48 protein-coding genes and 6 tRNA genes (2 of these 54 only partly in view) are annotated in these 57,671 nt (G+C 22.5%); 20 read left to right on the top strand and 34 right to left on the bottom strand.

The window, feature by feature from the left end; translation table 11 throughout:
- Window positions 1-2,390: the 3' portion of a preprotein translocase subunit SecA gene (locus CA211_RS00600; protein WP_094248549.1), read on the top strand. Its footprint begins 661 nt before the window's first position; 2,390 of the gene's 3,051 nt are visible here — the last part of the coding sequence; its start codon lies off the left edge, out of view; its stop codon occupies window positions 2,388-2,390.
- Window positions 2,391-2,402: 12 nt separating this feature from the next.
- On the top strand, window positions 2,403-3,680 hold the full coding sequence (mtaB, locus tag CA211_RS00595) for a tRNA (N(6)-L-threonylcarbamoyladenosine(37)-C(2))-methylthiotransferase MtaB (protein ID WP_094248548.1): 1,278 nt from the start codon (window positions 2,403-2,405) through the stop codon (window positions 3,678-3,680).
- On the opposite strand, the gene htpG is transcribed toward mtaB, so the two are convergent.
- The 5 genes from htpG to lon form a co-directional block, all read right to left on the bottom strand.
- Window positions 3,681-5,489, bottom strand: coding sequence for a molecular chaperone HtpG (gene htpG / locus CA211_RS00590; RefSeq protein ID WP_094248547.1), 1,809 nt, complete (start codon window positions 5,487-5,489; stop codon window positions 3,681-3,683).
- Window positions 5,490-5,498: 9 nt separating this feature from the next.
- On the bottom strand, window positions 5,499-6,569 hold the full coding sequence (gene aroC / locus CA211_RS00585; protein ID WP_094248546.1) for a chorismate synthase: 1,071 nt from the start codon (window positions 6,567-6,569) through the stop codon (window positions 5,499-5,501).
- 23 nt (window positions 6,570-6,592) lie between these two features.
- Window positions 6,593-6,678: transfer RNA gene (locus tag CA211_RS00580), tRNA-Ser, on the bottom strand.
- Window positions 6,673-7,887 (bottom strand): diaminopimelate decarboxylase, encoded by a 1,215-nt coding sequence (gene lysA, locus CA211_RS00575; protein WP_094248545.1) that lies wholly within the window; start codon window positions 7,885-7,887, stop codon window positions 6,673-6,675. The genes CA211_RS00580 and lysA overlap by 6 nt, the downstream gene beginning before the upstream one ends.
- A 10-nt stretch (window positions 7,888-7,897) precedes the next feature.
- Window positions 7,898-10,429, bottom strand: coding sequence for an endopeptidase La (gene lon / locus CA211_RS00570; protein ID WP_237985476.1), 2,532 nt, complete (start codon window positions 10,427-10,429; stop codon window positions 7,898-7,900).
- A 77-nt stretch (window positions 10,430-10,506) separates the two neighbouring features.
- Here lon and proS point away from each other — a divergent pair, with 77 nt between their 5' ends.
- The gene (gene proS, locus CA211_RS00565; protein WP_094248544.1) at window positions 10,507-11,976 is read left to right on the top strand and encodes a proline--tRNA ligase; all 1,470 of its coding nucleotides are present in this window, start codon (window positions 10,507-10,509) and stop codon (window positions 11,974-11,976) included.
- On the opposite strand, the gene CA211_RS00560 is transcribed toward proS, so the two are convergent.
- The gene (locus CA211_RS00560) at window positions 11,963-13,111 is read right to left on the bottom strand and encodes a cysteine desulfurase family protein (RefSeq protein WP_094248543.1); all 1,149 of its coding nucleotides are present in this window, start codon (window positions 13,109-13,111) and stop codon (window positions 11,963-11,965) included. The genes proS and CA211_RS00560 overlap by 14 nt on opposite strands.
- 58 nt (window positions 13,112-13,169) lie before the next feature.
- Between CA211_RS00560 and CA211_RS00555 the strand changes: the two genes are divergently transcribed.
- Genes CA211_RS00555 through trpA form a run of 6 tightly spaced genes read left to right on the top strand, consistent with a single transcriptional unit; the run spans window position 13,170 to window position 19,474 of the window.
- Entirely contained in the window at window positions 13,170-14,585 is a 1,416-nt protein-coding gene (locus CA211_RS00555) for an anthranilate synthase component I family protein (protein WP_094248542.1), read from the top strand.
- Window position 14,586: 1 nt separating this feature from the next.
- Entirely contained in the window at window positions 14,587-15,159 is a 573-nt protein-coding gene (locus CA211_RS00550) for an anthranilate synthase component II (RefSeq protein ID WP_094248541.1), read from the top strand.
- The gene (gene trpD / locus CA211_RS00545; protein ID WP_094248646.1) at window positions 15,156-16,142 is read left to right on the top strand and encodes an anthranilate phosphoribosyltransferase; all 987 of its coding nucleotides are present in this window, start codon (window positions 15,156-15,158) and stop codon (window positions 16,140-16,142) included. The genes CA211_RS00550 and trpD overlap by 4 nt, the downstream gene beginning before the upstream one ends.
- Window positions 16,142-16,927, top strand: coding sequence for an indole-3-glycerol phosphate synthase TrpC (locus CA211_RS00540; protein WP_094248540.1), 786 nt, complete (start codon window positions 16,142-16,144; stop codon window positions 16,925-16,927). The genes trpD and CA211_RS00540 overlap by 1 nt, the downstream gene beginning before the upstream one ends.
- Complete coding sequence (locus CA211_RS00535; RefSeq protein WP_094248539.1) at window positions 16,920-18,719, top strand: bifunctional phosphoribosylanthranilate isomerase/tryptophan synthase subunit beta; 1,800 nt, start codon at window positions 16,920-16,922, stop codon at window positions 18,717-18,719. The genes CA211_RS00540 and CA211_RS00535 overlap by 8 nt, the downstream gene beginning before the upstream one ends.
- A complete protein-coding gene (trpA, locus tag CA211_RS00530; RefSeq protein WP_094248538.1) occupies window positions 18,719-19,474 on the top strand; it encodes a tryptophan synthase subunit alpha in 756 nt (251 codons plus the stop codon). Before CA211_RS00535 ends, trpA begins: the two co-directional genes overlap by 1 nt.
- 153 nt (window positions 19,475-19,627) lie before the next feature.
- On the opposite strand, the gene tilS is transcribed toward trpA, so the two are convergent.
- Window positions 19,628-20,671: a tRNA lysidine(34) synthetase TilS gene (tilS, locus tag CA211_RS00525; protein ID WP_237985490.1), complete on the bottom strand. Its 1,044-nt coding sequence runs from the start codon at window positions 20,669-20,671 to the stop codon at window positions 19,628-19,630.
- A gap of 7 nt (window positions 20,672-20,678) precedes the next feature.
- On the bottom strand, window positions 20,679-21,164 hold the full coding sequence (locus CA211_RS00520) for a shikimate kinase (RefSeq protein WP_237985489.1): 486 nt from the start codon (window positions 21,162-21,164) through the stop codon (window positions 20,679-20,681).
- 80 nt (window positions 21,165-21,244) lie between these two features.
- Between CA211_RS00520 and CA211_RS00515 the strand changes: the two genes are divergently transcribed.
- Window positions 21,245-21,318: transfer RNA gene (locus tag CA211_RS00515), tRNA-Lys, on the top strand.
- Between the two features lie 16 nt (window positions 21,319-21,334).
- On the opposite strand, the gene CA211_RS00510 is transcribed toward CA211_RS00515, so the two are convergent.
- The 12 genes from CA211_RS00510 to mnmE all read right to left on the bottom strand — a co-directional run bounded on the left by CA211_RS00510 (window position 21,335) and on the right by mnmE (window position 38,083).
- Window positions 21,335-21,408, bottom strand: a tRNA-Asp gene (locus CA211_RS00510).
- A 4-nt stretch (window positions 21,409-21,412) separates the two neighbouring features.
- Window positions 21,413-22,480: a M20 family metallo-hydrolase gene (locus CA211_RS00505; protein ID WP_094248536.1), complete on the bottom strand. Its 1,068-nt coding sequence runs from the start codon at window positions 22,478-22,480 to the stop codon at window positions 21,413-21,415.
- Window positions 22,471-23,247 carry an acetylglutamate kinase gene (argB, locus tag CA211_RS00500; protein ID WP_094248535.1) on the bottom strand — a complete coding sequence of 259 codons (777 nt, stop codon included), beginning with the start codon at window positions 23,245-23,247 and terminating at the stop codon, window positions 22,471-22,473. Before argB ends, CA211_RS00505 begins: the two co-directional genes overlap by 10 nt.
- On the bottom strand, window positions 23,244-24,200 hold the full coding sequence (locus tag CA211_RS00495; protein ID WP_094248534.1) for a Rossmann-fold NAD(P)-binding domain-containing protein: 957 nt from the start codon (window positions 24,198-24,200) through the stop codon (window positions 23,244-23,246). Before CA211_RS00495 ends, argB begins: the two co-directional genes overlap by 4 nt.
- Window positions 24,197-27,388 carry a carbamoyl-phosphate synthase (glutamine-hydrolyzing) large subunit gene (gene carB / locus CA211_RS00490; protein WP_094248533.1) on the bottom strand — a complete coding sequence of 1,064 codons (3,192 nt, stop codon included), beginning with the start codon at window positions 27,386-27,388 and terminating at the stop codon, window positions 24,197-24,199. The genes CA211_RS00495 and carB overlap by 4 nt, the downstream gene beginning before the upstream one ends.
- The gene (gene carA, locus CA211_RS00485; protein ID WP_094248532.1) at window positions 27,385-28,461 is read right to left on the bottom strand and encodes a glutamine-hydrolyzing carbamoyl-phosphate synthase small subunit; all 1,077 of its coding nucleotides are present in this window, start codon (window positions 28,459-28,461) and stop codon (window positions 27,385-27,387) included. Before carA ends, carB begins: the two co-directional genes overlap by 4 nt.
- A complete protein-coding gene (locus CA211_RS00480) occupies window positions 28,451-29,596 on the bottom strand; it encodes an aspartate aminotransferase family protein (protein ID WP_094248531.1) in 1,146 nt (381 codons plus the stop codon). The genes carA and CA211_RS00480 overlap by 11 nt, the downstream gene beginning before the upstream one ends.
- Window positions 29,596-30,573, bottom strand: coding sequence for an N-acetyl-gamma-glutamyl-phosphate reductase (argC, locus tag CA211_RS00475; RefSeq protein ID WP_094248530.1), 978 nt, complete (start codon window positions 30,571-30,573; stop codon window positions 29,596-29,598). The genes CA211_RS00480 and argC overlap by 1 nt, the downstream gene beginning before the upstream one ends.
- Entirely contained in the window at window positions 30,570-32,309 is a 1,740-nt protein-coding gene (locus tag CA211_RS00470; RefSeq protein WP_094248529.1) for an argininosuccinate synthase, read from the bottom strand. Before CA211_RS00470 ends, argC begins: the two co-directional genes overlap by 4 nt.
- A 23-nt stretch (window positions 32,310-32,332) precedes the next feature.
- On the bottom strand, window positions 32,333-36,442 hold the full coding sequence (dnaE, locus tag CA211_RS00465) for a DNA polymerase III subunit alpha (RefSeq protein WP_094248528.1): 4,110 nt from the start codon (window positions 36,440-36,442) through the stop codon (window positions 32,333-32,335).
- 60 nt (window positions 36,443-36,502) lie between these two features.
- A tRNA-Val gene (locus CA211_RS00460) sits at window positions 36,503-36,577 on the bottom strand.
- 141 nt (window positions 36,578-36,718) lie between these two features.
- Window positions 36,719-38,083, bottom strand: coding sequence for a tRNA uridine-5-carboxymethylaminomethyl(34) synthesis GTPase MnmE (gene mnmE, locus CA211_RS00455; protein WP_094248527.1), 1,365 nt, complete (start codon window positions 38,081-38,083; stop codon window positions 36,719-36,721).
- 114 nt (window positions 38,084-38,197) lie between these two features.
- On the opposite strand from mnmE, the gene CA211_RS00450 reads away from it, so the two are divergent.
- Complete coding sequence (locus tag CA211_RS00450) at window positions 38,198-38,494, top strand: ribosome-binding factor A (RefSeq protein WP_094248526.1); 297 nt, start codon at window positions 38,198-38,200, stop codon at window positions 38,492-38,494.
- Here CA211_RS00450 and CA211_RS00445 read toward each other — a convergent pair.
- Both CA211_RS00445 and lpdA read right to left on the bottom strand, forming a co-directional pair.
- Entirely contained in the window at window positions 38,481-39,497 is a 1,017-nt protein-coding gene (locus CA211_RS00445) for a zinc-binding metallopeptidase family protein (RefSeq protein WP_094248525.1), read from the bottom strand. The two genes, CA211_RS00450 and CA211_RS00445, sit on opposite strands and share 14 nt — an antisense overlap.
- Before the next feature lie 37 nt (window positions 39,498-39,534).
- A complete protein-coding gene (gene lpdA, locus CA211_RS00440; RefSeq protein ID WP_094248524.1) occupies window positions 39,535-40,932 on the bottom strand; it encodes a dihydrolipoyl dehydrogenase in 1,398 nt (465 codons plus the stop codon).
- 125 nt (window positions 40,933-41,057) lie between these two features.
- On the opposite strand from lpdA, the gene CA211_RS00435 reads away from it, so the two are divergent.
- The 4 genes from CA211_RS00435 to CA211_RS00420 are packed head-to-tail and all read left to right on the top strand — an operon-like array spanning window position 41,058 to window position 45,125.
- The gene (locus CA211_RS00435) at window positions 41,058-41,522 is read left to right on the top strand and encodes a nucleotide exchange factor GrpE (RefSeq protein ID WP_094248523.1); all 465 of its coding nucleotides are present in this window, start codon (window positions 41,058-41,060) and stop codon (window positions 41,520-41,522) included.
- A 12-nt stretch (window positions 41,523-41,534) separates the two neighbouring features.
- Window positions 41,535-42,650, top strand: coding sequence for a DnaJ C-terminal domain-containing protein (locus tag CA211_RS00430; RefSeq protein WP_094248522.1), 1,116 nt, complete (start codon window positions 41,535-41,537; stop codon window positions 42,648-42,650).
- A complete protein-coding gene (gene mnmA, locus CA211_RS00425; RefSeq protein ID WP_094248521.1) occupies window positions 42,647-43,789 on the top strand; it encodes a tRNA 2-thiouridine(34) synthase MnmA in 1,143 nt (380 codons plus the stop codon). The genes CA211_RS00430 and mnmA overlap by 4 nt, the downstream gene beginning before the upstream one ends.
- A 7-nt stretch (window positions 43,790-43,796) precedes the next feature.
- On the top strand, window positions 43,797-45,125 hold the full coding sequence (locus CA211_RS00420; protein ID WP_094248520.1) for an HD domain-containing protein: 1,329 nt from the start codon (window positions 43,797-43,799) through the stop codon (window positions 45,123-45,125).
- Window positions 45,126-45,236: 111 nt separating this feature from the next.
- Here the strand turns inward: CA211_RS00420 and CA211_RS00415 are convergent, their stop codons facing one another.
- Complete coding sequence (locus tag CA211_RS00415) at window positions 45,237-46,067, bottom strand: 2,3,4,5-tetrahydropyridine-2,6-dicarboxylate N-succinyltransferase (RefSeq protein WP_094248519.1); 831 nt, start codon at window positions 46,065-46,067, stop codon at window positions 45,237-45,239.
- A gap of 39 nt (window positions 46,068-46,106) precedes the next feature.
- Here CA211_RS00415 and ruvX point away from each other — a divergent pair, with 39 nt between their 5' ends.
- Window positions 46,107-46,502: a Holliday junction resolvase RuvX gene (gene ruvX / locus CA211_RS00410; protein WP_094248518.1), complete on the top strand. Its 396-nt coding sequence runs from the start codon at window positions 46,107-46,109 to the stop codon at window positions 46,500-46,502.
- 5 nt (window positions 46,503-46,507) lie between these two features.
- Window positions 46,508-47,086: a peptide deformylase gene (gene def, locus CA211_RS00405; protein WP_094248517.1), complete on the top strand. Its 579-nt coding sequence runs from the start codon at window positions 46,508-46,510 to the stop codon at window positions 47,084-47,086.
- Here the strand turns inward: def and rplT are convergent.
- Genes rplT through dnaK form a run of 4 tightly spaced genes read right to left on the bottom strand, consistent with a single transcriptional unit; the run spans window position 47,083 to window position 50,059 of the window.
- Window positions 47,083-47,430, bottom strand: a complete 348-nt coding sequence (rplT, locus tag CA211_RS00400) for a 50S ribosomal protein L20 (protein WP_094248516.1) — start codon at window positions 47,428-47,430, stop codon at window positions 47,083-47,085. The genes def and rplT overlap by 4 nt on opposite strands.
- A 6-nt stretch (window positions 47,431-47,436) precedes the next feature.
- The gene (gene rpmI, locus CA211_RS00395) at window positions 47,437-47,634 is read right to left on the bottom strand and encodes a 50S ribosomal protein L35 (protein WP_007743809.1); all 198 of its coding nucleotides are present in this window, start codon (window positions 47,632-47,634) and stop codon (window positions 47,437-47,439) included.
- Between the two features lie 5 nt (window positions 47,635-47,639).
- A complete protein-coding gene (infC, locus tag CA211_RS00390; RefSeq protein WP_094248515.1) occupies window positions 47,640-48,188 on the bottom strand; it encodes a translation initiation factor IF-3 in 549 nt (182 codons plus the stop codon).
- Between the two features lie 32 nt (window positions 48,189-48,220).
- Window positions 48,221-50,059 carry a molecular chaperone DnaK gene (gene dnaK, locus CA211_RS00385; RefSeq protein ID WP_094248514.1) on the bottom strand — a complete coding sequence of 613 codons (1,839 nt, stop codon included), beginning with the start codon at window positions 50,057-50,059 and terminating at the stop codon, window positions 48,221-48,223.
- Window positions 50,060-50,131: 72 nt separating this feature from the next.
- On the opposite strand from dnaK, the gene rplM reads away from it, so the two are divergent.
- The 3 genes from rplM to rpsB are packed head-to-tail and all read left to right on the top strand — an operon-like array spanning window position 50,132 to window position 51,638.
- Entirely contained in the window at window positions 50,132-50,584 is a 453-nt protein-coding gene (rplM, locus tag CA211_RS00380) for a 50S ribosomal protein L13 (RefSeq protein WP_094248513.1), read from the top strand.
- Complete coding sequence (gene rpsI, locus CA211_RS00375) at window positions 50,571-50,969, top strand: 30S ribosomal protein S9 (RefSeq protein ID WP_192940298.1); 399 nt, start codon at window positions 50,571-50,573, stop codon at window positions 50,967-50,969. The genes rplM and rpsI overlap by 14 nt, the downstream gene beginning before the upstream one ends.
- 6 nt (window positions 50,970-50,975) lie before the next feature.
- Window positions 50,976-51,638, top strand: a complete 663-nt coding sequence (gene rpsB / locus CA211_RS00370) for a 30S ribosomal protein S2 (RefSeq protein ID WP_094248512.1) — start codon at window positions 50,976-50,978, stop codon at window positions 51,636-51,638.
- Window positions 51,639-51,642: 4 nt separating this feature from the next.
- Here rpsB and CA211_RS00365 read toward each other — a convergent pair.
- From CA211_RS00365 to sucC, 7 genes are all read right to left on the bottom strand, one after another.
- Window positions 51,643-51,729: transfer RNA gene (locus CA211_RS00365), tRNA-Leu, on the bottom strand.
- 8 nt (window positions 51,730-51,737) lie between these two features.
- Window positions 51,738-51,810 (bottom strand) — tRNA-Gly (locus CA211_RS00360).
- Between the two features lie 5 nt (window positions 51,811-51,815).
- Window positions 51,816-54,362 (bottom strand): DNA mismatch repair protein MutS, encoded by a 2,547-nt coding sequence (mutS, locus tag CA211_RS00355; RefSeq protein ID WP_094248511.1) that lies wholly within the window; start codon window positions 54,360-54,362, stop codon window positions 51,816-51,818.
- Window positions 54,363-55,385 carry an ATP-dependent Clp protease ATP-binding subunit ClpX gene (gene clpX / locus CA211_RS00350; RefSeq protein ID WP_237985488.1) on the bottom strand — a complete coding sequence of 341 codons (1,023 nt, stop codon included), beginning with the start codon at window positions 55,383-55,385 and terminating at the stop codon, window positions 54,363-54,365.
- Window positions 55,386-55,396: 11 nt separating this feature from the next.
- The gene (locus CA211_RS00345) at window positions 55,397-56,050 is read right to left on the bottom strand and encodes a ClpP family protease (RefSeq protein WP_094248509.1); all 654 of its coding nucleotides are present in this window, start codon (window positions 56,048-56,050) and stop codon (window positions 55,397-55,399) included.
- A gap of 121 nt (window positions 56,051-56,171) precedes the next feature.
- Window positions 56,172-57,215: a DNA polymerase III subunit gamma/tau gene (dnaX, locus tag CA211_RS00340; RefSeq protein WP_094248508.1), complete on the bottom strand. Its 1,044-nt coding sequence runs from the start codon at window positions 57,213-57,215 to the stop codon at window positions 56,172-56,174.
- On the bottom strand, window positions 57,205-57,671 hold the 3' portion of the coding sequence (sucC, locus tag CA211_RS00335) for an ADP-forming succinate--CoA ligase subunit beta (protein ID WP_094248644.1). It continues 718 nt past the right edge of the window; the window shows 467 of its 1,185 coding nt (coding positions 719-1,185); its start codon lies off the right edge, out of view; it ends in the stop codon at window positions 57,205-57,207. The genes dnaX and sucC overlap by 11 nt, the downstream gene beginning before the upstream one ends.

Here is a 57,671-nt window from a genome sequence, read left to right as displayed (position 1 = left end):
TTCATGTAGTAACCGTAAATGAATATTTAGCTAAACGTGATAGTGAATGGATGGCCCCTATTATGGAATTTCATGGTTTAACTGTAGATTGTATAGATTTATATAAAAAAAATTCATATTTACGTCGTAAAGCATATGAAGCAGATGTTACATATGGTACAAATAATGAATTTGTATTTGATTATTTACGTGATAATATGGTTTATTCATGTAAAAACTTAATACAAAGAGAATTGAATTATGCAATTCTAGATGAAATAGATTCTGTTTTAATAGATGAAGCCCAGACACCATTAATAATATCAGGGGTATCAGGGCAAGTTAATTCAAATTATTATTTGTTAAAAGACAAAGTAAAAAAACTGTTTAAGAAACAACTTTATTTTTTAAATAAAATTTTTAATTTATCTCGTGAGAAAATTATTTCAGGGAATGAAAAAGAAGGTGGATTAAACCTTCTTAAAGTTTATAGAGGTTTACCTAAATATAAACCTCTTATTAAGTTTTTAGGAGAAAAAAAAAATAGAAAAATATTAGAAGATACTGAATATTATTATATGCAAGATAATAATAAAAATCTAGTTGATTCAGATTTATTTTTTGTTATAAATGAAAAAAATAATACTGTAGAGTTTTCGGAAAAAGGAATGAATTTTCTTTCTGAAGAAATGAATGATCCTAATTTTTTTATACTTCCTGATATACAGGAAAAATTTATTGACTTAGAAAGTCTAAAAATTTCTAAAACACAAAAAGAAATTATAAAAAATGAATTAATAACTAATTATTATAATAAATATGAGAAAATACATACTGTCAATCAATTAATTAAAGCTTACACATTATTTTATAAAAATATACATTATCTAGTTATAGATAATAAAGTTAAAATAGTAGATGAACAAACAGGTAGAATTATAGAGGAAAAACGTTATTCAGATGGTTTACATCAAGCATTGGAGGCTAAAGAAAATGTAAATATAGAAAATTCAAGCCAACCACTAGCTACTATTACATTGCAAAATTATTTTAGAATGTATAAAAAACTATCAGGTATGACGGGAACTGCTGAAACAGAATATGAAGAATTTATTAAAATTTATAATCTTGACGTAGTAATTATTCCTACCAATAAACCAATTATAATAAAAAATTATGAAGATATTCTTTTTAGAACTAAAAAAGAAAAATATAATGCAATTATAAATGAAATAATTTTTTTATCAAAAAATGAAAAAAGACCTGTATTAGTTGGAACAACTTCTGTTGAAATCTCTGAACTTATAAGTAGGTCATTAAATATTAGAAATATTAAGAATAATGTTTTAAATGCAAAACATCATAAAAAAGAAGCTTATATAATTGAAGAAGCTGGAAAATCTGGTATAGTAACGATTGCAACTAATATGGCAGGGAGAGGAACAGATATAAAAATTTCTGATGAAGTAAAAAAAATAGGTGGATTAGCTATAATTGGGACTGAAAGACATGATTCAAGACGTATTGATAGACAATTAATAGGTCGTACTGGGCGTCAAGGAGATCCTGGGAGTTCTAAATTTTATTTATCATTGGAAGATGATTTAATGCGTATTTTTGGATTAGACCGTATATCAACAATACTTGATAAATTAGGTCATAAAAAAGGAGAGTATCTAACTGGGGTTAGTAACTCTATACAACTTGCTCAAAAAAAAATAGAAGAAAATAACTTTAGTATTAGAAAACGTTTGTTAGAATATGATTCTGTAATAAATGAACAAAGAAAATTTCTATCGGCTTTTCGCCGAAATGCATTAAATATAAATTTATCATCATATATAATATATAATATTGTTGATAAGATAGATAGTAAATGTAAATCAAATAATGAATATCAAATGGAGTTTGAGGAAGAATTATTCAATATTTTGAATATTAAAAATATTATTAGTTATAATACTTTTTTAAAAAAAAAAGATATAAAAAAAAAATTATATTATAAAATAAATAAATATTATAATATTAGAAAAAATAAAATTTTATCAAAACTTATTTATATAAAATCATATCAAAAATTTTGTTGTAAAAAAAAAAAAAGAAAATCATATTTTACATATGATATAAATGATAGAATCCTTTTCTTGAAAGAGGAAAATAATTTATACAAAATTATAAATAATCTTGAAAAAAAAATAATCCTATATTTTATAGATGAGAAATGGAAAACCCATATCCATAATATGGAAGATTTAATCAAATATTCACAATATTCAGTTTATGAACAAAAAGATCCAATTATTATTTATAAAATAAAAGCTTTTAAATTATTTAATAATTTTTTTTATAATTTAAATAAATTGTCTTTAACATTTTTTTTTCATTGTAAAATGAATAATTCATTAATTTAAATTTTTAAATAAATGTTAAATAAAGTTGCTTTTTATACATTAGGATGTAAACTAAATTTTGCAGAAACAGATACAATAATAAATAAATTTTTAAAAAAAGGATATGAATATGTAAAATTTATATCTTATGCTGATTTATACATAATAAATACATGTTCAGTAACAAAAAATGCTGAAAAAGAACTAAAAAAACTTGTACGTATTGCTATTAATAATAATGTTAACGCATTTATAGTAGCTATAGGTTGTTATTCACAAGTAAATCCAAAAGAAATCTCATTAATCTCTGGGATAGATTTAATCATTGGATCAAAAGAAAAATTTAATATAATTAATCATTTAAAAAAAATTTATAAAAATAAATATCTTTCTTTAAAAGATAAGAATCTTTATATTCCATCATATTCAAGATTAAATCATACACGTTCTTATTTAAAAATACAAGATGGTTGTGATTATAAATGTAGTTACTGTACTATACCTAAAGCTAGAGGTTTTTCAATATCTGATAATATCAAAAATATTATTTTTTATGCTAAAAATCTGATTAAACAAGGTATAAAAGAAATAGTATTAACTGGTGTTAATATAGGAGATTATGGAAAACATAATTTATTAGAATTAATTAAAACTATGGAGTCATCTCTTACTGAACAGGATGATTTTAGAATTAGAATTTCATCAATTGAACCTAATTTATTAAGTGATGATATAATTAATTTTATATATAAAAGTAAGATTTTTGTTAATCATTTTCATATACCGTTACAATCTGGTAGTGATGAAATATTAAATAAAATGAAAAGAAGGTATTCTAAAAATCTTTATTTAGAAAGAATAAAAAAAATATTAAATATTATGCCCTTTGCTTGTATAGGCTCAGATGTAATAGTAGGATTTCCAGGAGAAAAAGAAAAAAATTTTATAGAAACTTATTCATTATTATCTGAAATAAATATCTCTTATTTACATGTATTTTCTTATTCTGAAAGAATAAATACAAAAGCTTTTATTATGAATAATTCAATTCCTAAAAAAATACGTTATAAAAGAAATAAAATCTTTATAAGACTTTCAAAAGAAAAAAAAAAAATATTTTATATAAAACAAATAAACAAAAAAAGTAATGTTTTATTCGAAAATAAAAATAAATCAGGATATATATATGGATATACAGATAATTATATTAGAACTAAAACAATTTGGAAATCAGATTTAGTAAATAACATTAAAAATGTTACATTATTAAATGTAGATGATTGTGGAAATCTGATTTGTAAAATCATATGATTATTTTGAAAGCATTTCAAAACTGTTATAGATAAAATCTGTTAATTCTTTCCCTCTTAATAGATTTTGTGATAACATTATCAAATGTAATGAATTCTTTATAAGATTTTTTTTAATATTTAAATCTTTTTCATTTATTATTTTTTTTATCAATTTATGATTTTTATTAACAATAAGATTATATTTAGAATTAAGATTGTTAATATTAAACAGATTATTCCCAGTCATACTTATTTCTTTCATACGTCTAATAAATTCAGGAACAGTTATAAGAAATGGTAATGAAAAATCAGATAAATCTTCTATTTTTATTATAAATTTATGATTGTCAATATTTGTTTTTAAAATATTTTCTAAAATATTTGTTTCTTCTTTTGAAAGGTTAGAAATATTTTGATTTTCATTTTTTAAAATTTGATCTATTTGATCTGAATCTACTCTAAAAAAATTTAGATTTTTATAATCCATTTCTATTTTTTGTAGTAAATGTCCAACAATAGGACTATCTAGTAATAAAATTTTATATCCTTTATTTTTTATTGTTTTTATATAAGAATTTTGATTTTCTATGTTAGAAGTATAAAAACAAATAATTTTATTATTTTTAAATTTCTTTGCTTTTTTTATATATTCTTCTAATAGAAAAGATTTCTTATTTATATCAGGATATAAAGCAAATTTTTTTGCTTTTGAATAAAAATTTGAGTCGCTAATCATTCCATATTCTATAATGATTTTGATATCCTCCCAATTGTTTTCAAAATCTTCACGATTATTTTTACACATATTTTCAAGCTTCTCAGCTACTTTTCTTGTAATATAACCTGAAATTTGTTTTACAGATGAATCTGATTGAAGATAAGATCTAGATACATTAAGTGGAATATCTGGAGAATCAATTACACCTTGTAAAAGATTAAGAAAATCTGGTACTATACCTTCTAAATTATCTGTAACATATACTTTATTTTTATATAATTGTATCTTATCTCTTTGGATTTCTATTTGATTTTTAATTTTTGGAAAAAAAAGTACACCAGTTAGTTTAAAAGGATGATCTATATTTAAATGGATCCAAAATAAAGGATCTGCAATTTGCAGGGGATAAAGTTCTTTATAAAAATTTATATATTCTTCATCTTTTACATTTATTGGATTTTTTACCCACAAAGGATATGGGTTATTTACTTCACGTTCTCCTAATTTTATAGGAATAGGCATAAATTTACAGTATTTAATTAGTAATTCTTTTATTTTATTTTCTTCTAAAAATTCTTTAGAACTATCATTAATATGAAGTCTTATTTCAGTCCCTGATTTAGGTTTATCTATATTTTTAATAGAAAAATTAGTAGTTCCATCACATATCCAATGTATGGCATCTTCATAATCTTTATAAGATTTAGATATTATTTCTACTTTATCAGAAACCAGAAAAGATGAATAAAATCCTAATCCAAAATTACCAATTATATATTCATTATTTTTATCTTTATATTTTCTTAAAAATTCTTCGGCACCTGAAAAAGCAATTTGATTAATATATTTTTTTACTTCTTTTTTAGTCATTCCAATCCCATTATCTATAATTTTTAAAATTTGATTTTCCTTGTCTATGACAATTTCTATTATTAAATCATCTATTTTTTTATTAAATTTTCCTAAATTTATCAAAGTTTTTAATTTTAAAATAGCGTCAGTTGCATTAGAAACAAGCTCTCTTATAAAAATTTCATTATCTGAATATAAAAATTTTTTAATAACAGGAAAAATATCTTCTACTGTTACTTTAATTTTTCCTTTTTCCATATTAAATTTTTATATTTTATATACTCTATTATTAAGCATATTATCATATAAAACTAATGCAGACATAGCCTCGACAATAGGAACAGCTCTAGGTAAAACACAAGGATCATGACGACCTTTTACCAAAATTTTTTGTTTAAAAAAATTAATATCTATACTTTTTTGCTTATTCATAATAGTAGCTACTGGTTTAAACCCTACGTTGAAATAAATATCCATACCATTAGATAATCCACCTTGTATTCCTCCAGAAAAATTTGTTTTAGTAGTTTCATTATTAGTAAATATATCATTATGATTAGATCCTTTAATTTTTGTTCCAACAAATCCGCTTCCATATTCAAATACTTTTACAGCATTTATAGACAGCATAGCTTTACCTAATTCAGCATGAAGTTTATCAAAAACTGGTTCACCTATACCAATAGGTACATTTTTTATATTACAAGTAATTATCCCTCCTATAGTATCTCCTTTTTTACGTATATTATTAATATAATATATCATTTTTTCTGATAATTTTATATCAGGACAACGTATAGGTGTATTCTCTATTTTAGAGAGATCAAGTTTATTATAATTTTCACTGAAATTTAAGTTTCCTATAGAGGAAACATAGGCTTTTATAAAAATCTTATAAATTTTTAATAATTGTTTAGCTATTGCACCAGCAACTACACGAGAAACTGTTTCTCGTGCAGAAGATCTCCCTCCCCCTCTATAATCTCTTATACCATATTTTTTATAATATGTAAAATCAGAATGAGATGGGCGATATATAGATTTTAGATTAAAATAATCTTTTGAATTATGATCTTTATTTTTTATTATGAATCCAATAGGAGTACCTGTAGTTAAACCATTAAATATACCTGATAAAAATATCACTTCATCTGATTCTTTTCTTTGAGTAACAATTGAAGATTGCCCAGGTTTTCTACGATTTAATTCATTATTTATTTCTTCAAAATTTAATTTTAATCCTGAGGGACATCCATCTATTATACCTCCTAATGCATATCCATGACTTTCACCAAAAGTAGTAACTCTAAATAATTTTCCAAAATTATTACCTGCCATTATTAAATGATTATCTATTTTAGCGGATAGAGAGGGATTTGAACCCCCGGAGTGTTTTACACTCAACGATTTTCAAGACCGCCGCAATAGCCCACTCTGCCATCTATCCTATATCTATTTCAATCATTTTTTTTAGTAAATCTTGCATATTTTCTCTTCTTCTAATAAGAAAATATTTATTATTAGAAATAATAACTTCAGAAGGCCTATAACGAGAATTATAGTTAGATGACATAGAAAAACAATAAGCTCCTGCATTTCTAAAACATAATATATCTCCTTCTCTTATTTCATTAATTTTTCTATTAACACAAAATGTATCAGATTCACAGATATATCCTACTACAGTATAAAAACGTAATTTTCCTGATGGATTTGAAAGATTATCTATCTGATGATATGAATCATAAAACATGGGACGTATAAAATGATTAAATCCAGAATCAACACAAGCAAATACAGTAGAAGTTGTATGTTTAATCACATTAACCTTTACTATAAAATAACCTGATTCACTAACTAAAAATTTTCCAGGTTCAAAAAAAATTTTTATATTTTTACAAACTCTTGAAATTTTTTTTTTAAAAAAAACACCTAACATATCTAGATCTGTTTTTGTATCATTTTTATGATATGGTACTTTAAATCCACTACCAAAATCTATATATTTAAGTTCATTGAAAGAACTAGCTACGTTTAATAAAATATCAGCTCCTTGTAAAAACACTTCAAGATCTATAATATCAGAACCAGTATGCATATGTATTCCTTCAACTTTAATTCCAGTATTTTCAACAATTCTTTTAAGATGAGGTAATTGATAATATGATATTCCAAATTTTGAATTTATATGACCTACAGAAATTTTTTTATTTCCACCCCCCATAATATTTGGGGTTATTCTAATTCCTATAGGATAATTAGGATTTTCATGACCTATTTGTTCTAAAAGAGATAAATTATCTATGTTAATTAGAACACCAGCTTTTATTGCTTTTTTTATTTCTGATAAAGAAACCCCATTAGGCGTATATATAATTTCTTTGGGTTTAAATCCAGCTTTTAATCCTATTTCTACTTCTTGTAGCGAAACAGTATCTAATCCACTACCTAATTTTTTAAAAAATTTTAATATACTTATATTTGTATTTGCTTTACAAGCATAATTTATTTTTAAATTTTCTATATAAAAAAAAGATTTTTTAATCAATTTATATTGAAATTCTATTTTATTTGCATCATATACATAAAGTGGAGTTCCATATCTTTTTGTAAGATCATGGAAATTTATTCCTATATTTTTAGGATAGTTTTTCATATGTTATATATTATTTTATAATAGATAAATCTATAACTTCATTCATTTTACTAACAAAATGAAATTTTAGTCCCTTTAAGTAAACTTTTTTGATATCATCAATCTCTTTTTTATTTGCTTTTGATAGAATAATTTCTTTTATATTAGCTCTTTTTGCTGCTAATATTTTTTCTTTAATTCCTCCTACAGGAAGTACCTTTCCTCTAAGGGTAATTTCACCAGTCATTGCTAAATACGGACGTATTTTTTTTTTCAAAAAACTAGATATTATAGAAGTTAACATAGTTATTCCGGCAGAGGGGCCATCTTTATGAACACCTCCTTCTGGAACATGAATATGTATGTTATACAATTCAAACATTTTTTCATCTATTCCAAACTCATAATTATGAGATTTTATATATTTGAAAGCTATAGTAGCAGATTCTTTCATAACCTCTCCTACATTTCCTGTTATACTCAAGTTACCTCTTCCTTTCAGTAATGTTGATTCTATATATAGAATCTCTCCTCCTACAATAGTCCAAGCTAATCCTGTAACTACTCCAGGGACTTGAATAAATTCATATTTCTCAGGATCATTAGGTGGTCCTAATACTTCTTCTATTTTTGACATATTTATACGTTTTAAATATTTTTTATTCATAGCAATATTTTTAGCAGCATATCTTACAATTTTTGAAATCTTCTTTTCAAGAGATCTTACCCCTGATTCTCTAGTATAACTTTCAATAATTTTTTCAATTTGTTTTACACCTAAAATCAGATCCTTGCTTTTTAAGCCATTTTCTTTTAATTGTTTAGGAATTAAATGTTTTTTAGAAATTTCTATTTTTTCTTCAACAGTATATCCATTCATATCTATAATTTCCATTCTATCTAATAAAGCAATATTTATTGTATAAAGTGAATTGGCTGTAGCAATGAAAATTACCTTAGATAAATCATATCCCATTTCAAGAAAATTATCATAAAATTCTTTATTTTGCTCTGGATCTAAAACTTCTAACATTGCCGAAGAAGTATTTCCTTGAGACCCTAGTCCCATTTTATCTATTTCATCTAATACAAACACAGGATTAGATGTTCCAGCTTTTTTTATTGATTGTAATACTCTTCCCGGCATAGCACCTATATAAGTCTTTCTATGTCCCCTAATTTCAGCTTCATCATTTAATCCTCCTAAAGATATACGAACATATTTTCTATTTAATGCAGAAGCAATTGATCTTCCTAAAGAAGTTTTACCTATACCTGGTGGTCCATAAAAACAAAGTATAGGTGACCTAAGATCTCCTTTAAGTTTTAGAACAGATAAATATTCTATTATTCTTTCTTTAACTTTATCAATTCCAAAATGATCCTTATCAAGTATTTTTTGTGCACGGTATAAATCATAATTATCTTTAGAATACTTTCTCCAGGGTAAATCTAACATTAAATCTAAATAATTACGTAATATTGTATATTCTGGCATTTGTGGATTAGTACGTTGAAATTTACTTAATTCTCTATCAAATTGATTTTGAGCTTCTTTAGACCAATTCTTTTTATATGATTTAATTCTTAATACCTCTACTTCTTTTTCATATGAAAAATCTCCTAATTCTTCTTGAATAGCTTTTATTTGTTGATTTAAAAAATATTCTTTTTGTTGTTGATCAATATCATATCTAACACGATATTGAATATCGTTTTTTAATTTAATTTTTTCATATTCTATATTTAGAAAACGAAAAGTTTCTATTGCTCTTTGTTTAAGAAAATCATATTCTAAAAGAATTTGTTTATTATTAATTTCTATATTAAGATTATATGCAACAAAATTTATAAGAAATGATTTACTTTCTATATTACTAATTGCAAAACTAGATTCTGAAGGAAGATTATAATTATCTTGTATAATTTTTATTGCTATTTCTTTAATAGAATCTATTAATATTAGATATTCTTTATCTTTTTTTTGGGGTTTTTCGTCTTTTAAATCTATTATTTCAGCCTTAAAATAAGGATAAACTTGTATTAGTTTAATTATTTGAAATCTACTAATACCTTGTAATATTACAGTAGTATTGCCATCGGGCATTATTAATAATTTTAATATTTTAGCTACTGTACCTATATAATATATGTCATTGGTATTATTAAATGTAGTCTTATTCAATGAATAAATCTTAAATGAAGATATAAATCTAGGTATATTAAATGAATATATATTAAATGTCGGAATATTGAATTTAGCAATATTAAATGTAGTATTAAAATATTTTTTAGTTAAAATTCCAATTTTTTTATAAGTAGAATATGCAGATTTAAATAAATTAATTGATTTTTGTTTTACAGCTGTAATAGGTATTACTACATCTGGAAATAAAACTACATTTTTTACAGTAAGTAGATATATATATTCTGTAACAGAATATTTAATTCTATTATATTTTTCAATTAAAGGTTTAAAATCTGATGATTCATAATATAAATAATTATTTTTTTTAGATTTAGAATCATATTCTGATTCATTTTCAATATTATGTAATAACATATGCAAATTTTACAATTTTATTTATCGTAATCATTTAAAATAAATATAAAACTTATAAATAAATTTATTTAATAAATATGAAAAAACTTACTAAACGTAATGAAAATTATTCTAAATGGTATAATGAAATTATTTTAAAAGCAAATATTGCAGACAAATCAGATGTACGGGGATTAATGGTAATAAAACCATATGGATTTTCTATATGGGAAAAAATTAAGTTTATCTTAGATAATATTTTAAAATCTACAGGACATAAAAATGTTTACTTTCCTTTACTTATTCCAAAATCATATTTCTCAAAAGAATATAATCATATTAAAGGATTTGCAAAAGAATGTGCAGTAATAACTCATTATAGATTAAAAAATTTTAATAATAAAAATATAATAGTAGATAAAAATTCTAAACTTGAAGATGAACTTATTGTGAGACCTACATCTGAAACCATAATATGGAATTCTTATAAACGTTGGATTAACTCTTATAGAGATCTTCCAATACGTTTTAATCAATGGACTAATATAATACGTTGGGAACGGCGTACCAGGTTGTTTTTAAGAACATCTGAATTCTTATGGCAAGAAGGACATACTGCTCATTCTACAAAAAAAGAAGCAATAAATCAAGCTAAAAAAATTATAAATATATATACAAATTTTTTAGAAAATTTTATTGCTATTCCTGTTATACAAGGAATAAAAACATATAGTGAAAAATTTGCTGGAGCAGAAGAAACATATTGTATAGAATCTATTATGCAAGATGGTAAATCTTTACAAATTGCTACATCTCATTTTTTAGGTAAAAATTTTTCAAAAGCTTTTGATGTTAGATATACCACAGAAAAAGGAAATAAAGAATACGTATGGGGTACATCTTGGGGAATATCAACAAGATTAATTGGCGCTATTATTATGACACATTCAGATGATAATGGTCTAATATTACCACCTAAAATTGCTCCTCTACAAATAGTAATTATTCCAGTTTATAAAACTCAAGAACAACTTAATTTAATAGAAAAACTTGTTCTTCCATTAAAAGAATCTCTTGAAAAAAGAGGTATAAGTATAAAATATGATAAAAGAACTTATTATACTCCAGGATGGAAATTTAATGAATATGAAATAAAAGGTATTCCTATAAGGATAACTATAGGTAAAAAAGATATAGATAGAGGAACTGTAGAAGTGGTAAGAAGGGATACACTTGAAAAAAAAGATATTATAATTAATAAATTAGAATTTTTAATTCCCAAAATTTTATCAAAAATTCAAGATAACATTTTGAAAACAGCTCTTAAAAGAAAAAAAAACTTTTTAATAGAAGTAGATTCTTATGAAGAATTTAAAGAAAAAATAAAAAAAAATAGTGGATTTATATTTGCTCATTGGGATGGAACGTCTGAAACAGAAAAAAAAATCAAAATTGAAACAAATGCTACAATACGTTGTATTCCAATAAATTTTAAAACAAATATTGGTAAATGTATTTTTACAAAAAAAAAATCTACACAACGTGTAATATTTGCTAAATCTTACTAAGATTATAAATGTCTTTTAGACATGAAATTAAAATATCAATCTCTTTTTTTTTATTCAAAAATCCGAATGATATTCTGATAAAGGAGAATTTATTAATTTTTTTATTATTAAATAAAATTTTAATTACATGAGATACTTTATATGAATTACAGGCACTACCTTGAGATACAATTACACCCTTTAAATCTAAATTAAAAGATATCATATTATCTTTTTTAGGAATAGCAATATTTAAAATAGTATATATACTTTTAATAATAGAATATGATAATCCATTAAATCTAATTCCTGGTATTGATTTTTTAAGTTGTTTAATACAATATTTTTTAATATTTTCTATATCTTTTTTTTCTTTTTTAAGATTAATATTAGCTATTTCAATAGCTTTAGACATTCCTAATATACCATAAATATTTTCTGTCCCTGCCCTGACCTCTCGTTCTTGAAAACCTCCAGTAATAATTGCTTTAATATTTAATCCTTTTCTTATAAAAGCAAAACCTATACCCATAGGACCATTGAATTTGTGTGCACTCCCACAAGCAAAATCAATATTTAATTTTTTCATATCTAAATAATAATGTCCAATAGCTTGAATAGTATCTGAATGAAAATAAGCTTTATATTTTTTACAAATGTTACATACAGAATATATATCCAATATATTTCCAATTTCATTATTAACATACATTAGGCTTACTAAAATAGGTGAATTATTATTCTTTTTTAATTTTTTCTCTAGATCATTTAGATCTATAATCCCATTATTGTTTAATTTAACAAAATCAATTACAACACCATATTTTATATATAAGTCATTTAAAGTTTCTAAAATTGATTTATGTTCAATTTTTGAAGTAATAATATACTTGATATTTAAATCGTTTATACAACTACGTAATATAAGATTATTAGCTTCTGTACCAGAAGAAGTAAAAATAATTTCAGATGGATCTGCATTTAATAGATTTGCTATATTTATTCTTGAATATTCAAGAATAGACCTAGTTTTTATACCCAAACTATGAATAGAAGATGGATTTCCCAATGATTCTTTTAAAGAAGAAATCATATAGTTAATAACTTGTTTCCTCAAAGGAGTAGTTGCTGCATTATCAAAATATACTTTTTTCATATAAAGTGATATTTTTTTAAAAAAAAATCTCTTAAAACATATAATAACAATATATTACATGTATAAATTTAGTTTTAAAACTATTCAAAAGAAATTATTAGCAGATATTTTTACGCCTGTAGAGCTATATTTAAAATTAAGAGATAAATTTTCTAACTTATTATTATTAGAATCTTCTGATTATCAAACTACTAAAAATCATTCTTCTATAATTTGTATTAATTTAATATCTGAAATTAGAATTCATAATAATAAAATTAAAATATTATATCCAGATAATAAAAAATCTAATCTATCTATAGATAGTACTTCTCCTACTTCTATACAGTTTTATTTGGATAATTTTATTCAAAAATTTTATAGCAAAAATAATTGTAGTCCTTATTCTGGTTTTTATGGGTATACATCTTATGATAGTGTACAATTTTTTGAAAATATAAAATTAAATTCATTTATAAATAAATCATATGATGTACCTAAAATCAGATTTGGATTTTATGCAAATTTAATTATTTTTAAACATTTTTATAATGAACTGTATATAGTAGAACATAAATTTTATGAAAAAAATGATACATCAATAAATCTAATTATTGATTTAGTATATAATAAAAATTATTCTTATTTTACTTTTAAGACTATAGGAAAAAAATACTCTAATATAACAGATAATGAATATAAAAAAATGGTTTCTTCTGGAAGAAAAGCTTGTCTAAAAGGAGATGTTTTTCAAATTGTAATTTCTAGACAATTCAAACAAAAATTTAAAGGTGATGAATTTAATGTTTATAGAGCTTTAAGATCGATAAATCCATCTCCTTATTTATTTTATTTTGATTATGGAGATTATAAACTTTTAGGATCTTCTCCAGAATCTCAAATTCTAGTTAAAAATAATAAAGCCTATATTAATCCAATAGCTGGAACAATTAAAAGATCAGGTAATGATGAAAAAGATAAAAAATTAGCTCAAAAATTGATTAAAGATCCTAAAGAAAATGCTGAACATGTAATGTTAGTAGATTTAGCAAGAAATGATTTAAGTAAAAATTCTATAAATGTTATTGTTGATAATTATAAAGAAGTTCAATATTTTTCCCATGTCTTGCATATGGTATCAAAAGTTTCTTGTATTTTTAAAAAAAAAATATCTTTAATAAAAGTATTTGGTGATACTTTTCCTGCTGGAACTCTTTCAGGTGCACCAAAATATAAAGCTATGAAATTAATAGATAATATTGAAAAAATAAATAGGGGGATATATGGTGGAGCAATAGGATTTTTTGGATTAGATGGTAATCTAAATACTGCTATAATTATAAGATCTTTTATAAGTAAAAATAATATTCTTTTTTTTCAAGCTGGAGCAGGAATAGTTTATGGCTCTAAAGCAGATAAAGAATTAGAAGAAGTTAATAATAAACTTATGGCATTAAACAATGCTATAGAATTGGCAAAAAATCTTTTTAAGTAAAATGAAAAAAATATTAGTATTAGATAATTATGATTCTTTTACATATAATATTGTACATATTGTAAAAAAAATAACTGATGCAAAAGTAGAAGTTTACAGAAATGATAAAATCAATTTAAAGAAAATTGAAAATTTTAATAAAATTATTTTATCTCCTGGGCCAGGTATCCCAGATGAAGCTAATATTCTTAAACCTCTTATAAAAAGATACGCGAATAGTAAAAGTATTTTTGGTGTGTGTTTAGGTCAACAAGCAATAGCTGAAGTTTTTGGTGGAAAATTAATAAATTCTAAAAGAATATATCATGGAGTTTCCAGTTTAATAGAAATTATAGATGATAAAGAAATTTTATTTAATAAAATACCTAAAAAAATAAAAGTTGGACGTTATCATTCTTGGGTAATATCACAAGATATGTTTCCATCAGATTTAAAAATAACTGCTTTAGGTTCAGAAAAAGAAATAATGGCTATACGTCATAAAAACTATGATGTTAGTGGAGTTCAATTTCATCCTGAATCAATTTTAACCCCATATGGTTTTAAAATAATAGAAAATTGGTTAAAAAAATGAAAGATATATTGAATTATTTATTTGAGCATAAAACTCTTAGTAAAGAAGATGCTCAAAATGTTTTGATATCTTTATATCAAGATAAATTTAATCATAATCAAATAGCTGCTATATCTGCAATATATAATATGAGATTTCCTACATTAGATGAAATAAAAGGTTTTAGTCAAGCTTTAATTGAATTATCTATTAAATTAAATTTAAAAGAATATAATGCTATAGATATAGTAGGAACTGGTGGAGATAATAAAAATACTTTCAATATTTCAACTTTATCATGTTTTATAGTAGCAAGCTTAGGAGAAAAAGTAATTAAACATGGTAGTTATAGTTCATCATCTGTAACAGGATCTTCTAATATATTTGAAATCTTACAATATAAGTTTACTTCTAAAGAAGAAAAATTAAAAAAACAATTAGAAAAAGTAGGTATTTGTTATTTACATTCTCATTTGTTTCATCCAACACTTAAAAAAGTGACAGATGTTAGAAAAAACCTTGGTATAAAAACATTTTTTAATATGTTAGGCCCATTATTAAATACCAGTAATACAAAAAATCAGTTACTGGGTGTAAGTGATTTAGAATTAGCTAGACTATACTATTATTTATATCAAGAAACTGATAAAAATTATTCAATAGTCCATAGTTTAGATGGATATGATGAAATTTCTTTAACATCTGATTTAAAATGTTATGATAACCAAGGGGAACATATATTTTCTCCAGAAGATTTTGGTATAAAAAAAATTAATCCTTTAGAACTAAAGGGAGGGAAAAATAATATAGAAAATACACGTATCTTTTTAGATATAATATCTGGTAATGGAACTGTATATCAAAATGATGTTGTTTCAATTAATGCTTCTTTTGCACTTAGCATATTAAATGAATGTAGTATTACAACTAATTATTATAAAGCACAAGAAGCCTTAAAAAGTGGTAAAGTAAAGAAAATCTTAAAAAAATTTTTAGAAACATAATGAATTTTATAAAAAAAATTATAGAAATAAAAAAAAAAGAAATAATAAGAGATATAAAAAAATATAGTATTCAATCACTTGAAAAAAAAAAAATCTTTAAAAGAAAATGTCTTTCTTTAAAAGAAAGAATTAAATATAATAATATTGGAATTATTTCAGAATTTAAAAGAAAATCTCCATCTAAAAATTTTAACAATAAAAATATTATTTTAGAAAAAATCTGTAAAGAATATCAAGAAGCAGGATCTATTGGAATATCTATACTTACTGATAACAAATTTTTTTTAGGAAGTAGTAAAGATTTCTCAAAAATCCGTAAAAATATATTTATTCCAATCTTAAGAAAAGATTTTCTAATTGATGAACATCAAATTATTCATTCAAAAGCTATAGGCGCAGATGCCATATTATTAATAGCTAAAATTTTAGATAAAAAAAAAATTAAATTTTTATCTACTTTAGCTAAAAGCTTAGGTTTAGAAGTCATATTAGAATTACATGATAAAAAAGATATCTCAAAAATATCTTATGATATAGATATATTAGGAATAAATAATAGAGATTTATCTACATTTAATGTAGATATTAATATTTCTAAAAAATTATATTCATTAATACCTAAAAAATTTAATATTATCACTGAAAGTGGAATTTCTAATATAGAAAATATAATTTATTTATATAATTTAGGATTTAATGGTTTTTTAATAGGAGAAAAATTTATGTCATCCTTTAATCCAGGTGATTACTGTAAAAATTTTATAAAAAAAATTTTTTATGTTTAAAAAAAGAAAAATAAAAATATGTGGATTAAAATACTATAATAATATATCATCGATAATTGATTTATACCCTGATTTTATAGGATTCATTTTTTTTGAAAAATCTCCTAGATTTGTAGGAGATAATTTTTTAGCTCCTGACACAATTGGTATTTCAAAAGTTGGTGTTTTTGTAAATGAAAAAGAAGATAAATTATTAAAATTAAGTATAAAAAATAATTTAGATTTTGTACAATTACATGGATACGAAAGTCCTTATTATTGTAGGAATATTTATAAAAAGGGAATTAAAATAATTAAATCTTTTGGAATAGATAATAATTTTGATTTCGAAAAAATCAAAGAATATATAGATCATGTAAAATATTTTTTATTTGACTTTAAATCAAAAATCTATGGAGGTAGTGGAAAAAAATTTTTTTGGGAAAAAATTTATAATTATAACTTTAAAGTACCATTTATTTTAAGTGGAGGTATAAATTCAAATGATTTTGATAAAATCAATAATTTAAATATACCCAATTTATTAGGAATAGATTTAAATAGTTGTTTTGAAAACAAACCTGGATTAAAAAATTTTAATTTGTTGAAAAAATTCATTTCTAGAATAAAATATAAATATTTATCAGATTATCATGGATTTTATGGAAATTTTGGAGGTGCATATATACCTGAAATGTTATATAATAATATAAATAATTTAAAAAATGAATATAATAAAATTATAAACAATAATTGTTTTAAAAAAAAACTAAAAATATTATTACATAATTATGTAGGAAGACCGTCTCCTTTGTTTTATTGTAATAATTTATCTAAAATATATGGAGCTAAAATCTATTTAAAAAGAGAAGATTTAAATCATACTGGATCTCATAAAATAAATAATACAATTGGTCAAGCGTTATTAGCTAAAGAAATTGGAAAAAAAAATATTATTTCAGAAACAGGTGCAGGTCAACATGGTGTGGCTACTTCCACTATTTGTTCTTTATTAGGATTAAAATGTACTATCTTTATGGGAGAAGTAGATATCAAACGACAAATACAAAATGTATATAGGATGAAAATGTTAGGGGCTAACATAATAACTGTTAATAGTGGCAGCAAAACATTAAAAGATTCAGTAAATGAAGCTATTAGATATTGGATTAATAATCCAGATTGTTATTATATGATAGGGTCAGCAGTGGGGCCAGATCCATATCCTAGAATGGTATCTTACTTTCAATCAATTATTAGTGAAGAAATAAAAGAACAATTAAAAGAAAAAGAATCAGGTATACTACCTAACTATATAATTGCTTGTTTAGGGGGGGGAAGTAATGCTGCAGGTATATTTTATCATTTTTTAGATGATGAATATGTTAAGTTAATAGGAGTAGAAGCATCAGGATTAGGATTAAATACTAATAAAACAGCAGCAACAATACAAAAAGGCTCTAGAGGGGTATTACATGGAAGTATGACTATACTTATGCAAGATCAATATGGACAAATATTGGAACCTTATTCTATATCTGCTGGACTTGATTATCCAGGTATAGGTCCTATGCATGCAAATTTATTTTATAAAAACCGTGCTACTTTTATAAGTGTTACAGATTTTGAGGCTATAGAAGCTGGAATTGAACTATCTTCTTTAGAAGGAATAATACCAGCATTAGAAAGTGCTCATGCCATAGCTAGTTTAAAAAAACTTTCATTTAAAAAAAATGATTTGGTAATCATAAATCTGTCTGGGAGAGGTGATAAAGATATGGATACATATATAAAACATATTGAAAATAAATAATGAATAAAATAAAAAGATTATTTATAAATAAAAAAAAAAATATATTAAATATATATTTCACTGCTGGCTATCCATCTATAGATAGTATGCCACTTATATTAAAAATATTACAGAATCTAAATATAGATATAGTAGAAATTGGAATACCATATTCTGATCCATTAGCAGATGGAAATATAATACAAAAAAGTAATACAAAATCTTTAAAAAATGGTATGAATATATCCGTTTTATTTTATAAACTTAAAAAAGTAAAAAAATATATAAATATTCCAATAATTTTAATGGGATATTATAATCAATTTATAAAATATGGCGAAATAAAATTTTTAGAAGATTGTATAGAATCTGGTGTATCTGGATTAATTTTACCAGACTTACCTCCAAGTATTTACCTAAATAAATATAAAAAAATATTTAAAAAATATAAATTAGCATTTATAGTTTTAATTACTCCTCAAACATCTTTAAAACGTATTAAAATGTTAAGTAGTATTACTGATTATTTTTTATATATAGTTTCATCTAATTCTACTACAGGTACTAAAAATAAGATAAATTTTTCATTTCTAGAAAGAATAAAAGAAATAAATGTTCCTAAACTTATTGGATTTGGAATATGTGATAAAAAATCATTAAATATAGCATTTAAATATGCTGAAGGAGCAATTATTGGAAGTGCTTTTATAAAAGCTATTAAAAAGTCTTATTTAGAAAAAAGTATAGAAAAATTTATAAAATCTATTATAAAATAGGTACACGTTCAGATATAATCAATATCATTTTTTGATCACCATTAATAAGTATAGAAATTTTTTTCTATTTAAAATATTGACATAATTTTTTATGACCTTTCATACCTTTTTTACAATTTCTTAATTGTAACGGAAAAAGAAATTTGTAAAAATCTAAATTTGTAGATGATTCTTTTTTTTTCTTTCTGAAAGAAAAAAATATATAAAAAAAGGAATTTTGATAGTATCTATATTATGTATATAATATTTTTTTTTTAAAAAAAAATTATTATATTCTAATTCTACTACAACTAAAGTAGTTCTCTCTTTAAGAAGACAATAGGTTTTTGAAAACATTTTTTTTCCTGATTGAGAATTGAAAATTTTTTTTAAATCTTTAGGATTACTAAATCCATAGATATTAAATATTTTAAATAAATATGTATTTATTGGATATAAAATTAATAATTTTTTTATATCTATTTTAAATAAAAATGGGTATTTTTTTTTTTCAATTGTAATTGAATTATAAATATAATCGATATGTGTTTTAGAACATACATATTCATAATATAAATATTTTATAGATTTTTGAAAACCATTATAAAATTTATAATCTAAAATTGGTTTTAAAAAAAATCTAATTCTATTTCTTAAATATTTATGATCATAATTACTATTATCTTCACGCCATTTAATATTATTTTCTTGCGCATATAATCTTATTTCTTTTTTAGAAAAAAAAGATAAAGGTCTAATCATTTTTTTTTTAAAATTATTAATTCCTATTAATCCTTTTATCCCCGTACCTCTAATAAGATTAATAAAAAAAGTTTCTATTGAATCATCTAAATGATGCCCTAAAGCTATATAATCACAATATGAATTATTTAATAAATATTTAAACCAATCATATCTCAATTTTCTAGCCATCATTTGAATTGAAAAATTCCTTTTAATTGGATTAAAATTTTTAGATTTAAACAAAATTTTGTGTTTTAAACAAAATTCTTGTATAAACAATTCATCTTTATCAGAATCCTGACCTCTTAGGTTAAAATTACAATGTATTACACAAATTGTAAAATTACAAATTTTAATAAGAACATCTAAAAGAACCATACTATCTAATCCAGAACTAACTGATACATATATTTTTTTATTTTTTAAATAAAATTTTTGATTTATAATTTTTAAAAAATGTTGTTTATAAAACATATAAAAATTATATTATATTTTTTATTTCTTTTACTATATCTAAAAATGATTTATTCTCTATATAGATTGTAGAATCAGCTTTTTTATAAAAAAAAAATCTTTTACTCAAAGAATCACAAATAAAATGATATAAATCATTATTAGATAATTTTGATATTAAAGGTCTATTTTCTTTTTGCTTTAAAAGACGGGTAAATAATGTTTTGATTTCAGCATTTAAATAAATGATTTTGGAATTTGTTTTCATTAAAAACATGTTATGTTTATAACAAGGAGTACCTCCCCCTACTGATAAAATATAGGATTTTTTGTTTTTTAAAAACAAATTTAAAATATTAAATTCTAATTTTCTGAATTTTTTTTCACCATCTATTTCAAATAGCTCAGAGATACTTTTTTTAGTATATTTTATAATATTTTTATCTAAATCATAAAATTTATGATTTAAATTATTAGCCAATTTTTTACCTATAGTTGTCTTTCCAGACCCCATATATCCTATTAGGATAATTTTCAAAATATATTTTATTTGTAATAAAAAAAAAATGATAGTATATTTATATATTAAATAATGACTTGGTAGCTCAGTTTGGTAGAGCATTACACTTTTAATGTAAGGGTCCTGGGTTCGAGACCCAGCCAGGTCACTCTAATGCCTGTCTGCGATCTGGACGGGATTCGAACCCATGACCTCGTGCGTGACAAACACGTATTCTAACCATCTGAACTACCAGACCTTACTTAAAAATTAAGTAAAAGATTTATATATAAATCAATTCCATCTTCTATTTCTGATATAAGTATATACTCATTAGGAGTATGAGACCGAGAACTATCCCCTACTCCTAGTTTTACTGTAGGAAAATTCATTACACTTTGATCAGATAAAGTAGGGGATCCAAATCTTTTGATATTAAGATTTTTAGCTGTTTTTACAATATTATGATTAGGATCTATATAAGATGATTTAAGTCTATATGAACTTGATATTATTTTAGACTTTATATTTTTTTTTATTTTATTTATAATATATTCATGAGAATATATTTCATTAGTTCTAATATCTACAGTAAAATAACAAGTATCTGGTATAACATTTCTCTGTATCCCACATTGGATTTTTGTTACTGTTAATTTTATATTTCCTAATAAGGATGATTTGTTTTTAAAAACATAATTTTTTAACCAGATTATGTCATCTATTGCAAGATATAAAGCGTTTATACCTTCAAATCTTGCAGCATGACCAGTTTTTCCAATAGATAAACAATCTAAAACAATTAATCCTTTTTCAGCTATTGCCATATGCATATTTGTAGGTTCTCCTATAATACCTAAATTGATTTTACCTAAATAACAGAATATACTTTCTACTCCTCTTGTGGCACGAATTTCTTCTTCAGCACTTATAATAAGTATAAGTTTATATTTAGATTTAGGTAAACTATTAATATAAATAAAAGTGGCAATCAATGAAACAACAGAACCTCCTGCATCATTACTTCCTAATCCAATAATTTGATTTACATATTCTTTAGCTAGAAATGGATCTGTCTCCCAACCATTAGATGGTTTAATGGTATCATGATGAGAATTTAATAGGATTGTATAATTATCATTATCATAATTATGATTTTCAATCCAGATATTATTATCTTTTCTTTTTGGATTTAATTTTTTTTTTCTTAAAAAAGATTCTATAATATCTGCAGTTTTGTGTTCTTCTTTTGAGAGAGAAGGGGTGGAAATAAGTTTTTTTAATAACTTAATACATTCTTTTTTTAGATTTTTTAAATCTACTACAGACATAAAATAGTTTTTTTTGTATATTTATTTAAATAATTAGGATTAGATATTTTTACTTTATATACTCCATTTTTTAATGCAAAAAAAGCATTTTCTAATTTTGGAATCATTCCTTTATTAATAATATTATTAATTTTTAATTTATTAAATAAATTTTCTTCTATATTAGAATAATATGATTTTTCATCATTTAAATTATTTAATATACCAATTTTATTAAAACAATATGTTAAAATTACTTTATAATCTTTTGATAAAGAAATAGATAAATAAGAAGCTATAGTATCTGCATTTGTATTTAATAGATTTCCATTTCCATCATGAGTAATAGGAGATAAAACAGGAATTATACCAATTTTAAACAAAAATTTGATTAAATCAGCATTAATGCAATTTTTGTTTTTTAAATTACCAACATATCCATAATCTATATCTTTAAGAGGACGTTTATATGATTTAACTATATTTCCATCAGCTCCAGAAAATCCTAGAGAATTTAATCCTAAACTTTGTAAGTTTGATACTATTTTTTTATTTATAATCCCAGAATATGTCATTACTACTATATCTAATGTAGTTTTATCTGTAATACGTCTACCATTTATCATTTTCTGATGATATCCCATTTTTTTAGAAAAACCATCAGCTATTTTTCCTCCTCCATGAACTAGGATTTTATATCCATCTAATTTAGAAAATTCTTTTAAAGAATAAATTAATATTTTTTTATCCTCTATAATATCCCCCCCAATTTTAACGACATTAATCATATATTTTCTAATATTTCTAGAAAGACGGTTTGTGTAGCAAAAATTCTATTTTCTGCTTGATTTAAAACAATAGAATTTTTATCATCTAAAACAGAATCTTCTACTACTAAATTTCTTCTTACTGGTAAACAATGCATAAATTTAGCATTATTCGATAATTTCATTTTTTTATTTGTAATAGTCCAAGATAAATCCTTACAAAGAATTTTACCATAATTATCATAACTACTCCAATTTTTGGCATATATAAAATCAGCATTTTTAAAAGCTTCATTTTGATTTTTAATAAATTTTATTCCATTTGTAAAATTACTATTCAAATTATATCCATCTGGATTAGTAATATATAATTTTATATTTTTAAGTTGTTTTACCCATTCTATAAACGAATTTGGAACTGATTGAGGCAATGCTTTTATATGAGGGGCCCAACTTAAAACTATTTTTAGTTTTTTTTTTATTTTATTAAATTCTTCAATTGTAATTAAATCTGCTAATGATTGTAAAGGATGTAAAGTTGCACTTTCAAGATTAACTACTGGTACTTTTGAATAGTTTATTATTTTTTTTAGTAAAATTTCTTTATAATCATATTCTCTATCAATAAGACCTGGAAATGTTCTTACAGCTAAGATATCACAATATAAACTCATTACACCTATAGCTTCTTTAATATGTTCTTGTGTATGTGTAGAATTCATAACTGAACCATCAGATGTTTCTATTTTCCAAGAATCGGAATTTATATTTAATATCCAAGTATTACAACCTATATTAAAAGCCGCTTTTTGACTACTTAAACGTGTTCTTAAACTAGGATTAAAAAACACTAATCCAATAGTTTTATTATTACCAATTGTTTTTGAAAGAAAAGTATTTTTTTTTAATTCTATAGCTTTATAGATAAGCTTTTTAACATCTTTTACATCCTTTACACTAATAAATTGTTTCATTGTTTATAACTATTCCAGGGTAATATCGGAATTCTTTTAAATGATTTAATTTCACAAAACGAAATTATAAATACTTTTGCTAAGCAAATATTAGTTAATAAAGGAATATTAAAATCTATAGCTGCACGTCTAATTAAATAATCATTTTTATTATTTTTATAGGTTATATTAATAATAAGATCTATTTTTTTTAAATTATCAATTAGATTAGTATCAGAAATCTTCTTACAAAGAATATTATTCTCAATAAAAAAATTATAAGTTCCATTTTTAGAAAAAATAATATAATTATTTATAATTAATAATTTTATATAATTTAACATTATTTTTAGATTTTTTATAGAATTTATATAAATAAATATATTTTTTTTTGGTATATTATATCCAACAGATAACATAGATTTTATTAAAGCTTCATTAAAAGTATACCCTAAACATCCTACTTCACCTGTGGAAACCATATCTACACCTAAGATTGGTTCTGACCCTTCAAGCCTAGAAAAGGAAAATTGTGAAGATTTTACACCGACATAATCAATTGTTAAAAAATTATATTTTTTTTTATAAAACTTTTTATATTTTAAAAGTACTTTCATAGCTAATTCTACCATATTAAAATGTGATACTTTTGATATAAAAGGAAAACTTCTTGAAGCTCTTAAGTTACATTCAATTACTTGGATTTTTTTTTTTTTATACAAAAATTGTATATTAAATGGACCTGAAATCTGCAATCTTTTAGATATTTTTTTTGAAATATTTTTTATTTTTTTTATAGTATTTAATGAAATATTTTTAGGAGGATATACTAATGTTGCATCTCCAGAATGAACACCTGCATATTCTATATGTTCTGAAATAGCATCATATATAATTTTTCCATTATTAGCAACAGCATCTAATTCTATTTCTTTTGCATTTTCTATAAATTTAGTTATAACTATAGGATATTTATGAGATATCGTTTTAGCCTGTTTTAAACAGAAATCTAAATTACTTTTATCAAAAACTATATTCATAGCAGCTCCAGATAATACATAAGAAGGTCTTATAATAATAGGAAATCCTACTAATTTAATAAAATTATAAACATCAGAAATATTAGATAATTCTTTCCATTTTGGTTGAAGTATATCTAATTTATCTAGAAATTTAGAAAATTTATATCTATCTTCTACTTCATCTATATTAATTGGAGAAGTACCTAATATTTTTACTTTTTTTTTATAAAGATTTAATGATAAATTATTTGGAATTTGTCCCCCCATAGAGATAACAGTTCCTTCAGGATTTTCTAATTCTATTATATCTAATACTCTTTCTAAACTAAGTTCTTCAAAATATAATCTATCGCAGACATCAAAATCTGTACTTACTGTTTCTGGATTATAATTTATTATTACTGAACGATATCCTTCTTTTTTTAAAAAATCTAATACACTAACACAACACCAATCAAATTCAACACTACTCCCAATTCTATATACACCTGAGCCTAAAATCACAATTGATTTATTTTTTTCAGAATACGAAACATCATGATGTTCTCCATTATAAGTTAAATATAAATAATTAGTTTTTGATGGATATTCAGATGCTAATGTATCAATTTGCTTTGTAAAAGGTATTATATTTTTTTTATTCCTATAATTTCTTATAATCTTTGCTATTGAAGGTACTTCATCAATTGATGAAGATATAAGTCCTGCAATTTGATTATCTGAAAATCCTTTTTTTTTTGATTTATATAATAATTCATATGGAATATGATTTAAATTATAATAATATTTTATTTTTTTTTTAGTTTTAAAAAGATTTTCTAATCTAGAAATAAACCAAGGATTTATATTTGTAATATATGTTATATTATCTACTGATAATCCATTTTCAAATGCATCCTCAATAACTTCTATTCTATTATATTTAGGAGATTTTAAAATCTTTATTACTGATTTTATCTTTTTTTTCTTTTTAAATGGATTTATAAATCCATATAACCCTAAATCTAACATTCTAAGTCCTTTTTGAAAAGCTTCTTCAAACGAACCTCCTATAGACATTAACTCACCTACACTTTTCATACTACTCCCAATTTGAGTAGATACTCCATAAAATTTATTTAAATCCCAACGGGGTATTTTACAAACAATATAATCTAAAGCTGGTTCAAAAAATGCAGAGGTTAATTTAGTTACAGTATTTTTTAATTCATGTAATCCATATCCTAATGCTAATTTAGCAGCTATAAAAGCTAAAGGATATCCTGTAGCTTTAGAAGCTAAAGCACTTGATCTTGATAAACGAGCATTTATCTCAATAACATTATATTTATATGAATTATTAGACAAAGCAAATTGAACATTACATTCACCTATTATATTAAAATATCTAGCTATTTTTATAGCAATATATCGTAATTTATTATATTCTATATTATTCAATGTTTGAGAAGGAGCAACTACAATACTATCTCCAGTATGAATTCCTATAGGATCTATATTTTCCATATTACATACAGTAATACAATTATCATAAATATCTCTTACAACTTCATATTCAATTTCTTTCCAACCTTTTAGAGATTCTTCTATAAGAATTTGAGAAGAATAAGATAATGCAACACTTGATATTTTTTTTAATTCATATACATTTTTAGCAAATCCACTACCAAAGCCCCCCAGAGCATAAGCAGATCTAATTATTAAAGGAAATACTATTTCATTAGATGCATCTATAGCCTCAGATACAGAATTTACAGCTATACTTTTAGCTATATTTATGCCTCTATTAATTAACATTTGTCTAAAAATATCACGATCTTCACTTTTAATAATATAGGATATAGGAGTTCCTAAAACTTTTACATTGTTTTTTTTAAACACACCAGAATTATATAATTCAATTCCACAATTTAAAGCTGTTTGCCCACCAAATGAAATAAATATTCCTTGTGGTTTTTCTTTTTTTATTATTTTTTCAACAAAAAAAGGTGTAATAGGTAATGAATAAATTTTATCAGCTATTTTTTCAGATGTTTGAACTGTAGCTATATTAGGATTTACTAAAATCGTAAAAATCTTTTCTTCTTTAAGAGCTTTTAAAGCTTGTGTTCCAGAATAATCAAATTCTCCTGCTTCTCCTATTTTTAAGGCACCTGAGCCGATCACTAATACTTTTTCTAATTTCATTTCTTAGTTTTTATAAAATTCAAAAATACATCAAAAAGAAATTGAGTATCAGTAGGTCCACTTGATGCTTCAGGATGAAATTGAACTGAAATCAAATTTTTATCATAATTTATTAATCCCTCACAAGTATTATCATTTAAATTTTTAAAAAAGATTTTCCATCCATTTTGAATTTTATTTGAATCTATTACATATCCATGATTTTGTGAAGTTATAAAACACCTATTAGTTCCTGATAAAATGACAGGTTGATTATTACTTCTATGACCATATTTAAGTTTATGTGTAGAAAAACCAGCAGCAAGACCTAATAATTGATTTCCTAAACATATACCAAAAATAGGTTTATTACAAATAAAAGCTTTACTAATATTATTTATTGTAGTTTGATATCCTTTTGGATTTCCTGGACCATTAGAAATAAATAAACCATCATATTCTTCATTTAGAAAATTATAATTCCAAGGAACTCTTATTACAGTGCAATCTCTTTCTAAAAAACATCTAATAATATTATTTTTTACCCCACAATCTATAAGCAAAATTTTATGTTTTCCATCTCCATATATTGTTTTTTTTTTTATAGATACCTTATCTACTAAATTATAGTTATCTGGATTATAAAATTTTACATTATCTGAGATAATTATTTTTCCTAACATAGTTCCTTTATCTCTAAGTTTTTTTGTAAGTGATCTTGTATCTATTCCATAGATACCTACTGTCTTATTTATTTTTAAAAAATATGATAATTTTTTATACATATTCCAGTGGAATGCATAATCTGAATAATAAGATGTAATTAATCCAGAAACATGAATATTATTTGATTCAAAAAATTTTTTGATATTTTTTTTTTCTGAAATTATTGGAGGAATTCCATAATTTCCAATTAATGGATAAGTACAAACTAATATTTGTCCTTGATAAGAAGGATCAGTTAAACTTTCATTATAACCAGTCATTGAGGTATTAAAAACTATTTCTCCAGCTGAGGATTTTTCATAACCAAAACTATAAGCTTCATAAATACTACCATCCTCCAAAATCAATTTTGCATTTTTATTTATCATTTTTTAAAAAATACAATGCTTTTTTTAATCTTATAATAAAGGTTTTTATATGTTTTTCTTTTATAGTAAGAGGAGGTAATAATCTTATTATATTTTTATCTAAAGAATATCCTACAAAAATTTTTTCTTTTTTTAATAAAATATTTATTAATTTTTTTACTTTAAAATTAAAATTAAGCCCAAGCATAAGACCTTTTCCTCTTATTTCTTTAATTTCATCAATCTCTTTTAAAGAATTAATAAATATTTCTCCCATTTTTTTTGCATTAGATATAAGACATTCATTTTTTATAATTTCTAAAACAGAAATTCCAGAAGAACAAGCTAAATAGTTCCCGCCAAATGTAGTTCCTAACATTCCATTAAATGGTTTAAATTTAGGATTTATAATTACTCCTCCGACAGGAAATCCATTTCCCATACCTTTAGCAATAGTAATTATATCTGGTTTAATACCAGAATTTTGATGGGCAAAAAATAATCCTGTTCTACCATAACCACTTTGTATTTCATCTACTATAAAAATAGTATTATATTTACGACATAAAAAATCTATTTTGTTAAAAACAAACATCCCTGGATCAATTATACCTCCTATACCTTGTATTCCTTCTGAAATAACAGCACAAATATCTTGTTTTTTTAATTCTTCTTCTAATAAATAGAGATTTTTATAATCAATAAATTTTACTTTATGTTGTAAATTAAATTTAGTAATAATTTTATTATTATCTGTAATTGAAATAGCTCCACTAGTACGTCCATGAAAAGATTTTTTAAATGCTATTATTTTTTTTTTGTTGTTATGAAAAGACGCAATTTTAAGAGCATTTTCATTTGCTTCTGCTCCAGAATTACATAAAAAAACTTTATAATCATAATACCCTGATATATCTAGTAGCAGACTAGCTAATTTTTCTTGTTCAGGTATTTTTATAGAATTAGAATAAAAAGAAATTTTCTTTATCTGTTTTTTTAGATTATTTACGTATCTAGGATGAGAATGACCAATTGAAATTACAGCATGTCCACCATAAAAATCAAAATATTTTTTATTATATTTATCATAAATATATATTCCTCTACCTTTAATTATTTCTATATCTTCATTAGAATAAACATTGAATAAATTCATTATAATCCCAGAGGTTTTAATTTTAACCCACAGGTTTCTTCAAAATTATACATAATATTCATATTTTGAACAGCTTGTCCGGAAGCTCCTTTTATAAGATTATCAATTATACTAGTGATTATTAGTTTATTTTTAATGTATTTTAAATTTAAAATACATTTATTGGTATTTATAACTTGTTTTAAGTGAATTTCTTTTTCAGAAAGAAAAATAAAAGGATCATTTTTATAAAATTTATCATAAATATTTTTTACTTCTTCAAATGAAATATCTATCCTAGTATATAATGTTGATATTATTCCTCTAGAAAATCCTCCTCTATATGGTATAAAATAAATTTTTCCATCATATTTATTTTGTAATTTATTTATAGTTTGTATAACTTCATTTATATGATTATGATTAAATAAATTATATGTTGATATATTATTATTTCTAAAACTAAAATTTAATTTTGAATTATTAATTCTACCGGCACCAGTAGATCCAGTTATAGCACTAATATGTATATTATTTTTTAATAATTTTCTTTTTGCAAGAGGTAATATTGATAATTGTATAGCTGTTGCAAAACAGCCTGGATTAGCAATATTATTATATTTATTTATAATATTTTTATTTAATTCAGGTAAACCATAATTAAAAATTCTTTTTTTAAAGAAAAAATTTTTATTGATTCTAAAATCATTACTCAAATCTATTACATTTATTTTATAAGAAATATTTTTTAATATTTTTTTTGAATGTCCATGACCTACACAAAGAAATAATAAGTCAATCTCATCAGTAATTTCACTACTAAATAGTTTATTACTTTTAATTTCACCTATCAGATCTTTATGTATAGATCCTATAGGAATACCTGGATAAGTAGTACTAACTATAGTTTTTATTTCAACTTTTGGATGATTAATAAGAATTTTAATTAATTCATTTGCAGTATATCCAGCACCACCAATAATTCCTATTTTAATCATATTTTTTTTATATTATGATAAATTTTCATTTGATTACCAAAAATTTTAATAAATCCTTTAACCTCATCACTAGTCCACTCATTATTAATTTCACCATATTTAGCAATTTTAGATTTCATCATATCAAAATTTGATTCAATACCTATTAATTCAAATCTATATGGATATAATAATATTTTTACTTTTCCACTTACTCGTTTTTGAGTATTTTTAAAAAAACATTCAATATCACGCATAATAGGATCTAAATATTGTGCTTCATGTAATAAATTTCCATACCAAGTTGATAATTGCTCTTTACAATAAATTTGCCATTTAGTTAAAATATGTTTTTCTAAAAGTTTATGTGCTTTTATTATTAATAAAGCAGCAGACGCTTCAAATCCTACTCTACCCTTTATTCCAAGTATAGTATCTCCAACATGGAAATCTCTACCTATTGCAAATTTAGACGATATTTTCTCAAGTTTTATAATATTGTTGATTTGTAAATCTTTAATATTATTAACAGAGAATAATTCTCCTTTTTTAAATTTTAATTCTATTATTTTTTTATAATATTCAGATAATTTTGTAGGATAAGCTTTTTCAGGTAATGATGTTGATGATTTTAATGTTTCTTCTCCTCCTATACTAGTACCCCAAATACCTTTATTAATAGAATATTTAGCTTTCTTCCAAGAAATTTTTACACCTTTACTTTTTAAAAAAAAAACTTCTTCTTTTCTAGATAATTTCATATCCCTGATTGGAGTAACTATAATTTTATCAGGACATAAAATTTTAAATGCTAAATCAAATCTAACTTGATCATTTCCTGCTCCTGTACTTCCATGAGAAATAGCTTTAACTTTTAATTTTTTAGCAAATTCAGCAATTAAAATAGCTTGAAAAAATCTTTCTGAACTAACAGATAAAGGATATGTATTATTTTTAAGTATATTTCCATATACTAAATATTTTATACATTTATAATAAAAGTATTCTTTAGCATTTATAGAATAATGAGATATAGCTCCTATATTTATAGCTCTCTTTTCAATTGATTCAAGATCTTTATTATTAAATACTCCAGTATTAATTATAATAGTTATTACTTTATATCCTTCATTAGTTAAATATTTTAAACAATATGAAGTATCTAAACCACCACTATATGCTAATAAGATTTTATCTCCTTTATTTAAATAATTATTTAAATTTATTTTTTTTTTAGGATCATATAATAATCCTGTACATAAACACATTTTTTTTTTATTTCTAATAAGAATATCATAATTAGTACAACTTTTACATCCTTTCCAAAATTTTTTAGATTTAGTTAAATCACTAAATAATACAGGATGAAAACCTAAATCTGTATTAATCTTTATTACTGCAGGACTAGTCGTAATACTAAATATTTTTGAATTCGGAAATATTTTTTTTGATAATTTAAATATTTCTAATTTGATCATTTTAGCTAATCCGTGTAATCTGTATTTAGGAAATACAATAAGTCCAGAATTAGATAAAAAATTTTTATTTTCAAATACTTCAAAGTAACTAAATCCTGCTAAATCTCCATTAAAAAATGCTATAACAGAAAATCCATCACCCATTTTTTTTTTTATATATTCAGGATCTCTTTTAGATATACCAGTTCCTCTAACTTTAGCAGAAGACTCTATTTCTTTACAGATAATAGAAGCATACTTTTTATCATCAGAATTAGCTATTCTAACTGTTATTTTCATTGATTATAAAAAAACAGTACTTTTTATTTTAATTTAAATTTTATTTTATATTCCTTACTAAGGTTTTCTAACAAATTATGATTTATATTTATCAAATATTGTTTTGATAAATATTTTATTTTTTTTTTATTATCATATATTGATATATATAATTTTTGACTTCCTAAATTTTTTAAAATTAAATTTTTTAATTTTTTGATTAAATCATTATTTAAATAATTTATTTCAATAATAATCTCTATACTAGAAGTTAATAGTTTTAATACTTTATTAATATTTAATATTTTTAATATTTTAATAAATATTTCTTTATTTTTAATTCTTTTAATATATAAACTCATGTATATTAGATTATTTTCATATATTAAATTTTTATATTTTTCATAATTATCTCTAATTAGTTTAAATTCCTTATTAGATTTAATATCTTCTAGAAGAAAGATTATGTATTTTTTATTATTTTTTGATATTCTATGTAATGATTTAGATATTATTCCACATATATTAATTTTCTTTCCAAGAATTTTTTCTTTATTATGATTTATATCATATAATGAAGCATTAGTAAAATATTTTGTTTCATAAACATACTCATTCAATGGATGAGAAGTTAGATACATTCCTATTACTTCCTTTTCTTTCTTTAAAAGATCAATATTATTCCATTTTTTACAATTTTTAAATTTTGGTTCTAATATTTCTATATCTTTAACATTACTAAAAAGTGAATTTTTCATATTTATTTTTATATTTTTATATTTTACCCCAAATTTTATAATTTTTTCTATCATATTTGATCCATTTTCTTCATAAAAATATTGAGATCTATGTATTTTTTTTTTAAAATTATCAAAAGCTCCTGATAAAACTAAATTTTCTAAAACTTTTTTATTAACTAATCGTAAATCAACATTTTTTATTAAGCAAAATATAGAATTATATCTATTAATTAGTTTTCTTTCTTTAATAATAGAATTAACAGAATATTTTCCTATACCCTTAATAGCCCCCATTCCAAAACGGATATATCCCATTTTATTAACAGTAAATTTATAATTACTTTCATTTATATCTGGTCCAAGTACTATTACTCCCATACGTTTACATTCTTCAATAAAAAAAGTAATATTTTTTAAATTTTGCATATTATTGCTTAATACTGAAGCCATATATTCAGCTGGATAATGTGCTTTTAGATATGCTGTTTTAAAAGCTATATATGAATAACATGTAGAATGAGATTTATTAAAAGCATATGAAGCAAAAGATTTCCAATCTTTCCAGATTTTTTCTAAAATATTTTTTGAATAACCATTATTTATACCACCATCAATAAATTTTTGTTTTATATTTATTAATACATCTTTGTCTTTTTTCCCTATAGCTTTTCTTAAAAGATCTGCATCTCCTTGACTAAATCCAGAGATTTTTTGTGAAATCAACATAACTTGTTCTTGATAAACTGTAATTCCATAAGTTTCTTCTAAAAATTCTTTAAGCTCAGGAAGATCATAAGATCTTTTTTCAAGTCCATGTTTACGGGCTATAAAATTAGTAATATACTGCATAGGGCCCGGACGATATAAAGCATTCATAGCTATTAAATCATCAAATTTATCTGGTTTTAACCTTCTAAGATATTTTTGCATACCAGGAGATTCATATTGAAAAACAGCAACTGTTTCTCCCTTATTAAATAATTTATAAGTTTTAACATCATAAAGATTAACCTCATCAAGATGTATTTGAATTAGATATAATGTATCTTTAATTATAGTAAGCGTTTTTAATCCTAAAAAATCCATTTTTAATAACCCCACTTTTTCTACAACATCATTATCAAATTGAGTTAATAAAAGATTAGAATATTTTGTTGTAGATACAGGTATATATTTTTTAATATCTGAAGGTGTTATTATTATTCCACATGCATGAATTCCAGTATTTCTAACAGAACCTTCAATTACCATAGCTTGTTTAAGTATTTTAGACTGTAAAGTTTTTTTTTCTTTAAAAATTTTTTTTAATTTTATTACATTTTCTAATTCTTCAGAATTTAATTTTTTTTTTAAATATTTGATATTTTTTTTTATTATCTCTTTTAGAGATATATTAGGTACAATTTTTGCAATGTTATCTGTTTCTAATAAAGGAAGATTTAAAACACGAGCCGTATCTCTTATTGAAGATTTTGCTCCCATTTTTCCATATGTTATTATTTGAGCAACTTTATTTTTACCATATTTATTAACTACCCATTCTATTATTTTTTCACGACCTTTATCATCAAAATCAATATCAATATCAGGTAGAGATATACGATCAGGATTTAAAAATCTTTCAAAAAGAAGATTATATTTTATTGGATCTATATTAGTTATACCTAGACAATAAGCAACAACAGATCCAGCAACAGAACCTCTTCCAGGTCCTACTTCAACACCTATATTTTTTGCTTTACAAATCAAATCTTGTACTATAAGAAAGTATCCCGGATATCCTATTTTTTTTATAGTCTCAAGTTCAAATTCAATTTTTTTTTTGATTATATCATTTATATATAAATATTTTGTTTTAGCTCCTTTATAGGTTAAATACCTTAAATATTCATTTTCATAATTATTCTTTATACAATATTTTTTTATCCATATCTTTGGAATAGAAAATTTTGGTAATAAAATTTTATTTGTAATGTCATAAAATTCTACTTTTTCTATTAATTCTTTTAAATTATCAAATGCTTCAGGTAAATCTGAAAAAAGATTATACATTTTATTTTTATTTTTAAAATAAAATTCTTTATTTGGAAATCCAAAACGAAATCCTCTACCTTTTCCTATAGGAGTAGATTGCTTTTGACTATTTTTTACACATAATAAAATATCATGTGCATGATAATCTTTTTGGGAAAGATAAAAATTATTATTTTGTGGAATAAATTTTACATTAAATGTTTTTGAAAATTTTAAAAGAATTTTATTTACATGATCTTCTTCTTTTAAACCATGTCTTAAGATTTCTATATAAAAATCGTCTCCAAATAAATTATGCCACCATTTAAATACTTTTTCAGCCTCATTTTCTCCTTTATTTAAAATAGTAAATGGAATTTCAGAATTTAAATCTCCACTAACTGCTATTAAATTAGCTTTATATTTTTCAACTAATTTTTTTCCAATTCTAGGAATTCCTGAATAATATCCATCTATAAATCCATGAGAACATAATTTTGATAAATTATAATAACCATTTTTATTTTTAGCAAAAAAAACTTGATTATATATTTTATCAGTTTTTTTTATTAAATAATTATCTGAAATATATAATTCACATCCTATAATTGGTTTTATTTTTACTAATAAATTATCATTTAGATTTTTAATTCTATTTATGAAATGAAAAACTCCCATCAGATTACCATAATCAGTTATACCTACTGCATCCATATCATATTCTATAGTTTTTTTTATTAAAGAATTGATATCAATTGTTGAAGAAAGTATTGAGAAAGAAGTATGATTATGAATATGTGAATAATATTTATTTTTATTATTAATTAATAATTCTTTTTTTAAATACACTTTTGATATTATACCAATACGTAATAATTCAAAAAAACATTTTGTAGTTGCTAATACATCTGATTTAGAATCATGTGCAATAAATGTATCATTAAATAACTTTTTATAAAGTTCTGTAAGTGTAGGCCATTTTTCTAATTTACCCATCGTACAAATAGATATTTCTTTAGTATCAATAATTTGTTTTTTAAACAACGAAATTTTTTTATTAATTCTAATAAATTCAGCACATACTATTTTTATATCAAAAAACACATTATGACCAATCAAAAAATTAGATTTTTTTATAATCAAATTAAATTCTTCTAACACAAAATTTATTTGAATTCCTTTTTCAATTGCATATTTTGTACTTATACCATGTCTTTTAGTTGAGTTAAAAGGAATCTCATAACCTTCTGGTTTAATTATGTAATCTTTAAGTTCTATTAATTGTAATTTTTCATCAAGTAATACCCATGAAATTTTTACTAAACGAGGCAAATTAATAATATTATTTATTGGGGTATTAAAAGGTAATCCTGTTGTTTCTGTATCGAATATTATATACATTAATAAAAATTTTAATATAAATTTTAATATAAATTTTAATATAAATTTTAATATAAATAGTGGGTGATACTGGATTTGAACCAGTGACCCTCTGCTTGTAAGGCAGATACTCTTAACCAACTGAGCTAATCACCCCAACCTTTACTTAGATTGTGCATTTGTAAGCTCCACGATATATACTTTGAGAATAATTTGTATATTGCATCAATATATTCTATTCAATAAAGATTTTTCTCTAAATTAAGATTACCCAGCTTAAAGTAGTTACACAAAGATTTATTTTCCGATACAAAATTTAGAAAAAATATTTGATAGTATATCTTCGTTAGTTACTTCACCAGTTACTTTACCTAAATAATCTAAAGCTGTACGTATATCTATAGATAAAAATTCTGGAGAAATTGAATATAAATTTTTTTTAACTTTATATAAATAAAAAATAGCTTTTTTAAAAGATTCGTAATGTCTTGTTTGAGTTATTACTATAGTATTCTCTTTTAAAGAAGTAATTTTTTTAGAAAAAAAAGTTATTTCAGATAATAAATTATTAACACCATATCCATATTTAGCAGATATTTTAAATATTTTTTTATCATTAAATTCTTTGATTTTTTTTTTAATTAAATCATATTTATTAATAATAATCAATATTTTTTTTTTAGGGTATTTTTCTTGTAAAGATTTTACTTTTTTTAATATAAATTTTTCATTTAAATCATCAAAAACATATAATATTAAATCAGATTTATTAATCTTACTATATGTTTTTTTTATACCTAATTTTTCTATATAATCTTTTGTATTATTATTTAGACCTGCTGTATCTATAAAACGAAATTTTATACCATTTATAATTAAACTATCTTCTATATAATTTCTAGTTGTACCTGCAATATTAGATACTATTGATCTTTCATATTTCAATAATTTATTAAATAAAGTTGATTTTCCTACATTAGGACATCCTATTATAGATACTGATATTCCATTTTTTAAAGCATTTCCTATTTTAAATGATCTTATTAAAGTTTTTAATTTTTTAATTATATTATATAACATTTTTTTAAATTCTAAATAATTTATAAAATTACAATTTTCTTCAGAAAAATCTAATTCAAATTCTATTAATGATAATAAATTAATTATTTTTTTACTTAATTTTCTTATTAAAATAGAAATATTTCCCCGCATTTGATTAATAGCAAATTTATGAGAAAAAAATGTTTCTGAATTTACAATATCTAATATTGATTCAGCTTGACAAAGGTCTATCTTTCCATTAAGAAATGCACGTAAAGTAAATTCTCCAGGATTTGCTAATCTTGCTCCTTTGTCAATAATTATTGACAATAATTTATTTTGTATGTAAATAGATCCATGGCAAGAGATTTCTACTATATCTTCTCCAGTATATGATTTTGGTTTTTTAAATAAAAAAATTAATACCTTATCAATAATTTGGTTTTTATATTTTATATATCCTAAATGGATAGAATTTTTTTCAATTTTGTTTTTTGAAAACGAGCAAAATATTTTTTTTATAATTTTAATAGAATTATTTCCTGAAATACGTATAACCGCAATTGCTCCATATCCACTAGGAGTAGCTATAGCTACTATAGTCTCATCATTTTTTAACATGATAAATAATTTTTTTATTCAAAAAAAATATATCTAAAATTATCACCTAAACCTACGTTCTTACTTTTTTTAAATTTCTAATATACATTAATAATTATATTTATTTCATAAATTATGTTTAAAAATCAAAAAGCTGCCATTTTAATTAAAAAAAAATTATCTGAAATATTTAATCGTGAATTAATCTATTTTCCTTATAGAAAATTAATAATAATTACTAAAGTAATACTAAATTCTGATTTAGCTAAAATTTATATAAGTTTTTTTCCAAAAGAAAATCAATATAATCTTATAAAGATTATTAATAATAAATCAAAATATTATAAAAAAATTTTATTTAAAAAATTAAGATTTAAAAAAATGCCTAATATCTTTTTTAAGATAGATGATTCACATTTTACAAATATTTAAAATTTTCGTTAATATCTATATTTTTTAATATTTCAAACATTAGATGTATACAATTTTCTATATCTTTTTTATTAGCCATTTCTACCGTTGTATTCATATAACGAATAGGAATAGATATTAACGCCGAAATTACACCATTATTATAATAAGCGTCTGTACATATAGGTGATACAAGTCTTTGAAAGGATAAATTATTTTTATTAGCAATAAAAATTATTTGTTCACGTAAATTATTGTGTATTGATGGAGAATAATTTATAACTGGTCCCAATCCACATTTTACATCTCCATTTATTTTTTTATCAATCATAGGAGTAGAAGTATCATGACATACATCAGTTATTATAGCTAGATTAGGGTTAATCTTATTACTAATAGCTCCTACTACTTCTTCTTGAACAGAATTTATAACATATAACCCATAAGGTAATACCACATTTTTTTCTTTTATTAACCTCATAACTTCAGCTATAATAAATCCACCTATTTTATTATATAATGCACGACCTACAAAATATTTATTATTCATAATAAAAAAATCATCTGGATAAGTTACCATACAACCTACATTAACCCCCAAATTTTCTACTTCTTTTTTATTAGAAGCACCTATATCTAGAAATGTGGGGGTTTTATAAATTTTAGCAGGCCATACAAATAATCCATCAATAATACCATTTTTAGTATGAATATTAACACGTTTTGAATGTGCTATCTGATGATCAGTACGACCATTTCTAGCTACATAAATAATTCCATCATCTGTAATATAATTAACATACCATGTAATTTCATCTACATGTGCTTCAATTACAATTTTAAACGTCTTTTTATTATTTATAACCCCTACAACTGTTCCATAATTATCTGTTTCAATTGAGTCTGAATATTGTTCTATATATTTCATCCAAATTTTTTGAGCATCAACTTCATTTCCAGTTGGAGAATAAGCATTTAAATATTTATATAGAAAATATTCTGATTTTTTACTAATTTTATACATTATAGTAAATTTAACAACCCAGTTTCTAACCTCCCATTTAGATATGTATAGGTTTATTCCCTGTAGCAATTAATGCTGCTTCTTTAACAGCTTCAGTAAAAGTAGGATGAGCATATGATATTAATGATAAATCTTCAGATGAAGCTTTAAACTCCATAGCTAAAACTGCTTCAATTATTATATCTGAGACTCTAGGACCTATCATATGAATTCCTAAAATTTCATCTGTTAATTCATCAGATAATATTTTTACAAATCCATTAATTTCTCCACTAGAAATAGCCCTACCTAAAGCTTTAGTAGGGAATTTACCTATTTTATATTTTATATTAAAATATTTTAATTCTTTTTCACTTTTTCCTACACTAGCTACTTCTGGATTTGTATAAATTACAGATGGTATTAAATTATAATTTATCAAATTTTTATTAGCATATATCTTGTCTGAGACAAATCTTCCTTCTTTTTCAGCTTTATGTGCTAGCATTAATCCTCCAATAACATCACCTATAGCATATATATTTTCTATATTTGTTTGTAAATTATTATTTACTAATATAAAACCTTTTTTATCTTTTTTTATGCCAAGATTTTCTAATCCTAAATTATTTGTATATGGAATTCTTCCTATTGATAATAAACAACAATCACAGATAATATTTATCTCATCATTTTTATTTATTTTAGCATTAATTTTAACATTAGATTTAATTATATCTATGCTTTCTACTTTTGTTGAAAGATAAAATTTAATACCATTTTTTTTTAAAATATTTTTTAATTCTTTACTTAAATCTAAATCAAGATTACTAATTAGATTTTGTTCAGATTCAATTATTGTTACATCTGATCCTATTTTATTATATAATGATCCTAATTCAATACCTATAACCCCACCTCCTATTATTGATAATTTTTTTGGAATATAATTAAGTGATAAAATATCTGTAGATGAAATAATTTGATTTCCATCTATTTTTGCAAAGGGTAATTCCATTGGTTTAGATCCAGTAGCTATTATAGCATAAGTAAATTTTATTATCTCTATTTTAGAATCTAAAATAGAAATAGTATTTTTATCTTTAAAGCTAGCTGTTCCTAAATAAGTTTTAATATTATATTTAATAAATAAATATTTTATTCCCTCACAAATTTTATTAATAATATTATTTTTTCTATTCATCATTTTAGTAAAATCTAATAATAGATTATCAAATTTTATTCCATGTTTATAAAACATATCTTTAGCTTTATGATAGTTTTCCACAGAGGATAAAAGTGTTTTTGATGGAATACATCCTACATTAAGACAAGTTCCCCCAAAATATTTATATTTTTCTATAATAGCAGTATTAAATCCTAATTGTGAACAACGTATTGCAGATATATATCCACCTGGACCAGATCCTATTACAACAACATCATAATAATTCATATTAATAATTTGTTTTTTATTAAAATTAATATAATTCTCTTAAATTACGAAATTATTTGTAATAATTTGTATTTTTATTATATTTGTATATATATTTGTAATATATAATTTAAAATTTAATTTTTATGTCTAAAAACAAACATGAATTAAATCAAAATGAAAATCAATATAATGTATTAAATATAAAATATTTACGTCTTTTTGCTGATTTTGAAAACTTTAAAAAACGTATAAAAAAAGAAAAATTAGATATTATAAATAATGCTAATGAAACTCTTTTATTGGATTTATTATCTGTTTTAGATGATTTTTATAGAAGCTTAAAAGAAATAAAAAAATATAATAATGTTACTTTAATTCAAGGAATATCTTTGATTAAAGAAAAATTTTATAAAATATTAAAAAATAAAGGACTAAAAAAAATTAAAACAAAAAAAGGTGATGTATTTAATACAGATTTGCATGAAGCAATTACTCAAGTTAAAGCATCATTGGATGAACTAAAAGGAAAAGTAATAGATGTAATAGAGGATGGATATTATTTAAATAATAAAATTATTAGATATTCTAAAGTTGTTGTAGGAAATTAATTAATAATTATAATGATAAAAAAAGATTATTACGAAATATTAGGTATATCTAGAGATGCAACTACTGATGAAATAAAAAAAGCTTACAGAAAATTGGCGATAAAATATCATCCAGATAAAAATAAAGAAAAGCAAGCAGAAGAAAAATTTAAAGAAGCAGCTGAAGCTTACGATATATTAAGTAATCCTGAAAAAAAAAAACGTTATGATCAATTTGGTCATTCTCAAGGAGATTCTGGAGGTATGAATATGGAGGATATTTTTACAAATTTTGGAGATATATTTGGAGATATATTTGGAGATGCTTTTAATGGAAGTTTTTCAGGATTTAGTAATTACAAAAACAAAAATATTAAAGGAAGTGATTTAAGAATAAGAGTTAAATTATCACTTAATGAAATATTAAGAGGAATAGAAAAAAAAATTAAAGTTCAACGCATGAAAATGGCTAAAGGGGTGGAATTTATTTTTTGTAAAAATTGTAATGGAACAGGACAAATAACACGTGTAACGAATACAATTTTAGGAATAATGCATACTACTACTACATGTAGTATATGTGGTGGGTTAGGAAAAAAAAGTGAAAGACTCCCTAAAGGAGTAAATAATAAAGGTTTAAAAAAAAAAGAAGAATTAGTAAGTATTACTATTCCTCCTGGAGTAACTGAAGGAATACAATTAAAAATATCAGGTAAAGGAAATGATGCTCCATTTGGGAATGGTATCCCTGGTGATCTTATAGTTGTTATTGAAGAAATACCTCATGATCAATTAAAACGAGAAGGAAAAAATTTACATTACGATTTATATATATCATTTACAGTTGCAGTATTAGGTGCTTATGAAGAAGTTCCAACTGGAGATGGAAAAGCTCGTCTTAAAATAGATGCTGGAACCCAATCAGGAAAAACTCTTAGATTAAAAGGAAAAGGATTACCTTCTCTTGAAGGTTATGGAAGAGGAGATTTACTTATACATATAAATGTATGGACTCCTAAAAAATTAAATGAAGAACAAAAAAAAATTTTTAAACAAATTAAAAATGATGAAAATTTTATTCCTAGTCCTCAGAAATATGAAAAATCTTTTTTTGAAAAAGTAAGAGAAATGTTTTCATCAGAAAGATGAATGTTAAACGGGTAATTGTAGGAATTTCTGGCGGAGTAGATTCTAGTGTAGCAGCTTTGTTACTAAAAAAACAAGGTTATGATGTTATTGGGATATTTATGAAATATTATAATTTTGACAATAAATGTCCTTGGAGAGAAGATAGTATAGATGCAATGTTAGTCTCACAAAGTTTAAAAATACCATTTTATATCATTGATATAACTAAAAATTATAAAAATCTAATTATAGATTATCTCTATAAAGAATATAAAAAAGGTTATACCCCTAATCCTGATATAATTTGTAATAGTAAAATTAAATTTAAATTTTTTTTAGAAAAATCAATTTTTTTAAAATCAGATTTTATTGCAACAGGTCATTATGTAAGAAAAAAAGAAATTAATGAAAATGGTAAAATTTCTTATAAGATAATATCTGGGATTGATTCTAATAAAGATCAATCATATTTTTTATGTAAACTTAATAAAGTTCAAATTAAAAAATCTATTTTTCCACTGGGGGTGTTAAATAAAAAAGAAGTTAGAGAAATAGCTAATAAGTATAATTTAATTAATGCTAATAAAAAAGATTCTCAAGGAATATGTTTTATTGGAAAAATAAAATTTTTCAATTTTTTAAAAAAAAAATTAGCAGAAAAAAAAGGAATTATTATAGAAATAAATAAAAATAGTCATATTTTTAAATATAAACAAAAGAAATTATTCTATCAAAAAATAGAATATAAAAAAGAATATGGTCAAATTATAGGTCACCATATAGGTGCTCATTATTTTACAAAAGGGCAAAGAAAAGGATTAAAAATTGGAGGATCTAAATATCCACTATTTGTAATAGAAAAAGATATTACAAAAAATATTTTATATGTAGGAATGGGAAAAAATCATCCAGGATTATATACAAAAGTAATTTGTATTAAAAAATATAATATTCATTGGATAAATAAAAAAAAAATAAAAACAAAAATCGAAGTTGAATGTAGAATTAGATATAGACAAAATTTTAAAAAAGCTACTTTATATAAAAAAAACCATGATTTATATGTAGAATTTGAAATTCCACAATTAGCAGTTAATGGAGGTCAATTTATAGTTTGGTATATAAATAATGAAGTAATAGGTTCTGGATTAATATCATAAAAAAAATATGAATTGTAATAAAGCTATTGATAAAAAAATCTTTTTTATAATTAGATTTTCTGTAAATAAGATGAATAAAAAATCTTATGTAATAGGAGGATATGTAAGAGATTTTCTAATTGGAAAAAATGTTTGTAAAAAAGTTTATATTGTTACGGTAGGAGATTGTATTAAACTTGCTAAAAAAGTATGTGAAAAATTAGATCACAAACATAAAATAAATATATTTAGTTATTTTGGAACTGCTATTATTAAATATAATAATTTAAATATAGAATTTATTAGTGCCAATAAAAGATGTTCAGAATTTAAAAAAAAAATATATTTTACTATTAATACTTTAGCTATTAGCTTAAATAATTTAAATTATGGAAAATTAATAGATTCTTTTGGAGGATTATTTGATATAATGAAAAATAAAATAAAATCTACTATAGATTCATATGATTCTCTTAGAATGATAAGAGCTATTCGTTTTTATAATGAATTTAATTTTAAAAATGATAATTTATCAATACATTATAAAATACAAATTATGAAAATTCTTTCTATAGAAAGAATTTTATATGAATTTAATAAAATTTTATTATCTAATAAACCTTCTACAGGAATTTTTTATTTATATAAAATTGGATTATTATCAATAATATTACCAGAATTAAGAAATCTTAAAGGTATTGAAAATAAAAAAAAATTTACACATAAAGATAATTTTCTTCATACATTAGAAGTTGTAGATAATATTACTATATATACTAATAAGATTTGGTTAATATGGGCTGCATTATTACATGATATAGGAAAATCTATAACTAAAAAATATATACCAAATTTTGGGTGGACTTTTCATTCACATGAATTAATAGGATCAAAAATGATTACTTCAATATTTGAAAGACTAAAATTACCTAAAAAAAAATACATTAAATATGTTAAAAAAATTATTAAATATAGCTCAAGACCTATAACTTTGATAAGTTATACAGCTACTGATTCTTCAATAAGAAGATTATTATTTGATATAGGGGATGATATAGAAGATTTAATTTTAATGTGTCAATCTGATATAACAACTAAAAATTATATAAAAAAAATACAATATAAAAAAAATTTGAATTTATTAAAATTAAAACTTCAAAAAGTTGAAGAAAAAGATAAAAAATGGGTGTCTCCTATATCAGGTTATCATATAATGAATATTTTTGGAATAAATCCTTGTAAAGAAATAGGTATAATAAAAAATATTTTAAAATATGCTATTATGAATGGAATAATACCAAATTCTTTTGAAAAAGCTAATCTATTTATTCTAGAAATAGGTAAAAAAATACTTTAATATACTTTATTTACTTTATTTACTTTATTTACTTTATTTACTTTATTTACTTTATTTACTTTATTTACTTTATTTTAAGACTTTAAACCTCCAACTACATGTAAATTTCAATTATACTGAAATATTATATTCTCTTAACACTTGATTTAAAGATGTTTTTTTATCAGTACTTTCTTTTCTTTTACCTATAATTAATGCACAAGGAACGTAATATGTACCTGATTTAAATTTTTTAGGATATGATCCAGGAATCACTACTGATCTTTTCGGAATTAAGCCTTTAGATATTATTGGCTTATCATTTGTAACATCTATTATTTTCGTAGAAGAGGTTATTACTACATTAGCTCCTAGTACAGCCTCTTCTTCTACAATGACTCCTTCAACTATAATACATCTTGATCCTATAAAAGCATTATTACCTATAATAACAGGTGAAGATTGTAAAGGTTCTAATACTCCTCCTATTCCAACTCCACCACTTATATGAACTCTCTCACCAATTTGAGCGCAGCTCCCTATAGTAGCCCAAGTATCTATCATAGATTCTTTTCCTATAAAGGCTCCTATATTGACATATGATGGCATTAAAATTACATTTTTTGAAATATAGGATCCATATCTAGCTATAGCAGTAGGTACTACACGTACCCCAATTTTATTATAATTTTTTTTTAAAGGAATTTTATCAAAAAATTTTAATGATCCAAATTCTATTAATTTAACTTTTTTTATTTTAAAATAAATTAATATTGCTTTTTTTATCCATTCATTTATAATAAGCTTATTTTCTTTTGAAAAAGAAATTACTCTTATTTTACCTTTATCTAAATATTCTATAACTTTTTCTACAGTAAATTTAACATCACAATGATTCAAATTGTCTTTCATATTCCAATATGAATCTATATTTTTTTTTAAATTAAATAAAATTTTTTCCATATAAAGTTTTATATTTAAAATAATATATAATTAATTTTTATGTCAAAAATCTTATGTATTGATTATGGAAAAAAAAGAATAGGATTATCCATTACTAATTCTATTAGATCAATAGCATTTGGTCTAGATACAGTAAATTCAAATAATATAATTTGGACATTATATAAGTATCTTAAATCTGAAGATATAGATACTATTGTAATAGGATTGCCTATAAGATTTGATAATTCTCTATTTCCTATAGAAAAATATATTAAAAAATTTATAAAAATAATAAATAATAAATATCCAAATTTAATAATAAAACGTATAGATGAAAGATTTACATCTAAAATTGCAAATTACTATTTAATAAATACTAGATTAAAAAAAAATAAAAATTTTTTAGATAAAATAAGTGCAACTATTCTATTACAAGAATATATAAAATATTAAAATATATGATATTACCAATCATAATTTATGGAAATTCTTTTTTAAGAAAAAAATGTATTGAGATTGATAAATCATATAAAGATATTAATTTTTTAATTAATAATATGTATTATACAATGTATCAGGCTAAAGGAATTGGATTATCTGCTCCCCAAATCGGTTTATCTATTCGTTTATTTATTATTGAATATCATAATTTTTTTAAACAAAAGTTGAAAAAAGTTTTTATTAATCCAATAATAATAAAAAAATATGGTTATAATTTGATATCTAAAGAAGGTTGTTTAAGTATTCCTAATATAATAGAAAATATAAAAAGAAAAAATAATATAATTATAGAATATTATGATGAAAATTGGAAAAAATATAAACAACATTTTAACGGTTTATTATCAATAATCATTCAACATGAATATGATCATATTGAAGGTAAATTATTTATAGATAATATTTTTATTTTAAAAAATATTTTAATAAAAAAAAATTTTAATTTAAATTATAATTTATATAAATTCTATAAATTATCTAAATTATATAAATTCTATCTTATCTATAGATCTAGATATAGAAATTCTATAATTTAATATGAAATTTTTTTTATCATTTTCTTAAATGAAGAATTATTCTTCATAGCTAAATCTGCTAAGCATTTACGATTTAATTTAATATTATTTTTTCTAATTAAAAAAATTAAATTTGAATATGATATACCATTTTCTCTAGCTGCTGCATTAATCCGTTTAATCCATAATTTTCTAAAATTTCTTTTTTGATTTTTACGTCCAAAATAAGAATATTTAAATGATTTTTCAACAGCATTTTTAGCTACTGTATATAATTTACTTCTTGCTCCATAAAATCCTTTAGCAAAATTTAAAATTTTTTTTCTATGTTTTTTTGATGCTACTGCATTTACTGATCTAGGCATTATATATTAATTTAATAATAATTGTTTTTTTATATTTTTTATATCTGATTTGTGTACTCTAGAAAAGTAGGATAATCTACGTTTTCTTTTATTCTCTTTTTTAGTTAAAAGATGATTTTTAAATGATTTTTTTCTCTTAATTTTTCCATTTACTATAAATTTAAAACGTTTTTTTGCTCCAGATTTAGTTTTTAATTTAAACATAATAATTAATTATTTTTTTTAGGTGTTATTATTATAAACATTTTTTTACCCTCCATAATTGGCATTTTTTCTATTTTACCAAAGTTCTCAAGATAATTGGCACATTTTAATAAAAGTATTTTACCTTTATCTTTATGAATTATAGAACGACCTTTAAAAAAAATTGTAAATTTTACTTTTTCTTTATATTTTAAAAATTTTTCTGCATGTTTTATTTTAAAAAGAGTATCATGCTCACATATTTGTGGACTTAATCTTAATTCTTTAGTTATAATTTTTTCTTGTTTATATTTTTTATTTTTTTTCTTTTGTTCATATAAAAATTTTTTATATTCAAGTATTCTGCATATAGGTGGATCTGTTTTAGTATTTATTTCTACTAAATCTAAACCAATATTAGAAGCTATAGCTAAAGCTTCTTTTAAAGAATAAATCCCATTTTTCATATTATCACCTACTAAACGTAGTTTAGTAGCAGTTATACGTTTATTAACTCTATGTAATTCCTCTTTTTTATAACGTTGGGAATTATTTTTTGTTTTTTTTAAAGCGATATTTTTATATTTTTAAAGTTAAAAACTACTTATTATTTAATTTCTTCAAAATCTACATCTTTAACACTTTCATTATTTTTATATATTTCTTGATATGAAGAAGACAATATATTATTAATTTTATTAATATAATTATCTATATCAGATATATTTTTTGAATTACGAGCATCTTTTAGATTATTTAAATTAATCTCAAGTTTTTTTTTAGTTTCTTCTGAAATTTTATTACCAGATTCTTTAAGTTGTTTTTCAGTTTGAAAAATAATACTATCAGCAGAATTAATTTTTTCTATTTCTTCTTTGATTTTATGATCTTTATCGGAATTTTCTTGTGCTTCTTTTTTCATTCTTTCTATTTCATTTTTGCTTAATCCTGATGAAGCTTGTATTCGTATAGATTGCTCTTTACCAGTGCTTTTATCTTTAGCTGATACATTTAAAATTCCATTTGCATCTATATCAAATGTAACTTCTATTTGTGGAATTCCTCTAGGTGCAGGTGCAATATCTATTAAATCAAATCTACCTATTTCTTTATTGTCATTAAACATTGATCTTTCTCCCTGTCCAACACGTATAGTAACTGCTGATTGATTATCTGAAGCAGTAGAAAAAATTTCTGATTTTTTAGTAGGAATAGTAGTATTTGAGTCTATTAATTTAGTAAATACTCCACCTAATGTTTCAATACCTAATGATAATGGAGTTACATCTAATAATAATACATCTTTGACATCTCCACTTAAAACACCTCCTTGTATTGCTGCTCCAATTGAAACTACTTCATCTGGATTTACTCCTTTAGAAGGAATTTTTTCAAAAAATTTCTCTACCTGTTCTTGTATCTTAGGTATTCGTGTAGACCCTCCTACCAAAATTACTTCATCTATATCTTTAGAGATTAAATTTGAAGCTTTTAAAGCGTTTTTACAAGGATCTAATGATCTTTTAATAAGATCATAAGATAATTCTTCAAATTTAGCACGGGTAAGTATTTTTACTAAATGTTTTGGTCCAGAAGGAGTTGCAGTTATATATGGTAAATTAATTTCAGTTTTTGTACTAGATGAAAGTTCTATTTTTGCTTTTTCTGCAGATTCTTTTAATCTTTGATACGCCATAGAATCATTACTTAAATCTACTCCTTGTTCTACTTTAAATTCTTTAACTAACCAATCTATAATAACTTTATCAAAATCATCACCTCCAAGATGAGTATCTCCACTTGTAGATAAAACCTCAAATACCCCATCACCTAATTCCAGAATAGATATATCAAATGTTCCTCCACCTAAATCATATACAACTATTTTTTGATTTTGATTATTTTTATCTAATCCATAAGATAATGCTGCAGCAGTTGGTTCATTTATTATACGTTCTACATTTAATCCAGCAATTTCTCCAGCTTCTTTTGTTGCTTGACGTTGAGCATCATTAAAATATGCTGGGACAGTAATAACAGCTTGTTTAACTTCATTACCAAGATAATCTTCTGCTGTTTTTTTCATCTTTTGTAAAATCATAGCAGATATTTCTTGGGGAGTATATAATTTATTTCCTATAGGAACTCTAGGTGTATCATTTTCTCCTTTTATTATTTTATAAGGAATATTTTTTAATTCTTCAGTAACTTCTGAAAAGTTACGTCCCATAAATCTTTTAATAGAAAAAATAGTTTTACTAGGATTAGTAACAGCTTGACGTTTAGCTGGATCTCCAACTTTTGTTTCTCCTCCTTCTATAAAAGCAATTATTGAAGGAGTGGTGCGTTTTCCTTCTGAATTAGGAACTACCACTGGGGAATTTCCTTCCATTACAGAAACACAGGAATTTGTAGTTCCTAAATCTATACCTATTATTTTACTCATTTTAATTATATAATTGTAATTTGTTATATTTTAATTAATATTAATATACTTTATTATAATAATAAAATTAATGTGAATATTTTAGGATTTAAAACTTTATCAGCTACAGCTATTTTAAATAATAAATGGTTTTTATTTGATGCAGATAATAAAAAACTAGGGAGATTTTGTTCTATAATAGCAAAAATAATAATAGGAAAAAATAATTTTTTTTTTACTCAAAATCTTAATTGTGGAAATAAAATTATTATTATTAATGCAAGTAAAATAATTCTTACTGGAAAAAAATGGAAAACTAAATTATATATTAGTCATAGTGGATATCCTGGAGGACAAAAAAAATCAACTGCAATTGAATTATTTAAAATTAATCCTTGTAAATTAATATATAAATCTATTTTAGGAATGTTACCAAAAACTTTATTAGGAAGAAAAATAAGAAAAAATTTATATATCTATCCTTATGATACACATAATTTGTATAAACAAAAACCTAAAAATTTAAATATAAATGATATTTATTAAAAAGATGATTCATACTATAGGTAGAAGAAAAACTGCTGTTGCACGAATGTACATGAAAATTGGAAGTGGTTTAATTAAAGTAAATAATATACCTTCTAAAAATTATTTTAATAATAATTTATTATTTAATAAAATATCAAAACCATTATTATTAACATATAATCAAAATAAATTTGATTTTTATATAAAAGTTTCAGGAGGAGGTATCAATAGTCAAGCTGAAGCTATTAGCTTAGCTATCTCTAGAGCTCTTTGTAAATTTGATATTAATCATAAGCCTATTCTAAAAGAACAAAATTTACTTACTAGAGATCCAAGAATGGTAGAACGAAAAAAATATGGTAAAAAAAAATCACGTAAAAATTTTCAATTCTCAAAAAGATAATTTATTATGTATAATATAGAAAAATTTATTAAAGTAGGAGCACATTTTGGTCATACAACATCAAAATGGAATCCAAATATGAGAAAGTATATTTTTATGAAAAAAGGAGGTATACATATTATAGATATTTCTAAAACTATAAAAAAAATAAATGAAGCTTGTAAATTTATTAAAAATCTTGTTTCTTCTGGAAAAAAAATATTATTTGTTGCAACAAAAAAACAAGCTAAAGATATAGTTTCTGATTATGCAAAAAAAGTTAATATGCCTTATATAACAGAAAGGTGGTTAGGAGGAATTTTAACTAATATGTCTACTATACGTCAATCTGTAAAAAAAATGAATGTTATAGATAGGCAAAAAATAGATGGAACATATAATATGATGTCTAAAAAAGACAAATTACTTATAGATAGATTAAAAAATAAATTAAAAAAAAATATAGGATCTATATCTAAAATGAATTCTTTACCTGCATGTGTAATAATAGTTGATGTAAAAAAAGAAAAAATTGCTGTAAAGGAGTGTATTAATTTATGTATTCCTATTATTGGAATAGTTGATACAAATTGTGATCCTAGAAATATAGATTATCCTATACCAGCAAATGATGATTCTTCAAAATCAATTCATTTAATAATAAGTTATCTTACCAATTCTATACTTTAAACATTGCCTGGAGCGGGAATTGAACCCGCACAGCTTTTTAAGAGCTACAGGATTTTAAGTCCTGCGTGTATACCAGTTTCACCATCCAGGCTTTAGTTGAGCGAGAAACGGGATTTGAACCCGTTACCACTACCTTGGCAAGGTAGTACTCTACCAAATGAGCTATTCTCGCAAATTTTAAAAAAGTGATTTGATTTTTTTTTTTATTAAATATAATTTATTAATAGCTTCATTAGGTGTGAGATTATCTATATCTAGATTTTTAATAAATGAATAAATATTATTTATATAATACTTCTTTTTATAAACAAATTTTACATTTATTTTATATCTCTTTATTATAGATAATAATTCATTAGCTCTATTAATAATAGAATCTGGCATACCTGCAATTTTAGCTATATGTATCCCATAACTACCATTATTAGTTTTACTTACATTATTTAATAATTTTCTTGTAAAAATTAGATGATCATCTATTTTGTTTACAGAAACACTATAATTTTTAATATTATTAATATAATTACTAATATTATTCAATTCATGATAATGAGTAGCAAATAAAGTTTTTGGCTTATGAATATTTTTATTTAAAAATTCTATTATTGCCCACGCTAGTGATATTCCATCATCATTACTTGTTCCTCTTCCTATTTCATCCAAAATTAAAAAGCTTCTATCAGATAAATTATTTATTATACTCGCTGTTTCATTCATTTCCTTCATAAAAGTAGATTCTCCCATAGAAATATTGTCAGATGATCCAACTCTACTAAAGATTTTATCAACTATTCCAATAGAAGCATAACTTGCTGGAACATAACTACCGATTTGAGCCATTAATATTATTAATGCTGTTTGACGTAAAATTGCAGATTTACCTGACATATTTGGGCCAGTAATTATTATTATTTGAGAATCATTATTATTCATCATAATATCATTAGGAATATAAGATTTATTATATGAATATATTTGTTTTTCTATTACAGGATGTCTACCATCTTTTATATAAAGATTAAAAGATTCATTTAATTCTGGACATATATAATTATTATCTATTGCACATTTAGCAAATGACATAAATATATCTATTTCTGCAATTAATTTAGAATTAAATTGTAATATATCTGTATATTTAGATATATAATCTATTAATTTAGAAAAAATATTATTTTCTATAGATTCTATCTTCTCTTTAGAAGAAAGTATTTTGATTTCATGATTTTTTAACTCATCTGTTATATACCGTTCACAATTAAATAATTTCTGTTTCAGTAGCCAATGGCTTGGAACTTTTTCTTTAGAAATACTTTTAATTTCTATAAAAAAACCAAAAATCTTATTAAATAATATTTTTAGTTTTTTGATTCCAGTATTTTGTTTTTCACGTTTACAGATATTATTTATATATTCTTTACTTGAATTAATAATTTTTCTCAATTCATCTAATTCTTTAGAAAATCCAGGTAAAATTATTGAATTTGGAGAAGACATAGATAATATTTTTTCAATATGAATATATATATTCTCACAATTTTTAATTTCATATGAAATGTTTTTTAAAACATAAATTTCAGATTTTAAAAGGAGATTTTTTATCTCTGTAATCTTTTTTAAAGATTTTGATAATAAAATTATCTCATGTGGATTAACTTTATAAGAAACTATTTTTGATGTTAATCTTTCTATATCCGAAATATTTATTAATTTTTCGTTTATATCTTTATAAATATTATTATTTTTTATAAATGAATATACTATTTTATGTCTTTTTTTTATCTCCAAAAGATTTTTTAATGGAAAAGTAATCCATTTTTTTAATAATCTTCCGCCCATCGAAGAAATTGTATTATCTAATATATTTATTAATGTTATAGCTTTTTCATTTTTTGATTTTATTATTTCTAAATTTTCTAATGTAAAATCATCTAATGAAACATATTCATTTTCTACTAATTTAGTTATATTAGATATATGACTAATTTTAAGATTACATATACTACAAACATAGTTTAATATTGCTCCAGCAGCAATTATCCCATTATATAAGTTTTCTATCTTAAATCCTTTAAGAGAGTTCGTTTTGAAATGCATTAATAAATTTTCATACGCAGATAAATAATCAAAAACCCAATCTTCCATTCCATTAGAATAATATTTATTTACTATTATTTTTAATAAATCTTTTTTTTTATCTTTTTTATAAAGAACTTCATTAGGATTAAATTTTTTAAAAAATTTCTCTACATAATTACTAGATCCTTCTCCAACAAAAAATTCTCCAGTAGAGATATCTAAAAACGAGATACCAATCTTTCTATTATCTATAGAAATTGATGCTAAAAAATTACTTTTTTTAGATTCTAAAACTTCACTATTAATAATTACACCAGGAGTTATTATTTCTGTTACACCTCTATTTATAATTTGTTTTTTTATTTGTTTTTTTTCTAATTGATCACATATTGCAACTCTAAATCCAGATTTAATTAATTTTGGTAAATAATTTTCTATAGAATGATAAGGAAATCCAGCTAATTCAATTGATGAATTTTTATTACGTTTTGTTAAAGCAATATTAAGTAGTTTTGAACATTTGATAGCATCATTTCCAAATATTTCATAAAAATCTCCTACTCTAAATAATATTATAGTATCATCAGGATATTGATTTCTTATCTCATAGTATTGCTTCATAAGAGGGGTGGCTTTTTTTTTCAATTATTTTAATTTAATATCAAATTTATCTATTATAAGAGATTCTTTTATCAGATCTATATTAAACATATAATCTTTAATTATTTTTTCACAAATAGTTTTTAATCCTCTTGCACCTAAACTTAATTTAATAGCTTTATAAACTATTAAATCAATAGCTGAATAAGTAAATTTTAATTTTATTTTATCCAATAAAAATAGTTCTTTATATTGTTTTATAATTGAATTATTAGGTTCTAATAATATTCTTTTTAAAGACTCTCTTGAGAGAGAGTTTAAATTAGTTATAATAGGTAACCTTCCTATTAATTCAGGTATTAATCCAAATTTTTTTATATCATGTGATGATACAAAATTTAATAAATCTTTACCATCTACTTCTATAGAAACATTTTTTTTAAATCCTATAGTAGATAGATTTAATCTATTTGATATAATATTCTTTAATCCCTCAAATGCTCCTCCAGCAATAAATAAAATATTTTTAGTATTTAATTTAATTAGTTTTTGCTCAGGATGTTTCCTACCCACATTAGTAGGTACATTAACAATGGATCCTTCTAATATCTTTAATAAAGCTTGTTGTACGCCTTCTCCTGAAACATCTCTAGTAATAGATGGATGATCATTTTTTCTAGAAATTTTATCAATTTCATCTATAAATACTATACCTTTTTCTGCTAAAGCAATATTATAATTAGCTGATTGTAATAATTTAGTTAAAATGCTTTCTACATCTTCTCCTACATATCCTGCTTCAGTAAGTGAAGTTGCATCTACTATTGTAAAAGGAACATTTAAAAATTTAGAAATGCTTTTAGCTATAAGAGTTTTTCCAGTACCTGTATCACCTATAATTAAAATATTAGATTTATCTATTTCTACTTTAGCTTTATATGAGTAATAAATTCTTTTATAATGATTATAAACAGCAACAGAAATAGTTTTTTTAGCGTCTTCTTGACCAATAACATATTTATCTAAAAAATATTTTATTTCTCTAGGAGAACTTGAATTAGTATTCAATTTATTAGTTTTTATAATAAAATTTCATCAACAATACCATAATTTTTAGCTTCTTCAGAAGTCATCCAATAATCTCTATCAGAATCTTTTTGTACTTTTTCAAATGGTTGATTAGTATGTTCACTTATAATCTTATTAAGTTCTTCTTTTAATTTTAAAATTTCACGTACAGTTATTTCCATATCTGATGATTGGCCTTTAGCGTAACCAATAGGTTGATGAATTAAAACTCTAGAATGTTTTAAAATAGATCTTTTACCTTTTTTTCCAGAACAAAGTAAAATAGCTGCCATAGAGGCAGCTATTCCTGTACATATAGTAGATATTTCTGGTTTTAAAATTTGCATAGTATCATAAATGCCTAATCCAGAATAAACACTACCTCCAGGAGAATTAATATATATTTGAATACCTTTATTGGAATCTAAAGATTGTAAAAATAATAATTGAGCTTGTATAATATTAGCTATTTGATCATCAATAGGTGTTCCTAAAAAAATAATTCTATCCATCATTAATCTTGAAAAGACATCCATTTGAGATACATTATACTTTCTTTCTTCCATTATGTATGGAGTCATTGATTTGATATAATTATCAATTTTACTACTATTTATAGTTTTTGAACTAATAGCATATTTTTTAAATTCAATTGAATAATTCATTTTTTAATTAAATTTTCATATTTTTTAATAAATAATGTTATTGTGCACTACTACGGTATTCCTTATGAGAGAGAATTTAAAAAAGCTATTGAACAAGAATCAGAAGAAACAAACAAATAATTTAAGATGATAAGTTAATTAAAGCTATTTCTACTGCAAGTCTTATATCTTGATTTTGTTTATATGTCTTTTCAGTATTATTACATATATTTAAAGCTTTAATAATTACTTTTTTATCTATTTTTTTAGATTGAATCAAATATTTCTTTCTTATTTTTTCAGAAAATGATAATAATTTATTACTTCTTATATTCCTTGATATCAGAAGATTTCTAAAATGTTTAGATAAAGAAGTTATAAACAGATTTATGTCTACACCTTTTTCAATTATTTCATCAAATAATAATAAGACTTTATATATATTTTTTTTTATCATAAAATCTGTCATCTTTAAACAATATTCTAGATCTAGTATACCTAATTTATTATATACTATAGTTCTTAATAATCTATTATTAGAATATAAAATTAGTCTATCAAATATTGATAAAGCATCACGTAAAGATCCATATGAATTTTCAGAAATTAATAATAACGCATCTTCTTCATATTCAATATTCTCTTTTTTACAAATATTTATTAAATATTCTTTTATATCATTAACAGATATTCTATTAAAATCATAAACCTGACAACGAGAAATGATAGTTGACAATATTTTGTTTTTTTCAGTAGTAGCTAATATAAATATTACGTGTGATGGTGGATCTTCTAAGATTTTTAAAAAAGCATTAAATGCTGAATTAGATAACATATGAACTTCATCAATTATATATACTTTATATTTCCCGTATTGGGGAATAAAATTTAATTGATTTATAATCTGCCTTATATCATCTACAGAATTATTTGAAGCAGCATCTAATTCTAGAATATTAAACATACTATTTTTTTCTTCATAAGAAAAATGATTTACTTTTCTAGCTAATATTTTTGCACAAGTTGTTTTTCCTACTCCTCTAGGACCGCAAAATAAAAAAGATTGAGATAACATATTTCTTTCTACAGCTTTTTTTAAAGTTTCAGTAATTTGTTTTTGACCTATAACATCATCAAAATCTATAGGTATATATTTTCTATATGACACAACGTATTTATAATACATTTATAATTTGTTTTATTTTATTAGCAGCCTCTTCTAGAGAAGTTACATATATTATACTATTATTTATTATACTATTATTTATTAGTTTTTTTGCTAAATTTACATTTGTACCTTCTAACCTTAGAATAATTTTCTTATTTATACTTTTATTAAAATAATTTATAATGCCTTCAGCAACTATATCACATCGAACAATTCCCCCAAAAATATTTATTAATATTATTTTTACTTTTTTATCTTTTAAGATGATATCAAATGCTTTTTTTAGACATTTTGAGTCTGCTTTACCACCTAAATCTAAAAAATTAGCTGTATTAGCTCCATATAGTTTAATCATATCCATAGTAGACATTGCTAAACCTGCTCCATTTACCATACATGCTACCTCCCCATCTAACTTTAGATAATTGAAACCTGCTTTTTTAGCTTCTACTTCAATTAGATCATATTCTTTTT

Source organism: Candidatus Karelsulcia muelleri (assembly GCF_002243425.1).
Classification (GTDB): domain Bacteria; phylum Bacteroidota; class Bacteroidia; order Flavobacteriales; family Blattabacteriaceae; genus Karelsulcia; species Karelsulcia muelleri_E.
This window is presented reverse-complemented; position numbering and strand designations above follow the sequence as displayed.

Coding starts and splice junctions, on each gene's coding strand:
- argB (WP_094248535.1), bottom strand. CDS start 23,247: ATGATTAATGTCGTTAAAATTGGGGGGGATATTATAGAGGATAAAAAA.
- CA211_RS00435 (WP_094248523.1), top strand. CDS start 41,058: ATGTCTAAAAACAAACATGAATTAAATCAAAATGAAAATCAATATAAT.
- def (WP_094248517.1), top strand. CDS start 46,508: ATGATATTACCAATCATAATTTATGGAAATTCTTTTTTAAGAAAAAAA.
- lpdA (WP_094248524.1), bottom strand. CDS start 40,932: ATGAATTATTATGATGTTGTTGTAATAGGATCTGGTCCAGGTGGATAT.
- proS (WP_094248544.1), top strand. CDS start 10,507: ATGAAAAAACTTACTAAACGTAATGAAAATTATTCTAAATGGTATAAT.
- carB (WP_094248533.1), bottom strand. CDS start 27,388: ATGAAATTAGAAAAAGTATTAGTGATCGGCTCAGGTGCCTTAAAAATA.
- rpsI (WP_192940298.1), top strand. CDS start 50,571: ATGATATTTATTAAAAAGATGATTCATACTATAGGTAGAAGAAAAACT.
- lon (WP_237985476.1), bottom strand. CDS start 10,429: ATGTTATTACATAATATTGAAAATGAATCAGAATATGATTCTAAATCT.
- CA211_RS00415 (WP_094248519.1), bottom strand. CDS start 46,067: ATGGAAAAAATTTTATTTAATTTAAAAAAAAATATAGATTCATATTGG.
- CA211_RS00550 (WP_094248541.1), top strand. CDS start 14,587: ATGAAAAAAATATTAGTATTAGATAATTATGATTCTTTTACATATAAT.
- carA (WP_094248532.1), bottom strand. CDS start 28,461: ATGATAAATAAAAATGCAAAATTGATTTTGGAGGATGGTAGTATTTAT.
- CA211_RS00560 (WP_094248543.1), bottom strand. CDS start 13,111: ATGAAAAAAGTATATTTTGATAATGCAGCAACTACTCCTTTGAGGAAA.
- CA211_RS00430 (WP_094248522.1), top strand. CDS start 41,535: ATGATAAAAAAAGATTATTACGAAATATTAGGTATATCTAGAGATGCA.
- lysA (WP_094248545.1), bottom strand. CDS start 7,887: ATGAAAAACTATCCTAAAAATATAGGAATAAATTTCCATGATCTTACA.
- CA211_RS00470 (WP_094248529.1), bottom strand. CDS start 32,309: ATGAAAATAACAGTTAGAATAGCTAATTCTGATGATAAAAAGTATGCT.
- argC (WP_094248530.1), bottom strand. CDS start 30,573: ATGATTAAAATAGGAATTATTGGTGGTGCTGGATATACTGCAAATGAA.
- dnaE (WP_094248528.1), bottom strand. CDS start 36,442: ATGTATATAATATTCGATACAGAAACAACAGGATTACCTTTTAATACC.
- mnmA (WP_094248521.1), top strand. CDS start 42,647: ATGAATGTTAAACGGGTAATTGTAGGAATTTCTGGCGGAGTAGATTCT.
- CA211_RS00345 (WP_094248509.1), bottom strand. CDS start 56,050: ATGAATTATTCAATTGAATTTAAAAAATATGCTATTAGTTCAAAAACT.
- trpA (WP_094248538.1), top strand. CDS start 18,719: ATGAATAAAATAAAAAGATTATTTATAAATAAAAAAAAAAATATATTA.
- mtaB (WP_094248548.1), top strand. CDS start 2,403: ATGTTAAATAAAGTTGCTTTTTATACATTAGGATGTAAACTAAATTTT.
- dnaX (WP_094248508.1), bottom strand. CDS start 57,215: ATGTATTATAAATACGTTGTGTCATATAGAAAATATATACCTATAGAT.
- rpmI (WP_007743809.1), bottom strand. CDS start 47,634: ATGTTTAAATTAAAAACTAAATCTGGAGCAAAAAAACGTTTTAAATTT.
- CA211_RS00535 (WP_094248539.1), top strand. CDS start 16,920: ATGTTTAAAAAAAGAAAAATAAAAATATGTGGATTAAAATACTATAAT.
- mnmE (WP_094248527.1), bottom strand. CDS start 38,083: ATGTTAAAAAATGATGAGACTATAGTAGCTATAGCTACTCCTAGTGGA.
- trpD (WP_094248646.1), top strand. CDS start 15,156: ATGAAAGATATATTGAATTATTTATTTGAGCATAAAACTCTTAGTAAA.
- CA211_RS00540 (WP_094248540.1), top strand. CDS start 16,142: ATGAATTTTATAAAAAAAATTATAGAAATAAAAAAAAAAGAAATAATA.
- CA211_RS00445 (WP_094248525.1), bottom strand. CDS start 39,497: ATGTATAAAATTAGTAAAAAATCAGAATATTTTCTATATAAATATTTA.
- rpsB (WP_094248512.1), top strand. CDS start 50,976: ATGTATAATATAGAAAAATTTATTAAAGTAGGAGCACATTTTGGTCAT.
- CA211_RS00420 (WP_094248520.1), top strand. CDS start 43,797: ATGAATTGTAATAAAGCTATTGATAAAAAAATCTTTTTTATAATTAGA.
- dnaK (WP_094248514.1), bottom strand. CDS start 50,059: ATGAGTAAAATAATAGGTATAGATTTAGGAACTACAAATTCCTGTGTT.
- CA211_RS00495 (WP_094248534.1), bottom strand. CDS start 24,200: ATGAAACAATTTATTAGTGTAAAGGATGTAAAAGATGTTAAAAAGCTT.
- rplT (WP_094248516.1), bottom strand. CDS start 47,430: ATGCCTAGATCAGTAAATGCAGTAGCATCAAAAAAACATAGAAAAAAA.
- CA211_RS00555 (WP_094248542.1), top strand. CDS start 13,170: ATGTATAAATTTAGTTTTAAAACTATTCAAAAGAAATTATTAGCAGAT.
- CA211_RS00450 (WP_094248526.1), top strand. CDS start 38,198: ATGTTTAAAAATCAAAAAGCTGCCATTTTAATTAAAAAAAAATTATCT.
- htpG (WP_094248547.1), bottom strand. CDS start 5,489: ATGGAAAAAGGAAAAATTAAAGTAACAGTAGAAGATATTTTTCCTGTT.
- CA211_RS00505 (WP_094248536.1), bottom strand. CDS start 22,480: ATGTCTGTAGTAGATTTAAAAAATCTAAAAAAAGAATGTATTAAGTTA.
- CA211_RS00520 (WP_237985489.1), bottom strand. CDS start 21,164: ATGGGGTCTGGAAAGACAACTATAGGTAAAAAATTGGCTAATAATTTA.
- CA211_RS00480 (WP_094248531.1), bottom strand. CDS start 29,596: ATGAATTTATTCAATGTTTATTCTAATGAAGATATAGAAATAATTAAA.
- ruvX (WP_094248518.1), top strand. CDS start 46,107: ATGTCAAAAATCTTATGTATTGATTATGGAAAAAAAAGAATAGGATTA.
- tilS (WP_237985490.1), bottom strand. CDS start 20,671: ATGTTTTATAAACAACATTTTTTAAAAATTATAAATCAAAAATTTTAT.
- aroC (WP_094248546.1), bottom strand. CDS start 6,569: ATGGCAGGTAATAATTTTGGAAAATTATTTAGAGTTACTACTTTTGGT.